General features: G+C 51.0%; 51 protein-coding genes (2 of these 51 cut by a window edge). 34 read left to right on the forward strand and 17 right to left on the reverse strand.

Annotated elements, in window-relative coordinates:
- The 6 genes from glp (ACOTSW_RS05730) to clpB all read left to right on the forward strand — a co-directional run.
- Positions 1 to 431: the final stretch of a gephyrin-like molybdotransferase Glp gene (gene glp / locus ACOTSW_RS05730; protein WP_423681541.1), read on the forward strand. It extends 775 nt beyond the left edge of the window; 431 of the gene's 1,206 nt are visible here — the last part of the coding sequence; its start codon lies beyond the left edge, outside the window; it ends in the stop codon at positions 429 to 431.
- A gap of 30 nt (positions 432 to 461) precedes the next feature.
- On the forward strand, positions 462 to 719 hold the full coding sequence (gene moaD, locus ACOTSW_RS05735; protein ID WP_423681542.1) for a molybdopterin converting factor subunit 1: 258 nt from the start codon (positions 462 to 464) through the stop codon (positions 717 to 719).
- A 3-nt stretch (positions 720 to 722) separates the two neighbouring features.
- Positions 723 to 1,226, forward strand: coding sequence for a molybdopterin synthase catalytic subunit MoaE (gene moaE / locus ACOTSW_RS05740; RefSeq protein ID WP_423681543.1), 504 nt, complete (start codon positions 723 to 725; stop codon positions 1,224 to 1,226).
- A 5-nt stretch (positions 1,227 to 1,231) separates the two neighbouring features.
- Positions 1,232 to 1,606 carry a fluoride efflux transporter CrcB gene (gene crcB, locus ACOTSW_RS05745; protein ID WP_423682263.1) on the forward strand — a complete coding sequence of 125 codons (375 nt, stop codon included), beginning with the start codon at positions 1,232 to 1,234 and terminating at the stop codon, positions 1,604 to 1,606.
- Positions 1,607 to 1,825: 219 nt separating this feature from the next.
- On the forward strand, positions 1,826 to 2,794 hold the full coding sequence (gene pip / locus ACOTSW_RS05750) for a prolyl aminopeptidase (protein WP_423681544.1): 969 nt from the start codon (positions 1,826 to 1,828) through the stop codon (positions 2,792 to 2,794).
- Positions 2,795 to 3,060: 266 nt separating this feature from the next.
- A complete protein-coding gene (clpB, locus tag ACOTSW_RS05755) occupies positions 3,061 to 5,655 on the forward strand; it encodes an ATP-dependent chaperone ClpB (RefSeq protein WP_423681546.1) in 2,595 nt (864 codons plus the stop codon).
- A gap of 48 nt (positions 5,656 to 5,703) precedes the next feature.
- Here the strand turns inward: clpB and ACOTSW_RS05760 are convergent, their stop codons facing one another.
- A complete protein-coding gene (locus tag ACOTSW_RS05760; protein ID WP_423681547.1) occupies positions 5,704 to 6,528 on the reverse strand; it encodes an AraC family transcriptional regulator in 825 nt (274 codons plus the stop codon).
- Between the two features lie 105 nt (positions 6,529 to 6,633).
- On the opposite strand from ACOTSW_RS05760, the gene ACOTSW_RS05765 reads away from it, so the two are divergent.
- The 12 genes from ACOTSW_RS05765 to ACOTSW_RS05820 all read left to right on the forward strand — a co-directional run bounded on the left by ACOTSW_RS05765 (position 6,634) and on the right by ACOTSW_RS05820 (position 21,158).
- Positions 6,634 to 7,878 carry an MFS transporter gene (locus ACOTSW_RS05765; protein WP_423681548.1) on the forward strand — a complete coding sequence of 415 codons (1,245 nt, stop codon included), beginning with the start codon at positions 6,634 to 6,636 and terminating at the stop codon, positions 7,876 to 7,878.
- Positions 7,879 to 7,946: 68 nt separating this feature from the next.
- A complete protein-coding gene (gene rraA, locus ACOTSW_RS05770) occupies positions 7,947 to 8,441 on the forward strand; it encodes a ribonuclease E activity regulator RraA (protein ID WP_423681549.1) in 495 nt (164 codons plus the stop codon).
- A gap of 47 nt (positions 8,442 to 8,488) precedes the next feature.
- A complete protein-coding gene (locus ACOTSW_RS05775) occupies positions 8,489 to 9,331 on the forward strand; it encodes a TatD family hydrolase (protein WP_423681550.1) in 843 nt (280 codons plus the stop codon).
- 1 nt (position 9,332) lies between these two features.
- Complete coding sequence (locus tag ACOTSW_RS05780; protein ID WP_423681551.1) at positions 9,333 to 11,750, forward strand: DNA internalization-related competence protein ComEC/Rec2; 2,418 nt, start codon at positions 9,333 to 9,335, stop codon at positions 11,748 to 11,750.
- A complete protein-coding gene (locus ACOTSW_RS05785; RefSeq protein WP_423681553.1) occupies positions 11,725 to 12,579 on the forward strand; it encodes an alpha/beta fold hydrolase in 855 nt (284 codons plus the stop codon). The genes ACOTSW_RS05780 and ACOTSW_RS05785 overlap by 26 nt, the downstream gene beginning before the upstream one ends.
- 2 nt (positions 12,580 to 12,581) lie before the next feature.
- Entirely contained in the window at positions 12,582 to 13,532 is a 951-nt protein-coding gene (locus ACOTSW_RS05790; protein WP_423681554.1) for a lipid A-modifier LpxR family protein, read from the forward strand.
- A 100-nt stretch (positions 13,533 to 13,632) separates the two neighbouring features.
- The gene (locus ACOTSW_RS05795; RefSeq protein WP_423681555.1) at positions 13,633 to 15,270 is read left to right on the forward strand and encodes a CTP synthase; all 1,638 of its coding nucleotides are present in this window, start codon (positions 13,633 to 13,635) and stop codon (positions 15,268 to 15,270) included.
- Positions 15,271 to 15,272: 2 nt separating this feature from the next.
- Positions 15,273 to 16,127, forward strand: coding sequence for a 3-deoxy-8-phosphooctulonate synthase (gene kdsA, locus ACOTSW_RS05800; RefSeq protein ID WP_423681556.1), 855 nt, complete (start codon positions 15,273 to 15,275; stop codon positions 16,125 to 16,127).
- A 197-nt stretch (positions 16,128 to 16,324) separates the two neighbouring features.
- Positions 16,325 to 17,608, forward strand: a complete 1,284-nt coding sequence (gene eno, locus ACOTSW_RS05805) for a phosphopyruvate hydratase (protein ID WP_423681557.1) — start codon at positions 16,325 to 16,327, stop codon at positions 17,606 to 17,608.
- 71 nt (positions 17,609 to 17,679) lie between these two features.
- The gene (ftsB, locus tag ACOTSW_RS05810; RefSeq protein WP_423681558.1) at positions 17,680 to 18,021 is read left to right on the forward strand and encodes a cell division protein FtsB; all 342 of its coding nucleotides are present in this window, start codon (positions 17,680 to 17,682) and stop codon (positions 18,019 to 18,021) included.
- Between the two features lie 231 nt (positions 18,022 to 18,252).
- Positions 18,253 to 19,779, forward strand: a complete 1,527-nt coding sequence (locus ACOTSW_RS05815) for a 3-hydroxyacyl-CoA dehydrogenase (RefSeq protein WP_423681560.1) — start codon at positions 18,253 to 18,255, stop codon at positions 19,777 to 19,779.
- Positions 19,780 to 19,982: 203 nt separating this feature from the next.
- Positions 19,983 to 21,158 (forward strand): acyl-CoA dehydrogenase, encoded by a 1,176-nt coding sequence (locus ACOTSW_RS05820; RefSeq protein WP_423681561.1) that lies wholly within the window; start codon positions 19,983 to 19,985, stop codon positions 21,156 to 21,158.
- A gap of 369 nt (positions 21,159 to 21,527) precedes the next feature.
- Here ACOTSW_RS05820 and hslO read toward each other — a convergent pair whose 3' ends face one another.
- Both hslO and ACOTSW_RS05830 read right to left on the reverse strand, forming a co-directional pair.
- Positions 21,528 to 22,454, reverse strand: a complete 927-nt coding sequence (hslO, locus tag ACOTSW_RS05825) for an Hsp33 family molecular chaperone HslO (RefSeq protein WP_423681562.1) — start codon at positions 22,452 to 22,454, stop codon at positions 21,528 to 21,530.
- Between the two features lie 82 nt (positions 22,455 to 22,536).
- The gene (locus ACOTSW_RS05830) at positions 22,537 to 23,061 is read right to left on the reverse strand and encodes a gamma carbonic anhydrase family protein (protein ID WP_186885591.1); all 525 of its coding nucleotides are present in this window, start codon (positions 23,059 to 23,061) and stop codon (positions 22,537 to 22,539) included.
- Positions 23,062 to 23,373: 312 nt separating this feature from the next.
- Between ACOTSW_RS05830 and ACOTSW_RS05835 the strand changes: the two genes are divergently transcribed.
- On the forward strand, positions 23,374 to 24,162 hold the full coding sequence (locus tag ACOTSW_RS05835; protein ID WP_423682264.1) for a ferritin-like domain-containing protein: 789 nt from the start codon (positions 23,374 to 23,376) through the stop codon (positions 24,160 to 24,162).
- Positions 24,163 to 24,346: 184 nt separating this feature from the next.
- Here ACOTSW_RS05835 and ACOTSW_RS05840 read toward each other — a convergent pair whose 3' ends face one another.
- Entirely contained in the window at positions 24,347 to 24,967 is a 621-nt protein-coding gene (locus tag ACOTSW_RS05840) for a GIN domain-containing protein (RefSeq protein ID WP_423681563.1), read from the reverse strand.
- A 51-nt stretch (positions 24,968 to 25,018) separates the two neighbouring features.
- A complete protein-coding gene (locus tag ACOTSW_RS05845; protein WP_423681564.1) occupies positions 25,019 to 25,261 on the reverse strand; it encodes a hypothetical protein in 243 nt (80 codons plus the stop codon).
- Between the two features lie 127 nt (positions 25,262 to 25,388).
- On the opposite strand from ACOTSW_RS05845, the gene ACOTSW_RS05850 reads away from it, so the two are divergent.
- Complete coding sequence (locus tag ACOTSW_RS05850; RefSeq protein ID WP_423681565.1) at positions 25,389 to 26,849, forward strand: P-loop ATPase, Sll1717 family; 1,461 nt, start codon at positions 25,389 to 25,391, stop codon at positions 26,847 to 26,849.
- A gap of 277 nt (positions 26,850 to 27,126) precedes the next feature.
- Here ACOTSW_RS05850 and ACOTSW_RS05855 read toward each other — a convergent pair whose 3' ends face one another.
- Complete coding sequence (locus ACOTSW_RS05855) at positions 27,127 to 27,513, reverse strand: GNAT family N-acetyltransferase (protein WP_423681566.1); 387 nt, start codon at positions 27,511 to 27,513, stop codon at positions 27,127 to 27,129.
- Positions 27,514 to 27,652: 139 nt separating this feature from the next.
- On the opposite strand from ACOTSW_RS05855, the gene ACOTSW_RS05860 reads away from it, so the two are divergent.
- Positions 27,653 to 28,276, forward strand: coding sequence for a flagella assembly protein FlgT middle domain-containing protein (locus ACOTSW_RS05860; RefSeq protein ID WP_423681567.1), 624 nt, complete (start codon positions 27,653 to 27,655; stop codon positions 28,274 to 28,276).
- A 30-nt stretch (positions 28,277 to 28,306) separates the two neighbouring features.
- Here the strand turns inward: ACOTSW_RS05860 and ACOTSW_RS05865 are convergent, their stop codons facing one another.
- The gene (locus tag ACOTSW_RS05865; RefSeq protein ID WP_423681568.1) at positions 28,307 to 30,010 is read right to left on the reverse strand and encodes an acyl-CoA synthetase; all 1,704 of its coding nucleotides are present in this window, start codon (positions 30,008 to 30,010) and stop codon (positions 28,307 to 28,309) included.
- A 137-nt stretch (positions 30,011 to 30,147) separates the two neighbouring features.
- Here ACOTSW_RS05865 and ACOTSW_RS05870 point away from each other — a divergent pair, with 137 nt between their 5' ends.
- The 7 genes from ACOTSW_RS05870 to rmuC all read left to right on the forward strand — a co-directional run bounded on the left by ACOTSW_RS05870 (position 30,148) and on the right by rmuC (position 39,227).
- Positions 30,148 to 31,038, forward strand: coding sequence for an alpha/beta fold hydrolase (locus ACOTSW_RS05870; RefSeq protein ID WP_423681569.1), 891 nt, complete (start codon positions 30,148 to 30,150; stop codon positions 31,036 to 31,038).
- 88 nt (positions 31,039 to 31,126) lie between these two features.
- Positions 31,127 to 32,227, forward strand: a complete 1,101-nt coding sequence (locus tag ACOTSW_RS05875) for a patatin-like phospholipase family protein (RefSeq protein WP_423681570.1) — start codon at positions 31,127 to 31,129, stop codon at positions 32,225 to 32,227.
- Between the two features lie 160 nt (positions 32,228 to 32,387).
- Positions 32,388 to 33,629, forward strand: coding sequence for a cystathionine gamma-synthase family protein (locus tag ACOTSW_RS05880; RefSeq protein ID WP_423681571.1), 1,242 nt, complete (start codon positions 32,388 to 32,390; stop codon positions 33,627 to 33,629).
- A 272-nt stretch (positions 33,630 to 33,901) separates the two neighbouring features.
- Positions 33,902 to 36,424: an ABC transporter permease gene (locus ACOTSW_RS05885; RefSeq protein WP_423681572.1), complete on the forward strand. Its 2,523-nt coding sequence runs from the start codon at positions 33,902 to 33,904 to the stop codon at positions 36,422 to 36,424.
- 73 nt (positions 36,425 to 36,497) lie between these two features.
- The gene (gene yfcF, locus ACOTSW_RS05890) at positions 36,498 to 37,139 is read left to right on the forward strand and encodes a glutathione transferase (protein WP_423681574.1); all 642 of its coding nucleotides are present in this window, start codon (positions 36,498 to 36,500) and stop codon (positions 37,137 to 37,139) included.
- An 87-nt stretch (positions 37,140 to 37,226) separates the two neighbouring features.
- Positions 37,227 to 37,676, forward strand: coding sequence for a group II truncated hemoglobin (locus ACOTSW_RS05895; protein ID WP_423681576.1), 450 nt, complete (start codon positions 37,227 to 37,229; stop codon positions 37,674 to 37,676).
- Between the two features lie 78 nt (positions 37,677 to 37,754).
- Entirely contained in the window at positions 37,755 to 39,227 is a 1,473-nt protein-coding gene (gene rmuC / locus ACOTSW_RS05900; RefSeq protein WP_423681578.1) for a DNA recombination protein RmuC, read from the forward strand.
- 53 nt (positions 39,228 to 39,280) lie between these two features.
- On the opposite strand, the gene ACOTSW_RS05905 is transcribed toward rmuC, so the two are convergent.
- The 10 genes from ACOTSW_RS05905 to ACOTSW_RS05950 form a co-directional block, all read right to left on the reverse strand.
- On the reverse strand, positions 39,281 to 40,912 hold the full coding sequence (locus ACOTSW_RS05905) for a diguanylate cyclase domain-containing protein (protein WP_423681580.1): 1,632 nt from the start codon (positions 40,910 to 40,912) through the stop codon (positions 39,281 to 39,283).
- A gap of 12 nt (positions 40,913 to 40,924) precedes the next feature.
- Positions 40,925 to 41,350, reverse strand: a complete 426-nt coding sequence (locus ACOTSW_RS05910; protein ID WP_423681582.1) for a hypothetical protein — start codon at positions 41,348 to 41,350, stop codon at positions 40,925 to 40,927.
- A 6-nt stretch (positions 41,351 to 41,356) separates the two neighbouring features.
- A complete protein-coding gene (locus ACOTSW_RS05915; protein ID WP_423681584.1) occupies positions 41,357 to 42,592 on the reverse strand; it encodes a porin in 1,236 nt (411 codons plus the stop codon).
- 126 nt (positions 42,593 to 42,718) lie between these two features.
- A complete protein-coding gene (locus ACOTSW_RS05920) occupies positions 42,719 to 43,057 on the reverse strand; it encodes a ComEA family DNA-binding protein (RefSeq protein ID WP_423681585.1) in 339 nt (112 codons plus the stop codon).
- 132 nt (positions 43,058 to 43,189) lie between these two features.
- Positions 43,190 to 44,029 (reverse strand): peptidylprolyl isomerase, encoded by an 840-nt coding sequence (locus ACOTSW_RS05925; protein ID WP_423681586.1) that lies wholly within the window; start codon positions 44,027 to 44,029, stop codon positions 43,190 to 43,192.
- A 70-nt stretch (positions 44,030 to 44,099) separates the two neighbouring features.
- A complete protein-coding gene (gene glp / locus ACOTSW_RS05930) occupies positions 44,100 to 45,398 on the reverse strand; it encodes a gephyrin-like molybdotransferase Glp (protein ID WP_423681588.1) in 1,299 nt (432 codons plus the stop codon).
- A gap of 1 nt (position 45,399) precedes the next feature.
- The gene (mobA, locus tag ACOTSW_RS05935; protein ID WP_423681589.1) at positions 45,400 to 46,011 is read right to left on the reverse strand and encodes a molybdenum cofactor guanylyltransferase MobA; all 612 of its coding nucleotides are present in this window, start codon (positions 46,009 to 46,011) and stop codon (positions 45,400 to 45,402) included.
- A 95-nt stretch (positions 46,012 to 46,106) separates the two neighbouring features.
- Entirely contained in the window at positions 46,107 to 47,231 is a 1,125-nt protein-coding gene (moaA, locus tag ACOTSW_RS05940) for a GTP 3',8-cyclase MoaA (RefSeq protein WP_423681591.1), read from the reverse strand.
- Between the two features lie 90 nt (positions 47,232 to 47,321).
- Positions 47,322 to 48,650 carry a chromate efflux transporter gene (gene chrA, locus ACOTSW_RS05945; protein ID WP_423681593.1) on the reverse strand — a complete coding sequence of 443 codons (1,329 nt, stop codon included), beginning with the start codon at positions 48,648 to 48,650 and terminating at the stop codon, positions 47,322 to 47,324.
- 250 nt (positions 48,651 to 48,900) lie between these two features.
- A complete protein-coding gene (locus ACOTSW_RS05950; protein ID WP_423681595.1) occupies positions 48,901 to 51,969 on the reverse strand; it encodes an Rne/Rng family ribonuclease in 3,069 nt (1,022 codons plus the stop codon).
- 685 nt (positions 51,970 to 52,654) lie between these two features.
- Between ACOTSW_RS05950 and ACOTSW_RS05955 the strand changes: the two genes are divergently transcribed.
- The 6 genes from ACOTSW_RS05955 to ACOTSW_RS05980 all read left to right on the forward strand — a co-directional run.
- Positions 52,655 to 53,620, forward strand: coding sequence for an RluA family pseudouridine synthase (locus tag ACOTSW_RS05955; RefSeq protein ID WP_423681597.1), 966 nt, complete (start codon positions 52,655 to 52,657; stop codon positions 53,618 to 53,620).
- Between the two features lie 92 nt (positions 53,621 to 53,712).
- Positions 53,713 to 54,372, forward strand: a complete 660-nt coding sequence (locus ACOTSW_RS05960) for an HAD-IIIA family hydrolase (protein WP_423681599.1) — start codon at positions 53,713 to 53,715, stop codon at positions 54,370 to 54,372.
- Positions 54,373 to 54,387: 15 nt separating this feature from the next.
- The gene (locus ACOTSW_RS05965; RefSeq protein ID WP_423681601.1) at positions 54,388 to 54,753 is read left to right on the forward strand and encodes a Rieske (2Fe-2S) protein; all 366 of its coding nucleotides are present in this window, start codon (positions 54,388 to 54,390) and stop codon (positions 54,751 to 54,753) included.
- 20 nt (positions 54,754 to 54,773) lie between these two features.
- A complete protein-coding gene (locus tag ACOTSW_RS05970; RefSeq protein WP_423681603.1) occupies positions 54,774 to 55,760 on the forward strand; it encodes a S49 family peptidase in 987 nt (328 codons plus the stop codon).
- Positions 55,761 to 56,214: 454 nt separating this feature from the next.
- A complete protein-coding gene (locus ACOTSW_RS05975; protein ID WP_423681605.1) occupies positions 56,215 to 56,454 on the forward strand; it encodes a heavy metal translocating P-type ATPase metal-binding domain-containing protein in 240 nt (79 codons plus the stop codon).
- An 8-nt stretch (positions 56,455 to 56,462) separates the two neighbouring features.
- Positions 56,463 to 57,671 carry the 5' portion of a heavy metal translocating P-type ATPase gene (locus ACOTSW_RS05980; RefSeq protein WP_423681607.1) on the forward strand. 1,050 nt of this gene lie beyond the right edge of the window, so only the first 1,209 of its 2,259 coding nucleotides appear in the window; its start codon is at positions 56,463 to 56,465; the stop codon falls past the right edge of the window.

Genomic DNA, 57,671 nt, shown 5'->3' on the forward strand with positions numbered 1-57,671 from the left:
ATCACATCAAGCCGGCGGTGGAAGCCGAAGGGCGTCTGAACATGTGGCAGATCGCTGTCAAGCCGGGTAAGCCGCTCGCCTTCGGTGAGGTTGGGCAGGCGTTTTTCCTCGGTCTGCCGGGAAATCCGGTGTCGAGTTATGTGACTTTCCTGTTATTTGTGCGCCCGTTTCTATTACGTATGCAAGGTGTTGAGCAGGTCGCGCCGCAATCTTACGTCATGCGTGCCGATTTCAACTGGCCTAAACCCGATCGCCGTAATGAGTTTTTACGTGCCCGCATCAATCCGCAAGGCGGGCTGGATTTATTCCCGAATCAGAGTTCAGGCGTGCTGACATCTACCGTCTGGGGCGATGGTTTGATTGACGTGGCACCGGGGCAGGTCATTCAGGCTGGCGACCAGGTACGTTTTTTACCATTCGCATCATTTTAGATTTTTCCGCCTTACCGATAAAATTGCATCATGAAAATTCAATTACGTTTTTTTGCCAGCGTTCGTGAAAAACTCGGCTTAGCTGAAGAAACGCTCACTTTGCCGGATGAAATCACTACTGTTGGCGGTGTGCGCGCTTATCTGCAGTCGCGCGGTGGCCTCTGGGCGGAAGTGCTGGCCGATGACCGCGCGTTGCGCATGGCGTTTGCGCACGTGATGTGCGATGCGGAAACACCCATCAGCGAAGGCGGTGAAGTGGCATTCTTCCCACCTGTGACCGGAGGTTAAATCATGACTGTGCGCGTGCAGACAGCAGATTTTGATCTGAATACCGAAGTCGCCAACCTGCGTAAAAACAATACCGCGATTGGTGCCATCGTCAGTTTTGTCGGCGTTGTGCGTGATCTGAATGATGGTCAGAATGTGTCAGCGATGGAGCTGGAACATTATCCCGTGATGACGGAAAAAGCACTAGCCGACATCGTTGCACAGGCGAATGCGCGCTGGGCGCTGCTTGATACGCTGGTCATTCATCGCGTCGGCGCTTTGATGCCTGCCGATCAGATCGTGCTCGTGGTCACTGCATCGAAACACCGTGGCGAAGCCTTTGCTGCCTGCGAATTCATCATGGATTATCTGAAAACGCAGGCACCGTTCTGGAAAAAAGAGCAGACACCGGAAGGCGCGCGCTGGGTTGATGCGCGTGAAGCCGATGATCACGCGCTCGGCAAATGGGGCATTTCTGTCAACAATGCCGCGACAGATTCCGCCTCACCTGATGGAGCGTCAGCATGAACTGGCTGGGCTGGCTCGCAGTTGGCAGCGGTGCCGCAATCGGAGCGTGGGCACGCTGGGGATTGGGTCTGTGGCTCAATGGTGTACTGACGCAATTGCCGGTGGGCACGCTGGCAGCAAATCTGGGCGGTGGTTATATCATCGGGCTGGCAGTGGCTTTTTTTACGGCGTATCCCGATTTATCACCGGCGTGGCGATTATTTCTGGTGACCGGCTTTCTCGGCGGTCTGACCACGTTTTCCACGTTTTCTGCCGAATCCATGACCTTGCTGCAGCGGGGCGAGTTTGGCTGGGCGCTGGCACATATCAGCGTGCATTTGCTGGGCTCGATTCTGTGCTGCTTTGCCGGCTTTGCCAGTTACCGCGCTATCGCTGGCTGAATTAGAAAAAAAGGGGAGTATGTGCTGTTTTTGCCTTATTCTCAGCGAAAACAAAGGGCTTTAAAATATACTCCCCGGGGTATATTTTGCTCTGAAAAGGCTGTTTTTTCTGGTTTTGGGCTTGTCGCAACTATTGCGCTGTGCCGTGCCGGGTGTCCCTGCACATACTTGCCCTTCCGTAAATCACAGCAAACGACATCATCTGACTGAACTGACATCATGACAAGCGACACCATGCACACTGTTTTTCCTGAAATTGAACCCTACCGTAGCGGCACGCTGGCGGTGGACGAATTACATACGCTGTACTGGGAAGAGTGCGGTAATCCTGAAGGGCAGCCAGTGCTGTTCCTGCACGGCGGCCCCGGTGCGGGCACTTCACCGTCGCACCGTCGTTTTTTTGATCCTGCGCATTACCGCATCGTGTTGTTCGATCAGCGTGGCGCCGGTAAATCCACCCCGCTGGGCGAATATCGGAATAACACCACAGCGCTGTTGATTGAAGACATAGAAAAAATCCGCGTCATGCTCGGCATACAGCAATGGCTGGTCTTTGGTGGCTCCTGGGGTTCCACACTGGCACTGGCGTATGGCGAAGCGCATCCTGAACGCTGCCTTGGTTTTATCCTGCGTGGCATTTTCCTGTGCACCAAGGCTGAGGTTGATTGGTTCGTCAACGGCATGGGATATTTTTATCCTGAAATTCATCAGCGTTTTGCTGAAGTGATTCCAATTGAAGAGCGTGGCGATCTGCTGCAGGCGTATGTGAAACGCTTGTTTTGCGATGATCCGGCGATCTATATGGAAGCGGCACGTAACTGGAGTCGTTACGAAGGTTCCTGCCTGTTTCTGAAGCCACAAGCCGAGGCAATAGCCAGTTTCGAATCCGATGAGGTCAGCCTCGGCATCGGTCGTCTGGAGGCGCATTACATGCTGCACGGCGCTTTCATGGAAGACGATGCCTTAATCCGCAACATAGCCAAAATCCGCCATCTGCCGGCCGTGATCGTACAAGGGCGTTATGACGTGATCTGTCCACCGGTATCGGCCTATCGCCTGCATCAGGCGTGGCCGGAAGCCGCTTACCATGTGATTGGTGACGCGGGTCATGCAGCAATGGAGCCGGGGATTGCCTCTGCGCTGGTGCAGGCCACCGAAGATTTTAAAACGCAGCGCCGGTTTTCCTAAGTCCGGCCACATCTGTTGTATTCGCTCATCGAGTACCTCTGAGCTGTTCTTCTGAACAGCTCAGATTGTTTCTGACTTGCCAAAATTTGCATCGTCAGAAAGTACCGCCGGAAAAGCGTGATATGGCGCAAACAAAGCGTAATTCAAGGTATATATTTTCAAATTTGATTTGCCGAAAAATAAGGCAGGCAGTATCTTTTGATCATGCTTGAAATCAGCATAGCCGTCCCAAATTGTAGCGATAATTCATCATACAGGAGCAGCAAATGCGTCTCGATAAACTCACTACCAAGTTACAGGAAGCACTGGCTGACGCGCAAAGTCAGGCAGTCGGCAATGACAATCAATATATAGAACCAGTACATGTGCTGCTGGCCTTAATCAATCAGGAAGATGGCGGCAGCCGTTCACTGCTGCAACGCGCAGGTGTGAATGTCAATGCGCTTGTGAACGGACTCAAAAGCGCCATGGATCGTCTGCCGAAAGTTTCCGGCACCGATGGCCAGGTGCAGATCGGCCGTGAATTAACCGGCTTACTGAATCTGGCAGACAAGGAATCGCAAAAACGCGGTGACGAGTTTCTGGCAAGTGAAATGGTATTGCTGGCATTGTCCGATGATAAATCCGAAGCAGGCAAACTGGCGCGTGAAAATGGCCTGACCCGTAAATCCTTAGAGGCGGCTATTTCAGCGGTACGCGGTGGCGGTAACGTCAATTCGCAGGATGCCGAGGGACAGCGCGAAGCATTGAAAAAATACACACTCGATCTGACCGAACGGGCACGTCTGGGCAAGCTTGACCCTGTGATCGGGCGTGATGATGAAATCCGTCGTGCGATTCAGATTTTGCAGCGTCGCAGTAAAAATAATCCTGTGCTGATCGGTGAGCCCGGCGTCGGTAAAACCGCGATTGTCGAAGGTCTGGCGCAACGTATCGTCAATGGCGAAGTTCCGGACAGCCTGAAATCCAAACGCGTGTTATCACTCGATATGGCAGCGTTGCTGGCGGGTGCGAAATTCCGTGGTGAATTTGAAGAGCGCCTGAAAGCAGTGCTGAAAGAAATCGCGCTCGATGAAGGGCAAACCATCGTCTTCATCGACGAGTTGCACACCATGGTCGGCGCGGGTAAAGCCGAAGGTGCGATGGATGCCGGCAATATGCTGAAACCGGCACTGGCTCGCGGCGAGTTGCATTGCGTAGGCGCGACCACGCTGGATGAATACCGCAAATACATCGAGAAAGATGCGGCGCTGGAGCGTCGTTTCCAGAAGATTATTGTTGATGAGCCTAGCGTCGAGGCAACGATTGCGATTCTGCGTGGCTTGCAGGAAAAATACGAAGTCCATCATGGCGTTGACATTACCGATCCGGCAATTGTCGCTGCGGCTGAATTGTCGCATCGCTATATCACCGACCGCTTTTTGCCTGATAAGGCAATTGATCTGATTGATGAAGCTGCATCAAAAATCAAGATCGAGATCGATTCGAAACCAGAGGTGATGGATAAGCTCGATCGTCGTCTGATTCAGTTGAAAATCGAACGTGAAGCGGTGAAACGTGAAAAGGATGAAGCGTCCCATAAACGTCTGGCGCTGATCGAGGAAGAAATCGACAAACTGTCGCGTGAATATGCTGATTTGGAAGAAGTCTGGAAAGCCGAAAAAGCCATGGTGCAGGGCAGTACGCACATCAAGGAAGAGATAGAGAAAATCCGCGTCCAGATGGAGGAGGCAAAACGCAAGGGTGACTGGCAAACCATGTCAGAGTTGCAGTACGGACGTTTGCCTGAGCTGGAGGCTCAGCTCAAACAAGCTGACAAACAGTCAGATAAAGAGCCCGAGGCTGACGGCAGCAAGCTGAAATTGCTTCGTACGCAAGTGGGCGCAGAAGAAATTGCCGAAATCGTTTCACGTGCTACCGGTATCCCGGTTTCCCGCATGATGCAGGGCGAGCGCGAAAAATTGCTGCACATGGAAGATGCGCTGCATGAACGCGTAGTCGGTCAGCATGAAGCGATCGTTGCTGTTTCTGATGCGATCCGCCGTTCGCGTGCCGGTCTGGGTGATCCTGGCCGTCCGTACGGTTCTTTCCTGTTCCTTGGCCCGACCGGTGTCGGTAAAACTGAGCTGTGTAAAGCGCTGGCAAATTTCATGTTCGATACCGAAGAGTCGTTGATTCGTATCGATATGAGTGAATTCATGGAAAAACACAGCGTGGCTCGGCTGATTGGTGCGCCTCCGGGTTATGTCGGCTATGAGGAGGGTGGTTATCTGACCGAAGCAGTACGCCGCAAACCATACAGTGTGATTTTGCTTGATGAGGTGGAAAAAGCACATCACGATGTATTTAATGTCTTGTTGCAGGTGCTGGACGATGGTCGTATGACCGACGGACAAGGTCGCACTGTGGACTTTAAAAATACCGTGATCGTAATGACATCGAATCTGGGCTCGCATCAGATACAGGCGATGGAAGGCAGTGATCCTGAGGTCGTGAAAATGGCAGTCATGGGCGAAGTGAAAACCCATTTCCGGCCTGAATTCATTAACCGGATTGATGAGATCGTGGTATTCCATGCGCTGGACGCTAAAAACATCGGTGCGATTGCGAAGATACAGCTCAAAACGCTGGAGCAGCGTTTGTCGCAAATGGAGATGGGCTTGCAAGTCAGCGATGCTGCCTTGCTGAAAATTGCCGAAGCTGGCTTCGATCCTGTGTATGGCGCACGTCCTTTGAAACGTGCAATACAACAGGAAATCGAAAATGTTTTGTCGAAGCAAATTTTGCAAGGAAAATTCGGACCGAAAGATATTATTTCGGTTGATGCGAAAGATGGTGAACTTGTTTTCGGTAAAGTGTGATTAAATAGCCGGGAGCAAGTTACGGCGGTGCATTAGCACCGCCTTTTTTTATGTCTGCTGAATTGAGTTGCTGTTTTTTCTGCTGAGAGGTCTTCTATTAAAGAAAATAGTCGGAGTTGTACCCAGCGTCTTTTTGAACATCGCAGAAAAAGCAGACTGACTGGTATAGCCGAGTTCTGTTGCGACTTGTGATAATGACATGCCTGATGCGATGAGCGGCGTTGCCATCGCAAGACGCATTTGCTGGCGCCAGTGACTGAAACTCATGCTTAGCTCTTTGTGAAATAAACGGCTCAGAGTTCGCGCTGATGCGCCACTATGTTTTGCCAACAGATCCAGACTTTCCTGATTGGCGGGATTGCTGAGCAGACGTTCGCATAAGTTTTTGAGCCTTTTGTCTTGAGGCATGGGTAAGTGAATGGGCAGCGGTCTGGCTGCCCGCAATTCGTCAAAGATCACTTCAAACAAGTGGGTTTCACGACTGCATCCCCGCTCAAATTGTGCCATTGCCGCGATCAGCTCGCGTAACAGGCCTGATACGTCGATGATTACGCAACTGTCGGTGGGAAATGGATTGAAATCCTTGTGTATTTGTAGCACGCGTAACTGCGAATTTGCAAAGGTGCGCACTTCATGCACCATGTCTGGCGGTATCCATACTGCACGCATTGGTGGTACAAACCAGATATTGCCATCGGCAAGTACCTGCAGCATGCCTTGAGGGGTATAGGTGAGTTGTCCCCATGCGTGCTGATGTGCTTCCAGATTTCTGGCATGTTTCAGATCCCTGGAATTGAGCCGTATCGGACGCATTGGTGTCGGATGTTTTTCCGGCGGATGTGGTTGATAGCGCGTCAGTTGGCGAGTACGCATAATTAAAATATGGCAGTTTTGAGATAAATAATGTCATGTTATCTTAAATCTGCCTGATAGAAATTCCTTAGACTGACGCTGTTTTCTTCAAATTCCGGAGTTTTTATGTCTGCAGCAGAAATTGTGCCCGGCTCACCAGTGCCGCCTACTCAGGTAAAACAAGATGCGATGGTGATAGGTCTGGTGGGATTTGCCCATGCCATTTCGCATTTCTTCCACATGATTCTGGCGCCTTTGTTTCCTTGGATTAAAGAGGCCTTCAGTTTGTCGTATGCCGAACTGGGATTGCTGATGACGGTGTTCTTTGTCATTTCAGGTGTAGGGCAGGCCCTGTCCGGATTTGTCGTCGATAAACTCGGTGCGCGTACGGTCTTATTCTTCGGTATCAGTTGCCTGGGATTTGCCGCGCTGGTGCTGTCATCGGCACAAAATTATGCAATGTTGTTGCTGGGGGCGATGCTGGCCGGTGTTGGTAACAGCGTGTTCCATCCTTCTGATTACACTTTGCTGAATAAACGGGTGTCACCAGCGCGGCTGGGATATGCGTTTTCTGTGCACGGCATCAGCGGTAATCTGGGCTGGGCTGCGGCGCCTGTGTTTCTGGTCACGATTGCGCAATTCACGACCTGGCGCACCGCTTTATTTTGCGCAGCGTTTCTGCCTTTCATGGTGCTGGCGTTACTGTTCATTTATCGCGACTTATTGCATACCGATATTGTGCCGGCAGCATATCCGCATACGAGTGCCCATGCAAAAGAGGGTGTGCTGGATTTCCTGAAACTTCCCGCGATCTGGATGTGCTTCGGTTTCTTTTTTATGTCAGCGATGGCGCTGGGTGGCATACAAAGTTTTTCTGCCGCGGGTTTACGTGATTTGTACGGCATGTCCTTAAATGCGGCAACCACGGCTTACACCATGTTCATGCTGGCGTCGGCATGCGGTATGTTGCTGGGTGGTTTTCTGGCCGCCAGAGCCAGTCACCACGACAGAATTATTACGCTTGCATTCAGCCTGGCCGGTGTGTTTTCACTGTTGCTGGCGACTGGTTGGTCGAACACGTTGATGGCGATAGTGCTGATGGCGGGAATCGGCTTTGGTTCCGGTATCGCCGGACCATCCCGCGATCTCTTAATTCGTGCTGCAACACCGAAAAATGCGACTGGCCGCGTGTACGGCATTGTCTATTCAGGTCTGGATTCCGGGCTGGCGGTCGCACCGTTGCTGTTTGGTGCCATCATGGATGGTCGTCATTCTTCGTGGGTGTTTATCTGCGTCGGCGTATTTCAGGTGCTGACGATACTGACTGCAGTCAATGTCGGTGGTCGTACCCGGGCATTGGCTGCTGCATAGTCTCAGGCTAAAATGAGTCGGCCTGCCGCTTTTGGCAGGCTTGGAAAAAATAAGAAAGAGGACAATCCATGAGCTTTGCAAGCTGCGATATCTGTGATGCAAACGAAGATAAATTGGCGAGCGGTGAGCTATCAGCACTGCCACCGGTATTCAAGAGTTACGGGGCGACGACAAAATTCAGCGGACCCGCCACAACGCTGAAAGCGTTTGAGGATAATGGCATGGTGCGCACCGTGCTGGAAACGCCGGGCAATGGTCATGTACTCGTAATTGATGGCGGTGGCAGTCAGCGTTGCGCTTTGGTGGGCGGTAATCTGGCGGTGCTGGCGGAGAAAAATGGCTGGGCCGGTATCGTCGTTCATGGTTGCATACGCGATGTCGATGAAATCAACGCGTGTAACATCGGGGTCCGCGCATTGGCTGCGATGCCGGTCAAAAGTATCAAGCGGGGCGGCGGCGAGCAGAATCTGCGTATCTCGATCGCTGGCGTTGCGGTCTCTCCGGGAGACTGGATCTATGCCGACGCCGATGGCGTGCTGGTTGCCAGACAACAATTACACTGACCGACAAACGCTGCGATACAGAAAAAGACTTAAGGAAAGTTATCCGCATGTGGATAGACTCACACTGTCATCTTGATGCTTCTGAATTTGCCGGGGCATCCCTTGCTATGGCTGAGGCAGCAGCGAAATCAGGTGTGTCTGCAATCGTGATTCCTGCGGTGCATAAAAATAATTTCGCAGCCGTCGAAGCTTTATCACAACAGCGTGAGGACTGTTTTTACGCGCTTGGTATTCATCCTATGTACGTGCCGACTTCGGATGAGAAAGACTTATTGTTTTTGCGTGAAAAAGTGGCTGCATTGATGAGCCGGGACAACACGTCGAACGTGATGACAGATGTGCAGAATCAACTGCCTGCGAATCGTTTTGTCGCCATTGGTGAAATCGGGCTCGACTTTTTTGTCCCTGCGTTGAAAGAGAGTCCTTTGCGGGAAAAACAGGAATTTTTTTTTATTGAACAACTGAAAATTGCGCGTGAGTTTGAACTTCCGGTGTTACTACATGTGCGACGGTCGCAGGATACGGTACTCAAGTATCTGCGTCGTATCCGCGTACCGGGTGGTATTGCCCATGCGTTTAACGGCAGCCATCAGCAGGCGCAGACCTTTATCGATCTTGGCTTTAAGTTAGGGTTTGGAGGTGCGATGACCTATACGCGGGCGTTGCAAATCCGGCGGCTGGCGACAGAGTTGCCTCTGACTTCGCTGGTGTTGGAAACAGATGCACCGGATATGTCGCCGAGCTGGATTCCACGCGCGATCAATACTCCGGCAGAATTACCTGCCATCGCTGCAGTGCTTGCCGGACTGCGCGGCGTGATGCCTGCCGACATCAGCATGGCAACGACCGTCAATGCACAGGCGGTGCTGCCGCGTATGCGCAGAGTCTGATATGCAGGCGCTGTGCATCGGCCTGGCGATCGGTGTCACTTTGTTGCAGCAGCAAGCTGCCTTGCTGGAGGTGCATACTCTTTACCTGATGTTGTTTGCTGCAGTCTTGCTGATGCTGGCAGGCTATCGTTTTTCTATCTATCAGAAACTGCCTGCGGTCGTAAGAGTGTTATGCCAGATGCTGTTTGCTGGCATCGTCGGTTTTGTCTGGGCCAGTCTGTTCGCCCATTTTTACCTGAAGACGTCTTTACCGGCAAAGTATGAAGGCAAAGACCTGGTCGTGGTGGGAACGATAGATAGTTTGCCCGCATATGTTGACCAAGGTGAGCGATTTAATTTTGCTGTAGAGCGCGTCATCAGTCCTGATTTATCGATTGATGAACGACAGCATTTTCCTGACAAACTTGTTTTGTCGGCGTATCAAGGTACGGAAGATTTACACGTGCAGCCGGGTGAGCGCTGGCAATTTAATGTGCGTTTAAAACGTCCGCATGGTTCTGTGAATCCGCATGGCTTTGATTACGAGGTCTGGTTGCTGGAGCAGGGAATACGCGCGACGGGAACCGTCAGACCAGCATCATCTGCTTATCCGAATCAACGTCTGCAAGAATTTGTCTGGAATTTCGGCAATGTCGTTGAACGTTGTAGGGCTATGCTACGCGATCGTATTCATGCCGCGTTGCCCGGAAAAAACTATGCCGGAGTGATTGTTGCGCTGGTGATCGGCGACCAGCGTGAGATCTCGCAATCGGACTGGACGGTGTTCAATCGGGCAGGGATAGGGCACCTCATCAGCATCTCAGGATTACACATCACAATGATCGCCGGTTTGTTTGCAGGGCTGACTTCTTTTCTCTGGCGACATTCATTTTTTCTCAATTTATCATTACCGTTGTTGGTACCTGCACAAAAAGTAGCCGCGCTTGCCGGAGCGGTCATTGCGTTTCTGTATGTGGCATTAGCGGGATTTGGTGTGCCTGCGCAGCGTACCTTATACATGCTGTGCGTCGTTGCGCTGGCCGTCTGGAATGGTCGGGTGACTAGTTTTTCTTCCGTGTTGTGTCTGGCACTGGGACTGGTCGTGGTACTTGATCCTTGGGCTGTGTTGTCGCCCGGGTTCTGGCTTTCTTTTGGTGCGGTTGGCGCTATTTTATTTGCTGCAGCGAGTGAAGAGGATGATGCAGCTACAAGCTGGAGGCAGAAACTGGGATCGTCTTTGCGTACGGCGACTCGGACACAATATGCAGTGACCGTGGGACTGGTACCTCTGACGATGTTTTTGTTCGGACAGTTTTCTCTGATCAGCCCACTCGCCAACGCCATCGCGATTCCCTTGATCAGTTTTATCGTGACGCCTATGGCCTTACTTGGCAGCGTTCTGCCTTCAAGTGTGTCAGTTGTGGTGCTGTCGTTGGCGCATGAGACTGTGCAAATGCTTGCAACTGTTCTGAGTTGGCTGAGCACTTTTCCGGCAGCCGTATGGATTGCGGCTTATCCTCCTTTCTGGGTGTTCGCGCTGGCACTGGCAGGTGTTGTCTGGATGCTGCTGCCGAAAGCCTGGCCTATGCGCTGGCTGGGGATATTTTGCTGTTTGCCTTTGGTTTCTTTTCAGCCTGCGCCCATCGCAGAGGGACAACTGAGAGTGACGGCGCTGGATGTCGGGCAGGGCATGGCTTTACTCATTGAAACCAGTGCTCATCGTCTGCTGTACGACACAGGTCCAGCCTATTCTGCAGAGTCGGACAGCGGCAGCAGAATTATTTTGCCTTACCTGAAAGCGCAAGGTATCAATGGGCTTGATGCCATGATCGTGTCGCATAACGATAGCGATCATTCGGGCGGTGCACTGAGCATACTGAAGCAAATGCCTGTCAGTCTGGTGCTGAGTTCATTAAATTCTGACAGTTCGATTGTGGCTGAATCGCGACAACATTGGCGTTGCCAGTCCGGTCAGGTATGGCGTTGGGATGGCATCTTGTTCGAGATATTGCAGCCGGTTGCGGCGAGCTATGACAGCACGAAATGGAAGCCGAATGCGCGCAGTTGTGTATTGAAAGTATCGACCAGTCATTACGCCATGTTATTGCCGGGAGATATCGAGGCAGTGCAGGAAGATGAGCTGGTGAATAGTATTCCGGATAAGCTCAGAGCGGATGTGTTGCTGGCACCGCATCACGGTAGCGGTACATCATCCACGCCGGAGTTTCTGCAAGCTGTGCGACCAGAGCTGGCCATTTTTCAGTTGGGCTATCTGAATCGTTACCACCATCCTAAAACTGAAGTCTGGAATCGCTACGCTGATTTTGGAGTAAAACGTCTAAGAACCGATGAATCGGGTGCAATCACATTACAATTCGGTACATCATTGCAGTTTTCTCAATTCAGACAGGAGCATGCGCGTTATTGGTACGCACAATAATGCGGTATTCATTATGGTGGAACAAACCGCTAAGTCAGTCCTTCATTTTGTTCACGGGAACAGTTTTCCCTCTGGTACTTATAGGCTTTTTCTTGATCAGTTGCGTGATGTCTATGATGTACATTCCACGGATATGGTGGGGCATCATCCCGCTTATCCCGTAACCGACGGCTGGCCTTGTCTTGTGCAGGAATTGATTGCAAGCTTACAGGAGCGTTATTCGCAGCCGGTGATACTGGTGGGACATTCGCTGGGCGGTATTCTCTGTTTGCTCGCCGCCGCTGAGCGCCCGGATTTAGTGAGGGGTGTGGTTGTTCTGGATTCGCCTATCGTTGCCGGCTGGCGTGCTTTCTTGTTACATATATTTAAAACACTTAATCTGGATAAAAAAGTGTCACCCGCCCGTTTTGCTGAAAAGCGGAAACACATCTGGAAAGATAAAGAAGCGGCGTATCAGCATTTTGCTGCCAAAGAATTATTTGCGATCTGGCCTCCTGAGGTATTGTGGGATTACATCAACGCTGGACTGAAGCCTTGTTCTGAAGGCGTGACTTTGCGATTCACGCGCGAAGTGGAAACCGCAATCTATCGGACGCTGCCGCATACTCTGGGCCGTTTACTGCGACATCCACCGCAGGTACCGATTGGTTTTGTCGGAGGAACGGAGTCGGTTGAGTGTCGTCAGGCCGGAGACTTTTATACGAAAAAACTGATGGGTAAGCACTACACCCTGATACAGGGCGGACATCTGATCCCGATGGAAGTGCCTTTGCAAACTGCTACCGCAGTCAGGCAGATGCTGGCTGAGTTAAATTTATATCCGAAATAAAAATGATGACATCAAAAAAAATTGCCCGGGTTTTATCCGCGATGAGCTTATTGAGTCTGGCTAGCTTGGTTTATGCCGATGAAAGTACTGTCTGGCCTTCATGGTCTGAATTCGTGCAGGTAAGGGAATCGGGAAAATCCATCTGGCAACTCGAAATTGAGAACGATAGCCTGTTAATGAATAAGGATGATCGTTTCTATACGGCCGGTAATCATTTACAGCAAGGTTTTGTTCGTCAGACAGCTACACAATCGACTGAGTACGGATGGCGCGTCGGGCAGGATTTGTATACATCTTCCGACATCAAGCTGCAGCCTTCACAACTGGCTCCGAATGACCATCCGTATGCAGCCTGGCTATATGCAGGAGTATTTGGACAGAAAACACAAATGACAGGGCGCAGCTGGCGCTGGAGTGTGGATGTTGGCTGCCTCGGACCTTGCGCTGGCGGTGAGTGGACACAAAATCATCTGCACCGGATTTTGCAGCAACCGCAACCGCAGGCATGGAGTACTCAACTGCGTAATGAGTGGGGAATGGTTCTGGGTGGCGAAATGTCGCCGGGGCGCCTTTTGCCGTTTGAAGGCGTGGATATGTCACCCCGGTTCAAGGCGCGTTTCGGCAATATATTTACGGATGCCAGCGCGCAGCTGGAATTGCGGGCCGGTCACTTAAATAGTTTGCCGTATCAGCCTGCAAATTATGCCTTTGCCAGAGCAGAGGCGAAAGTTGTGGGCTATAACGCGACAATACAGGGCGGCTACTTTAACAATGAACCGGGGAAACTTACTCCCAAACGATACGGGGGCGAAATAGAGCTTGGTTATCTGTGGCAGGCGGAAAAATATGCTGTCAGTGCATCATTGTTGCGGAGAGCTAATGAAATAAAGCAGATATCCGATGCGACTGGTGCACAGAATTTTGTCAGATTGCAATTTTCATACGCAATGTAGAATAAAATAAGTTGATGGTACGAAGGGGGAAATTCGCTTACATGTCTGAGAGTGATGTATAATTCGAATTTCCCGCTTGTGCCGTTCGGCACCTTCTGCAATGACTAAGTTTGTATTCGTTACGGGGGGCGTAGTCTCCTCACTGGGTAAAGGCATCGCTGCCGCCTCTCTCGCCGCCATCCTTGAATCGCGCGGCCTCAAAGTTACTATGCTCAAACTGGATCCGTACATTAACGTAGATCCGGGTACCATGAGCCCATTCCAGCACGGTGAAGTGTTCGTTACCGATGACGGCGCTGAAACCGATCTTGATCTGGGACACTACGAGCGTTTCATTTCTTCAAAAATGAAGAAGGTAAATAACTTCACGACCGGTCAGATTTATGAATCCGTGATCCGCAAGGAACGTCGCGGCGAATATCTCGGTAAGACTGTGCAGGTGATTCCGCATATCACCAATGAAATTCAGGAATTTATTTACCGTGGTGCTGAAGGCGCAGATGTGGCGCTGGTTGAAATCGGCGGTACCGTTGGTGACATTGAATCCTTGCCTTTCCTCGAAGCCGCACGTCAGCTGAGTCTGCGCGCAGGTCGCAACGCCGCTGCCTTCGTGCACCTGACGCTGGTGCCTTATGTTGCAGCTGCCGGTGAATTGAAAACTAAGCCTACTCAGCACAGTGTGCAAAAACTGCGCGAGATCGGTATTTTCCCGGATGCATTACTGTGCCGTGCTGACCGCCGTATTCCCGATGATGAACGGGCGAAAATTTCCTTGTTCGCCAACGTGGCGGAAGACGCAGTGATTTCTGTGTGGGATGCCGACACCATCTACAAAATTCCTCAGATGTTGCATGATCAGGGGCTGGATAGGATTGTCTGCGACAAACTGGCTTTGTCACCGAAACCAGCAGATTTGTCCATGTGGGACAAACTGATCTACGCGCTGGAAAATCCAAAAGAAGAAGTCACGATCGGCATGGTTGGTAAGTATGTTGATCTGACAGAGTCTTACAAATCATTGACGGAAGCTTTGCGTCACGCCGGTATTCATACCGAAAGCCGCGTGAATATCGAATACGTAGATTCCGAAGAAATCGAAGCACATGGTACTAAAGCGCTGGAAAAATATGATGCGATTCTGGTGCCCGGCGGATTCGGTAAACGCGGTGTCGAAGGTAAGATTCTTGCTGCACGTTATGCCCGCGAAAACAAAATCCCTTACCTCGGCATCTGCCTCGGTATGCAGGTCGCACTGATTGAATATGCCCGCAACAAAGCCGGACTGACAATGGCGAATTCCACAGAATTTGATCCTGAGACAGAGCAGCCGGTTGTTGCGCTGATCAACGAATGGCAGAACCATGATGGTAAGGTTGAAAGCCGCGACGAAAATTCAGATCTTGGTGGCACGATGCGTTTAGGTGCGCAGACTTGCGAGATTAAACCAGGCACGCTGGCTGCAGAAATTTACGGTAGTGCAGTGACCGAGCGTCACCGTCACCGCTATGAAGCGAATAACCATTACCTGGATCGTGTTGAAGCGGCTGGTCTGGTGGTCTCTTCCCGTACAGCGACAGAAGGTCTGTGCGAGATCATGGAATTGCCGCGTGATGTGCATCCTTGGTACATGGGTGTTCAATACCATCCGGAATTCAAATCAACACCTCGCGATGGTCACCCATTGTTCATTTCTTTCGCCAAAGCTGCACTTGCCCATAAAAAGGCTCAAGGAAAATAAGCATGAAATTATGCGGATTTGATGTTGGTCTCGACCAGCCGTTCTTCTTAATCGCTGGTCCTTGTGTGATCGAATCTGAGCAAATGGCATTCGATACTGCAGGCCAGTTGAAAGAGATCACGCAGGCATTGGGGATTCCGTTTATCTATAAATCCTCTTTTGACAAGGCGAATCGTTCTTCAGGTACTTCTTTCCGTGGTCTCGGTATGGAGAAAGGTCTGGAGATTCTGGCCGACGTTAAAAAACAGATCGGTGTTCCTGTATTGACGGACATCCATGCGATTGATGAAATCGCGCCAGTTGCGGCGGTGGTCGATGTGCTGCAAACGCCCGCTTTTCTGTGTCGTCAGACTGACTTCATCGAAGCTTGCGGTCGTTCCGGTAAGCCTGTGAATATTAAGAAGGGCCAGTTTCTGGCGCCGCATGATATGGTCAACGTGATTGCCAAAGCGCGTGCGGCAGCGAAAGCGGCTGGCCTGAATGAAGATAATTTCATGGCGTGCGAACGTGGTGCTTCATTCGGCTACAACAATCTGGTGTCAGACATGCGTTCGCTGGCGATTATGCGTGAAACCAATTGTCCGGTCGTATTCGATGCTACGCATTCTGTGCAATTGCCGGGTGGTCAAGGGACAACGTCCGGTGGTCAGCGTGAGTTCGTGCCAGTTCTGGCGCGTGCTGCGGTTGCGGTTGGTGTGGCTGGCTTGTTTATGGAGACACATCCGAATCCAGCAGAGGCAATGTCTGATGGTCCGAATGCCGTGCCTCTGGGACGCATGAAAGAATTATTATCCACGCTGATTGATCTGGATCGTGTGGTTAAAAAGAACGGATTTCTCGAATCCAGCTTCGCATAAATTGGCATGTGCATGACGCGCTGCTGTTGTCAGTTCATGGCAAGCGGCGAATGATAAAGCGATGTGTTCTCCGCGATGTCCGGCTCTGAAATGAGTGGGGCGTCGCGATAGTTTTATCTGCGGCTTGGTTTTCCGCCGAGCACATAGTCAGAACAGGTTTTACTTTATTATCTATATTGATCGTTGAGGAGAATTAAATGAGTGCCATCGTTGATATTATCGGCCGTGAGGTGATTGATTCACGCGGTAACCCGACAGTTGAATGTGATGTTTTGCTGGAATCCGGTGTGATGGGACGTGCTGCCGTTCCATCTGGTGCTTCTACCGGTTCACGTGAAGCAATCGAATTGCGCGATGGCGACAAATCCCGTTATCTGGGTAAAGGCGTGTTGAAAGCCTGCGAAAATATCAATACCGAAATCGCAGAAGCGATCATGGGTCTGGACGCAAATGAGCAAGCTTTCCTTGACCGTACTCTGATTGATCTCGACGGTACAGAAAACAAAGCCCGTCTTGGTGCGAATGCCATCCTGGCCGTATCGATGGCAGTGGCAAAAGCAGCAGCAGAAGAAGCTGGCTTGCCTTTGTATCGTTATTTCGGCGGCTCCGGTGCCATGCAGTTGCCAGTACCGATGATGAACGTCATCAATGGTGGTGCCCATGCAGACAATAATCTGGATATTCAGGAATTCATGATTATCCCTGTTGGCGCACCGACTTTCCGTGAAGCGATTCGCTACGGCGCGGAAGTATTCCACGCTCTGAAAAAAATTCTGCACGACAAAGGTCTGACAACGGCCGTCGGTGACGAAGGTGGTTTTGCGCCTTCCGTTGATAATCACGAGTCTGCGATCAAAATGATTATTCAGGCGATTGAAGCGGCAGGTTACGAGCCAGGTACACAGATCGCTCTGGGTCTGGATTGTGCGGCATCTGAATTCTACAAAGACGGCAAATACCATCTCGAAGGCGAGGGCCTGACGTTGTCTTCTGCTGATTTCACTAATCTGCTGGCGACCTGGGTTGATAAATATCCGATTATCTCTATCGAAGATGCGATGGCAGAAGGCGACTGGGAAGGTTGGGCAATTCTGACTGAAAAACTGGGCAAAAAAGTACAGTTAGTTGGCGACGATTTGTTCGTCACGAACACCAAGATCCTGAAAGAAGGCATACAAAAAAATATCGCCAATTCTATCCTGATCAAAATTAACCAGATCGGTACACTGACTGAAACTTTCGCTGCGATTGAAATGGCGAAACGTGCCGGCTACACTGCGGTGATTTCTCATCGTTCCGGTGAAACAGAAGACAGCACGATTGCGGATATTGCGGTTGGTATGAATGCGTTGCAGATCAAAACCGGCTCCATGTCGCGTTCTGACCGTATGGCAAAATACAACCAGTTGCTGCGTATTGAAGAAGATTTGGGTGAAATTGCGAGCTATCCAGGTCGTGATGCATTCTACAATCTGAAGTGATCTGGTAACATACTGCAAAAAAAAGGGGAACGCTGTTCCCCTTTTTACTATTTTTTCTGATGTGAGTCTTTGTGCGACTGATTGCTGTTTCCTTCGTTATTTTGCTGGTGCTGATCCAATATCCTTTATGGTTAGGGAAGGGCGGCTGGTTGCGCGTGTGGGAATTCGAACGTCAGGTCGCTCAGGCGCAAAGTCAGAATGAAAAACTCAAAGAACGTAATGCCAAACTGGAATCGGAAGTTGCCGATCTGAAAACCGGTACCGACTCTGTCGAAGAGCGCGCCCGCTTTGAATTAGGCATGATCAAAAAAGATGAGATTTTTGTCCAGATTCTGGATAAAAATGCGCCTACTCCCGCTTCTGCCCCCACTGCCTCGCCTGCTGAGAAGCAGCAAGCTGTCATCAATCACTGATACTCGGTCGTTATCAGCGATTTAGCGCTGACATAACACGAATGTTGTTGCGGCTCATTGTTTCTGTACTTTCTTCACTCGTTTCTCTATTTTCTCAGCGCGAAGTTGCTGCGTATCGCGTTATCATAAGAAAACAGTTGAAAAATATCCAATAAGGTCGGTCATTCTGTTTGCCCCGATTTGCTCATCGCAGGCGCAGCAAAGCAGTGTGAATCTCATGATGCAGGAGTGATGAATATGATACGAGTGGTTGCTGTCGTCGGTGCTGGTGCGATGGGGCGCGGCATTGCGCAGATCAGTGCTCAGGCCGGCTTGCAGGTCTTGTTATTCGACATGAATGCGGCAGCTGTTGAGGCGGCCCGAACTGACATTTTTGCGCAATGGGATAAGCTGCAGCAAAAAGGCAAAATTACGCAGCATCAATGTGCTGTCGCCAAGTCAAAGCTGCATATCGTCGATGAGCTGCAGGCGCTGGCAGCCAGTGATCTGGTGATTGAAGCGATCGTCGAAAATCTTGACATCAAACGTGACCTGTTCCGCCAGCTCGATCATATCGTCCGCGACGATTGCATACTGGCGACCAATACCTCTTCTCTTTCTGTGACTGCGATTGCTGCTTCCAGCAAACTGCCGCAACGCGTGGCGGGGCTGCATTTTTTTAATCCTGTGCCACTGATGAAAGTGGTCGAAGTCATTGATGGTTTGCTGACCGATGAAACGATCGCGCCACGGCTGATCAGTTTTGTCGGCGAGCTTGGTCATACACCTGTGCGGGCAAAAGATACCCCCGGCTTTATCGTCAACCATGCCGGACGTGCTTATGTAACCGAGGCGTTGCGCTTGCTGCAGGAAAACGTGGCAGACTTTACTCATATCGACCAGATCATGCGCGAAGCGGCCGGATTCAGGCTGGGCCCGTTTGAATTGATGGATCTGACCGGGCTTGACGTCTCGCATCCTGTGATGGAAGCGATCTACCACCAGTATTATGAAGAGCCGCGTTATCGGCCCAGCGTGATTGCGGCGCAACGCGTTCAGGCCGGCATCTTCGGACGCAAGACCGGCCGAGGGTTTTACGCTTACCCGGCGGAGCCTGTCGTGCCTCGGCTGACGGATAGCGCAGCCTGGACAGGTAAGGTCTGGCTCAGTCATGAAAACCGGCTGGCACTCGATACCCTGACGGATCTATTCGTGCGTTGCGATGTCGTCATTGATGAGAATGTGATGCCGTTACCACAGTCGATCTGTATCGTCAGTCCTGACGGTGAAGACGTCAGTACCTGTGTTGCACGACTGGGTCTGGATGCCCGCCGCACCTTTGGAATCGATAGCCTGACCGGTGGTCACGGTCACCTGACCCTGATGCTGAATCCGGCATCTGATCATGCGCTGGCACAAGGCCTGGCGCTGACCTTAGGTAAATACGGCCAGTCTGTCAGCCTGATACAGGACAGCTATGGCTTTGTCGTGCAGCGTATGCTAGCGAGTATCGTCAATGTCGCCTGCGATATTGTGCAGCAGGGCATTTGTACGCCGCAGGATCTCGATAAGGCAGTTGTTGCCGGTCTCGCTTATCCGCTCGGGCCGCTTGCGTGGGGCGACAAACTGGGTGCTTTGCGTATACTATTGATACTGACAAATTTGTTGAACAGCACAGGTGATCCCCGCTATCGTCCTAGTCCGTGGCTGGTGCGCCGGGCGCAGCTGGGTTTATCGCTGTTGCATGTATCACCGACAGAAGGAATTCCGGTCAGTTAAGTGATTTCCTTGTGATCAATGGCGCATGCAAAACAGTTTTCAAGAGACAAAATCTGCGTTCAAATCAGGGCATGAACTGAAAACCAGCGATGGTGTATGCAGGCGCGATAGCCTTGTCAGTTGCTTCGGCACTGTGTGTATTGCGTTTGATGCGCTCGCGGGAAGCAGATCAATACAATTCAAAAATTATTCAGGAGAATCAGATGGCCAAGGCAGTATTCAGTTGGGAAGATCCTTTGTTGTTGTCTTCGCAGTTAACCGATGAAGAGCGTATGGTGCAGGAAGCGGCACGCGCTTATTGCGAAGAAAAGCTGGCGTCGCGCGTGCTGGAGGCTTTCCGTCACGAACGTACTGACCCGACAATTTTCCGCGAAATGGGCGCGCTTGGTCTGCTTGGTTCCATGATTCCCACCCAATATGGTGGTGCGGGGCTGAATTACGTTTGTTATGGTCTGGTCGCGCGTGAAGTCGAGCGTATCGATTCTGGCTACCGCTCTATGATGAGCGTGCAAAGTTCACTCGTGATGGTGCCTATCAATGAATTCGGCAGCGAAGCCCAGAAACAGAAATATTTGCCAAAACTGGCGTCCGGCGAATACATCGGTTGTTTTGGTCTGACCGAGCCGGATCATGGTTCCGACCCCGGCAGCATGGTCACGCGCGCCAAGACCGTCCCGGGCGGTTATTTGCTGACCGGTGCCAAAATGTGGATTACGAATAGCCCGATTGCCGATATTTTTGTGGTCTGGGCAAAAACAGATGATGGCCGCATCCGTGGTTTTATTCTGGAAAAAGGCTGGGCTGGTCTGACCGCACCGGCAATTCATGGCAAGGTAGGTTTACGTGCTTCGATCACCGGTGAAATCGTGATGGATGAGGTTTTTGTTCCAGAAGAAAACCTGTTGCCGCATGTCGAAGGCTTGAAAGGGCCATTCACCTGTCTGAATTCAGCGCGTTACGGTATCGCCTGGGGTGCGCTGGGTGCGGCTGAATTTTGCTGGCATACGGCACGTCAGTACACACTCGATCGCTTACAGTTTGGCCGTCCGCTGGCGGCAAATCAGCTCGTGCAGAAAAAACTGGCGGATATGCAGACCGAAATCACACTCGCGCTGCAAGGCTGCCTGCGCCTCGGACGTATGAAAGACGAAGGCACCGCCGCCGTTGAAATCACCTCGATCATGAAGCGTAATTCGTGTGGCAAATCGCTGGAAATCGCCCGCACTGCACGCGATATGCTGGGCGGGAACGGTATTTCAGATGAATACGGCATTGCACGCCATCTGGTGAATCTGGAAGTCGTGAATACCTACGAAGGTACACATGATATTCACGCCCTGATTCTGGGGCGCGCACAAACCGGCATCGCCGCCTTCTGATTGCCTCGCCAATCAAAAAAACCGCAGTATTCGCTGCGGTTTTTTTTATTTCCGGATACCGCCGGCAACTGCATCACATCGCCCGGGTGTGGCACGCGCATCTGCCTTCCAGATTCGAAAAAATAGCAATTTCAGGGGAGTATATTGAGTTTTACGCTTATTCCCATCGTCAATACTGGACTTTAAAATATACCCCGGGGAGTATATTTACCCTGTTTTTATCTGTTTTTGCCTGCCTGTGGCGAGTTTTGAGTAAAACTGGTATCAGTGAACTGCGAGCTTTTGACCGATCGTGCCAAAGAAAAAATGCTGGTGAAATAAAAAAAGCTGCCAGAGTGTGGCAGCCTTCTTTGAAAAAAGTGCGGCAGATCAGTGCTTGCTGTCGCCAGCTGGCAGGACGCCTTCTGCCAGTGTTTTGGCGACGAATAACTGGGCGCAATCAACCGGGTCGAAGCTGTAATGTTTGCCGCAGAAATCACAGTTGATATCGAGTTTGCCGAATTCAGCAATCGCGCTTTCGACTTCATCTATCCCAAGCATTTTCAGCATGTCGCCGACTTTTTCGCGGGTGCAGCTACAATGAAAACTCGGGTGCAGCGGGTCGAATACGCGCAGCGTCTGTTCCCAGAATAAGCGGTGCATCAGCGTTGCAATATCGTGATTCAGCATCTCGTCTTTTTTCAGGGTGTCGCCCAGCATCACTGCATGATTCCACGCTTCTGTCTCATCTTCCACCTGCGCTTCACTACCGCCGGTTTTCGGTAACTTTTGCAGCAACATACCGCGCGTGACTTTATCGTTGGTGGCCAGCCAGAGTTTGGTGTCGAGCTGTTCTGAGCGCTGCATATAATTTTCAATAACCGTCGCAATGCTGTCGCCATCCAGAGGGACGATGCCCTGATATGCCTGTTGCCCCGGCAGCTTGTCATTCGGGTCGAGGGTAATCACAAAGCGTCCATGCCCGTGTGCATGCACCAGATCTTTCAGCGTTTCATGGTCCTCGATCACGGCGTCGTCGGCCAGTTTTGCCGTAGCACGCAGACGCAGTTCTGAGTCGCATTCAACCACCATCAGCTTGACCGGGCCATCGCCGTGGATCTGCATGATCATCGTGCCATTGAACTTCAGATTGGCAGAGAGCAGGGCAGCGGCGGCCATCAGTTCGCCCAGCATGGTTTGCACCGCTGGCGGATAGGTTTGGTGCGACTGCATTTGTTGCCAGGCGCTTTCCATTTCGACCAGCTCGCCGCGTACGCCAGCGTGTTCGAACATAAATTTTTGTAAGGTATCTGTCATGGTGATTCTGTTTTTCTGAAGCGGGTAAAAATTTTCAGGACCCCGCTAATACAAGCCAGAGTCCTGTCATTTTTAATCAATACTAATCAATACGTTTAAGTTGGGTTTTATACGCCTGACCACGGCTGGCATAGTTTTCAGCGTTGTAGCGCATACCCAGAATGTCTTGTTCTGTCAGTTGGCGCACAGCTTTAGCAGGTGTGCCGATAATCAGCGAATTATCAGGAAATTCTTTGCCTTCGGTGACCAGCGCGCCGGCGCCGACCAGACAATTTTTACCGATTTTCGCACCGTTCAATATCACGGCCTGTATGCCGACCAGTGAACCGTCGCCGATGGTGCAGCCATGCAGCATTGCCTGATGGCCGATGGTCACGTTTTTGCCTACCGTCAGCGGATAGCCGGGGTCGGTATGCAGGATGCAGCCTTCCTGCACATTGCTTTTTTCGCTGATCGTGATCAGTTCATTGTCGCCACGTATCGTGACATCAAACCAGATGCTGGCTTGCGCTTCGATTTTCACTTTACCGATGATTTTTGCGGTATCAGTAATGTAAGCAGAGGCATCGATTTCCGGCGCGATATCGCCTAATTGGTAGATGGGCATGATAATTCCGTAAAATAGCGGCTGATAAAACTTTGTTTGCGGTCGCTCACACAGTCAAGCGCTGAAGTGTGTAACGATAGTAACAAAGACTGCGTTCTGAACTGGTATCGATGCAGCATCGCTGAGACATTGCTGAAGCGTTGATACAGTATCGATGTATATTTAACCCGTTATTTTAACGCTCCGCGCCCGATGATGCCGGAGTTATTAGGATTGCGCAATTTGCTCCGGCGAGGAACCATAAAACCGCTGTGGCGGCTTTGCGCCAGTCCTGTCATCAAGAAGAAGAGTATTTTGCAAACACATTCACCTATGGAATTACGCGCTGCGGCGCTGTCCGCTCTGCTGTCCAGCGACACCGGCGTTAAATGCGCGATCCTGCGGGCGATACCAGATGACGTGCCCATCGATACACAACAGCAGTTTGCGATTCCCGACGGCATCCCCGGGCGTCCTGCAAAGCCTGAGCTGATTCCGCCTGGCCAGGTCGGGCGCAGGTCGATGCAGACGCTGGAGGGCAGACGCATACTGATCCACGCACTCGCCCATATCGAGATGAATGCGATTAATCTGGCGGCAGATATTCTGTGGCGTTTTGCCGGAATGCCGGAGCAGTTTTATCGCGACTGGCTGAAAGTGGCGAAAGAAGAGGCATATCACTTTCAGTTGCTGGAAGCGCATTTGCAGGCGATGGATAGTTATTACGGTGCGTATCCTGCTCACAATAGTTTGTGGGAAATGGCAGAAAAAACCCGCGACGATTTGCTGGCAAGGCTGGCGCTGGTGCCGCGCACACTGGAAGCTCGTGGGTTGGATGTGACGCCTGGTCTCGCGGCAAAATTGATGCAGGCAGGCGATAAGGCTGCTGCCGATATTCTGACGATTATTTATCGCGATGAAATCGGCCATGTCGCGATTGGCAATGCCTGGTATAAGCGCTTGTGTGATGAGCAGGGGCTGGATGTGATCGCGACCTATGCGCGCCTGGCGGAGCAATACGCAGCACCGAAATTACGCGGGCCTTTCAATCTGGAAGCCAGACGCAGTGCCGGTTTCAATGAAGATGAGCTGAATGAGTTGACTGCATTGCATCAGGCATAGCCTGTGTTTCTGCTTTTCTGCGTTTGATTTTCCGGATATCGTGCAAGCGGAATTAAGGCAAAAAAAATCCCCGGAAGGCAGCCTTCCGGGGTAACACCTTCTTGCTCTTACGCTTGCTTGCGGCGCTGAAAGGATCAAGCGCCGCGTGTGCTTCATCTGACCCCGCTTTGCACTGAATCTACACTCAGTCGCCCGCCTTGATGCTGCCTATGCCTTCGACCGATTTACTCAGGCTGCGCGGATTGCCGTAATACGTCAGACTGCCTATGCCCTGCACCGAAGCATTCAGCCTGTCACGCGCATACACAGAAACGGCACCCACGCCTTCGATGTTGGCATCAACGCGCTCGGCCAGTAACTCCTTGGTATCAACTAAACCGATACCGCGTGCCGCGAGATGCAGCGAGCGGGTTTTGCCACTGGCCACCAGCTTGCCTGCACCTTCATAAGAAATTGAAAAATCATTGGCATTGATATTTTTCAGGCGCGTCACACCTGCGCCTTCCATTTTGAAACTGTTTAATTCCGGCACCGTGATGATGACTTGCGCATCATCGGCAATTCGCACCGAATTTTTTTCTTTATACGAAATCAGCAGTTCATTGCCAAATACTTCCGTCACCACCTTGCCGGTAAATTTGTCGTTGCCACGGATAGTGATGGACTGCGCTTTGCCGACTTCGACCGTGACATTAAACGCACTGCGGCTGCGGATGGTATTGAAGGCAGGCACATCGCGGCTGACATCTTCTGCTGATGCCAGGCATGAGATGAACAGTAAAGGCAAAATCAACATATAGCGCATGAGGCTCTCCGGTAAAGTTGAAACGGTGGTGATCCAGTATGAATCCTTGCATCAACGATGCGTGATCGCTGAGTGATGGGGCAGAGTATGTGCCGCGAAAAATGGAAAACCCAGCGATTTGCGATGGAATGCAAAATCCTTAGCCTGACCTGCGCAATAGCAGTCCTGCCCGGCGACGCAGTGCGATGAACGTTTGCCCATTCTGTTGTTTGAGTACGCTAAAAGTGATGTGCGTTGATATTGCTCTTCTTCTGATTTCTCTACCAACGGGAATTTCAAAAAAATAATAGCCATGAGCATTTTTAGACGGGGGCGTTGAGTTGTTAAAATTACATAAGCATGTTAACGTCGGGTTCTTTCGCTTGAAAATTAGTTAATTCTATTTCAATATCCTATCGCCTAACTCTATGAGCCCAAATAAATGACTATTTACTTCGACCTCGCTGATGAAAAACTATTTGGCAACGAAGCCGGTGAAGATGAAGACCAAGCTTTGCTCAATGAGCACTTTGTAGATCACGATAGCTTTAACCATTTCTTCGACCCAAACAAACACCTCTCTGTGGCTAGCGCGCGGAAAGGCATGGGAAAGTCTGCCCTAATATCTCAACTAAAGTATCGACTGGAAAACGAAGATGCTTACGGTAACCCCGTGGTTGTTAAAGCAAAAGGAAACGAACTGCTCGGTCTAGGTGATTTTACGAGCAAAGACCAGGCGTATTTGGAGAATTACTGGAAGAGAATAATTTGCAAGAAAATTATCATTGAGATAGGTAGGACAATTGGATTTGCCGTTTCAAGCGATGCGATATCTATGGTGGAGATTGCAGAGCTTGATGGGTTAAAAGGAAAGAATCTTGTAGGAGGATTGGTTTCAAGAATTAAAGCAAAAATTCCTTTTCTTGACGCAGAAATAAAATCATCCATCCCAGAAAACTACGAGTCACTTCTCGCAAGCTATCAATCTGGATTCTCAGAACGAACAGTATGGCTTTTGATTGATGATATCGATGCGAAATTCCAAAATACCATAGATTACCAAGCACGAGTAGGTTCGTTTTTTAGTGCCATTCGTGGGCTTGCGTTTGAACAGAATAATTTACGCATTAGAGCAACCGTTCGAAGCGATGTATGGTCGTGCCTACGGCACCTAGAAGACCTCGACAAGCTTGACCAGTATCTGATAGAGATATTTTGGAAAAAGAAACAAATGCAAGATATTCTCGTAAAAAAGATTATTTCTTATGTAAATAGAAAAGATCCCAATTCCATTGAATCAAGATATTCGCCATCGAGGGATTACAACAAGATTCTTGATTTGATTTTCACTTCCCCAATCGTATGGGGACACGATTCAGATGCAAAGCTATTTGAAGCTATTAGTGCGTTTTCCAATCGCCGTCCTCGTTGGATGGTCCAACTATGCCGCATGGCAGCAGCTAAAGCCCACGAATCAAGAAAAAGAAAGATCAATCTCGACCATATTAATTATGTGCTTGTAGATTTTGGCAAAAAGCGGAGGGACGATCTTATCAAGGAACACAAACATCAGTTTTGTGACTTAGAAATTCTTATAGATGCGTTTCGCGCCACCGAAAAAGAGTTTCGTTACTCCGATATCCACTCCGTGCTTGAGGAAAAATTCATCAGAGGTCGCCCTACGTCGGAGATTCCGCTGGTCGATGGTTCAAAATATGTAAATCCAGAAGACCTTGGACACTTTGTACACAAGTTAGGGTTGATTTCAAGGCTTCATACAGATGGCAAAACATTTACACACTTCTCTGATGATCCAGATCTGTATCGTTCAGCAGAAAACAGAAAAGACAATATTGTTTGGTCGATACATCCATCGTACAGAACATTCCTAAATATTCGGTAAATATGTCATTTCTCACGCACTGGGCTAACATGATTCTACCGGATGCAGCGCTATAAAACTGCGCTCCGGCTTCCGTTAATTCGAACGTCAGTCTCATCCACAATGCACAAAACAATCATCGTCTTAAGCGCTCAGATAATCGCGTACTCGCCCGCATGTTTTTCATAATGCAGTAAATCCATCCAGACACCGTGACGCAATACTGCTTGCCGTGAGTGGCCGTATTGTTGGAATCCGCATTTACGCATCACGGCCTGTGAGGGCAGATTGTCGGCAATCACCACGGCTTCAATGCGCCAGAGATTGAGCGGAACGCTTCTTCGACCACATGATTGACCGCCTGACTGGCGTAGCCTTTGCCGCCGTGCTGTGCGCTGAAGCGATAGCCGAGTGAGGCTTTGAAATAATGTTCGCGTTCTGCGCCGCGCAGGGTAACGCGGCCGACGATGGCATCGTTGACCCAGGCCAGATAGTGGTATTCCTTTTGCGCATTTCTTGCCCATTGCGCTTGTTCCAGGCTGCTGCGAACGGCAGCGGCGGTATAAAAGGCGTCACCACGGCTGGCGATCCATTGTTCAAAATGCGGGCGGTTGTCGAGTTCAAAGGCGAGCAGGGCATCGGTGTGCTCTGGCATGGCGAGTGTGATGCGTAAGTGGTGGTCCATGTGCGTGTCTGATCGGGGTGTAATCGATGTATTAGCGGTGTTTAAGATCAAATGTAAACGTGCCATCTGTTGCTGTTTGCAGTTTATCTGAATCCGGCGGGCTGCTATGATGAAACGGTATTTAACCTGAGAGAAAATCATGCGCGTTTATCGATTGACGGTCATTCACTATTTTTTGCTTACTCTCGCCTGTATCACACCGTTGATAGTGCATGCGCAGACACCTGAGTTATCGCCAGATGGTGCTCGCAGTATCTTGTTGACAGGGTTTGCGGTGAACAAGCAGGCGCAACTGAAAGACATCGATAATATTGCGCAAGGCTTGCCAAGAGAAATCGGGCATCGGCTTGAAAAGCAGTTATGGAAAGTGAAAACGACGCCGGATTTATTATCGACGGAATGGCGCTTATCTCCGGCGAGCCCGCAACTGCTGGGGCAAATCGCCGGTTTATATGATGTGCGCTATGTGGTGGCGGGGGAAGTCCGCGATGCTGGTATCAGCACGCAGTCTGTATTGTGGGGATTGCGGGAAAAGCAGAGTCGCGTGATTGATATTGAGATCAGGGTGTATGATGCGCGCGCTGGCAGCCTGCTGGGGCGTTTTGATTTCAGCGGCAAGGCCAGCGGTGATGTGCTGATCGGGGCGGAGCATGTCTTCGCAGGCGAGGCTTTCAGAGCCACACCTTATGGTAAGGCGATTGATGAAGTGATAGAGCAGGCGACGCAGGCACTGAGCGCCACCTTGCTGAGTCAGACGCAATAAACCGTTGCTTGTCTGCTGCGCCTTCGCGGCTCAATCGCCGTTTTTATTAGCGCGTTCCAGCTCCTGCAAACGTAATACCCGTCTTTGCACTTTACCTGTCGTTGTCATCGGCAGGGCGGCGATAAATTCAATTTCTTTCGGATATTCATACGGCGCCAGTTTGCCGCGCACATGCGCCTGCAATTCCTTGGTCAGCTTGTCATTCGCTTTGATGCCGGGACTTAATACGACGTAGGCTTTGACCAGGTTGCCGCGCTCTTTGTCTGGCTTCGGTACGACTGCGACGTTGGCGACCGCCGGGTGTTTGATCAGGCAGTTTTCTATTTCAGACGGGCCGATTCGGTAACCGGCAGCTTTAAACATATCGTCGGCGCGCCCCTGATACCAGAGGTAGCCATCATCGTCGCGCAACGCCAGATCACCGGTACGGCACCAGTCGCCGGTAAATTTATTGCGGGTCGCTTCATCGTTTTTCCAATAGCCGAGAAAAAATACCGGGTCAGGGTGACCATGAATGTCGTAGCGGTTCACGGCCACTTCGCCGGTTTCTCCAGTACCGACTTCTTTGCCATCGTCATCAATGACCGCGACCCGGTGGCCGGGATACGGGCGGCCCATGCTGCCGGGGCGGGCAGGCCAGTGTTCATGGCTATTGCCGACGATGTAGTTCATCTCAGTCTGACCGAACATTTCATTCGGCGTCACTTTCAATGCTTTTTCACACCAGTGAAACACTGCATCACCAACCGCTTCGCCTGCACTCATAATGGCGCGCAATTTCAGCCTGTATTTGTCGCGCGGCGCAGGGACGGCCTTCATCATCATTTTCAGGGCAGTCGGAAACAAGAAGGTATTGGTGACCTTGTATTTATCGAGCAGGTAAAACGCAGTTTCAGCGGTAAATCTACCCTGATAGCCAACGATAGGTTTGCCAAAATACAGCGCCGGTAACAACGCATCCATCAGGCCGCCGGTCCATGCCCAGTCTGCAGGCGACCAGAAGACATCATGCTTTTTCGGGAACCAGTTTTGCGAAGCGACAAAGCCGCTGAGATTGCCTATCATCGCCGAATGGGGAATCAGCGCGCCTTTCGGTGCACCGGTGGTGCCGCTGGTGTAAATCAGAATCGCCGGATCAGTCGCCCGTGTTTTTTCGCAAGTGAATTCTGTGGGCATGTTGGCGATGTAGGCTTCCCATTCCAGCGGATGAAAATCGGCAGGCGCATCGGGACAATCGACCGTGATCACCGTGTTTAAATGCGGGCAACGGGCTGCAATCTCCAGATAGGCATCCAGTCCACTTGCATCGAGCACCAGTGCAACGGCTTCACTGTGCTGCAAGCGATATTCAAGCGCTTCCGGGCCAAACAAAAAAGACAGCGGCATCGCAATTGCCCCCAGTTGCAGGCAGGCCATCAGCGTAACGGCGGTTTCTGGCCGTTGCGGCATGATGCTGGCGACGACATCGCCGCGATCCACGCCTTGCAGGCGGAGTAAATTAGCGAGCTGATTTGCCTGTTTTTGCAGTTCGGCATAGGTCAGACGACCGCTGATTCCTTCGCTGTTTTCATGAAAAATAGCAACGCGTTTCGGGTCGTCGGCCCAACGATGGCAGCAGACTTCGGCGATATTAAAATGTTCGGGAACGTTCCAGCGGAAGTCTTGATACAGTTGCGTATAGTGATCTGCGGGTGTTGATTTTTTCTTTGAGGATGTTGTTTTCAGCGGCTTCATTCTGTCTCCGTTATAATTATCGAACGGTCGTTCTATTGTTGTTATTATTTTGACGTCCTACATTTGCATCCTACTGCATATCTCTGTGGCTGAAGATAGATAACGCAGAGTTTCTTGATGAAAAAAATTAATTTGCCATGACAATTGCCCGTAATGCCTCCCGCTCTGAATTTATTCCCATCCGTGGTCTGCAATACCATGTCCGTCACTGGGGCAAAATAGGTGCGCCAAAAATCTTTATGTTGCATGGCTGGATGGATGTGTCGGCCTCGTTTCAGTTTGTGGTTGATCATTTGCAGCAAGACTGGCATGTAATTGCGCCTGATTTGCGCGGCTTTGGTCTGACGGAAGCGCCGGGCAGCGACACATACTGGTTCCCCGATTATCTGGGCGATCTGGATGCGATTTTGCTGCATTACGCACCGGAAGGCGCAATCAATCTGCTGGGGCACAGTATGGGCGCGAACGTGGTTGGCTTGTATGCTGGTGTGCGCCCTGAACGCGTGCGCCGTCTGGTGAATCTGGAAGGTTTTGGTTTGCCGACAACGTTCCCGGCACAGGCACCGGGGCGTTATGCGAAATGGCTGGATGAATTGCGACAGCCACCGGTATTGCGCACTTATGCATCACAAGCAGAGGTGGCGGCGCGTCTGCAAAAAACCAATCCACGTTTATCGGACGAGCGTGCGCATTTTTTATCGGCGTTCTGGTCGAAACAGAATGCCGACGGGCGCTGGGAAATTCTTGGCGATCCTGCGCATAAACAAACCAGCCCTTTGCTGTTTCAGGTGGACGAGGTGACGGAGTGCTGGAAAAAAATCAGTGCTCCGGTGCTCTGGATGCAGGCCGACGATACCGATGTCTGGCACTGGATGGGGCCAAGAGAGCAGGCGCAGATCGAAATTGATCGTCGCCTGGCGCACATTCCTGATCTGCAAAAAGAAATGATTGCCGATGCGGGCCACATGTTGCATCACGATCAGCCTGAATTACTGGCACAATTGATCGAAGCGTTTCTCTTAAAATAAAGCATAGTCCGGCGCGTGGCACACAACGTGATCGCGGCGGTCTGCGTATCACTGCTGTGGTAAAAAAAAGCGTTGCAAAGGATGTGTTTTGCCGGATCAGAATTTAGTCTCAACTATTGAAGAAAAACCGTTGGCGCGTGAGCCTGACGGTGCGCAGTTTCAGCGTTGTCTGGTCATGGCAGGCGGTGGCTTTCGCTTTGGCTATTATCTCGGCATGTATCGCGCATGTCAGTTGCAGGGGAAAACGCCCGATGTGATCGTCGCCAGTTGCGGTGCGGCGATTGCTGGCGCATTGATTCGCCATCTGCCGGAAGACGAACAACGTCTGGCGTGGATCAGCTCACCGCAGATGCACGCATTCTGGCGCGGCCTGCAAGCGAATCCTGATATCAGTTTGTGGCGTGCAATCCGGGCCTTAGCCGGGCGTGCTTTGTTCGCCAACGATGCCAGACGTATTCCTGATTTGTTTCAGGATTATCTGTTCGACATTCCGCCTGATTTACCGCTGCCGCCTGAACGCAGTGATCCCGGCGCGCCTGCGCTGGCTATCGTTGCTGGACGCATGTTATTCGCACAGAGCGAAGTAGGCACGCTCCGCGGCGAAAAAAAATTATTTGCTGAAACCATTTTTACCGAACCGCGTGTTGCCGCGATGTTAGCCGGCATGCCTTCACCTATTGCCAGCAACGCCCATAAAAACAGTGTGGTTGCGCCGCAGATAGAATTTGAAACGCAGATTGCGGTTGCCGATGCGGTGCGCGCCTCGATTGCGGATATGTATTACTTCCGTTGTCACCGGATTGGTGAACATCATTATTCGGGTGGTGTGATCGATCTGTTTCCGATAGAGATTGCGCGTCGTCTGGCAAAAGAAGTGATGATGGAGCGCAAGGGCTGGTATGGCCGGCATATAGAGTTGCCTGCCTTGCGCATGGTGTTGGGCATCAACGGCAACCATCGTTTGCGCCACGTGTTGCAGCAAGAGGCAGATGTCTGGATCGATACCGCTGATATGGAAACGGCGTTGGTACAGCATCAGATCAGCAAGCAAATTCAGTGGCTGCGCAATCGCATCGTTTTGCGTGTGCCTGAGCGTTACGATGACTTTGTCGCGATGGTCAGACTGCAATGGGAATACGGCTATCAACGCGCTTTGCAGGCGCTGGCGGGGGACAACGTCAGCCGTTGATTTCGCTGTCCGAACGCGTTTTTACCCGGTTTTTTGCCTTCGACCGGGTGAATTCAGGCGGGCGCTGACCCCGATACATGTTTGGCCACTCGTTCGAATGCCGACATCTGGAGTACACTGACAGTCTTCCTGTAAGCAGCAACTTTGCGTATTTCTGATCATGAACGAAAAAAATTCCTACGGTTTTACTACGACTATTCTGCATAGCGACAGACAAAAAGGTATCGAACACGGCTCTGTCCATAAACCTGTCCATACCTCTGTGTTGTTTGGATACAAAGACGCACGCGAGCTAGCGGCTGTTTTTCAGGGCAAGCAATCGGGCTATCGTTACGGTCGTCAGGGCAATCCCACGGTGTCTGCGCTCGAAGATAAAATCACCAGCATGGAAGCGGGTGTCTCAACGATTACCTTTGCTACCGGTATGGCGGCGATTGGCGCGGTGTTTCAGGCTTTGCTGCGCGCTGGGGATCACATCGTTTCATCGAAATTTTTATTCGGGAACACAAATAGTCTGTGGCAAACAGCGAGTACACAGGGGCTGAATGTCACGATGGTGGATGCGACTTCGGTTGTAAATGTCGAAGCGGCGCTGACGCCGGCGACCCGCATGGTGTTTGTTGAAACGATCGCAAATCCACGCACGCAGATCGCTGATCTCAAGCGCATTGGCCGCTTATGTCAGGAACGCGGCATTTTATTTGTCGTTGATAACACTATTACTTCGCCGTATTTATTTCAGCCTAAAACCGTGGGCGCCAGTCTGGTTGTCAATTCACTGACCAAATATATCGCGGGACATGGCGATGTCCTGGGTGGCGCATTGACCGACACGGGTTTATTTGACTGGGCTGCGTATCCGAATATTGCCGATAATTTCCGTAAGCAGGCACCCGCGCAGCAAGGGATGGCGCAGGTGCGCGCTAAAGCTTTGCGTGATTTCGGCGCGACTTTATCGCCGGAAGCCGCCCATCAAATTGCGATTGGCGCTGAAACCATGGCGTTGCGGATGGAGCGCCAGTGCGCGAATGCGATGGCGATTACGACCATGCTGGCAGCAGATTCCCGTGTGGCGGCGGTGCATTATCCGGGGCTGGCATCGCATCCGCAACATGCGCTGGCGAATGAATTGTTCCTTGCTTATGGCGCTTTGTTCAGTTTTGAACTGAAGCCGGAAATCGATTGTTTTGATTACCTGAACCGGATGAAGCTGGCCATCAATGCGACGCACCTCGGCGATACGCGTACGCTGGTTATACCGGTGGCGCATACCATTTTCTTTGAAATGGGTGCTGAACGCCGTGCCGAAATGGAGATAGCTGATTCCCTGATCCGCGTTTCTGTCGGCATCGAAGATACGCAGGATTTGCTGGACGATTTCAGCCAGGCATTGAATGTCTGAGCATCTGCGCTTGCGCTGAGCACTTTCTTGCATAGAAATATGCCAAGAAGGAAAAAATATACTGGGGGGAGTATGTTAAAACATGCCTCTATCCCCATTTAAATATGTAGGGAGTAATTGATTTCTGGTCGATACTCCCTATTTTTTACTCATGTCAGCGGTGTGGCAAGGCTTTTGGCGCTGTTTATGTAGCGCAGCGACTTGCCGGAGATGTTGATGTTGTTGTTATTCCTGATGTAGTCGATGTTGATCTTTCTGGCAAAGGTAGGCGAATGATATTTGGTTTATCGTGGCGTATGACCATGCGCGACTGGCGGGCGGGTGAGTTGCGCTTTCTGATCGTTGCATTAATGGTTGCCGTGGCTTCTTTATCATCGGTCGGATTTTTTACCGACAGGCTGCGCAGCGGTCTGAATCGTGATGCGCATCAGTTACTGGGCGCAGATTTACTCGTCAGCGCAGACCAGCCGGTGAAGCAAGAATGGCGCGCCGAGGCAGAAAGGCGCGGCTTGCGCATCGCAGAAACGGTCGTTTTTCCGAGCATGGCGATTGCCGGTGAGGGCGATCAGGCGCAAGCGAAGTTGGTGTCTCTGAAAGCGGTCAGTCATGCCTATCCTTTACGCGGCAACCTCAAATTACATCAGCCTGGTGGTGGACAAAATAAGCCTGTTGCTGAAGTTCTGACGAGGGGTATTCCGGCGTCGCGCACGGTCTGGCTCGACCCGGCTTTGCAACTGGCGCTGAACCTGAAAATCGGCGATAAACTGAAGCTGGGTGATCTGGAATTCAGTTTTACGCAGACGATTGCGAATGAACCTGATCGTGGTGCAGGTTTTATGAACTTCGCCCCGCGCGCGATGATTTCCTTAGACGATTTAGCCGCAACCGGACTGATACAGGATGGCTCACGCGTAACTTATCGCTTGCTGATGGCTGGAGAGGCGAAAGCGATTGCGGCTTATCAGACGCAACTCAAGCAAACAATAGAACGAGAACAACTGAAAGGCGTACGTCTGGAGTCGCTGGATTCCGGCCGCCCTGAAATGCGCGCAACGCTGGATCGTGCCGAGCAGTTCTTATCGCTGGTGAGCCTGTTGTCAGCGATGCTGGCGGCGGTCGCGATCGCGATGGCTGCGCGGCGTTTCATGCTGCGTCATCTGGATGCTTGTGCGATGTTGCGTTGTCTTGGACTGACGCAGAATCAGGTCAGCGCTATGTATCTGATCGAATTTCTGATGCTGGGGCTGGTCGGCAGCGTGGCGGGTGTTGTGCTTGGTTATGCCGGTCACTATGTGTTGCTGGAATGGCTGGGTGCGCTGGTGGCTAAAGATTTGCCGCTGGCTGGCTGGTTACCTGCTGCGCAGGGTATTGCGACCGGCTTGCTGCTGCTGGTGGGTTTCGCATTGCCACCGGTGCTGCAATTGCGCAATGTGCCGCACAACCGCGTCATCCGTCGCGAACAGGATGCACCGCAGCCGCTGACCCTAGCGACGTATGCGCTGGGTCTGGCGATGTTTCTTGGCTTGTTGTTATGGCAGACCGGCGATCTTAAACTCGGCCTGCTGACGGCGGCAGGTTTCCTCGGCGGCATGCTGTTGTTTGCACTGATTGCGTGGGCGGGTGTGTTGTCGCTCAAGCGTATGCGCAATCTGTTCCGTTTTTCTGCGTGGCGCTTTGCCGTCACCGCATTACATCGGCGCCCGGGTGCTACGGTGATACAAGTCGTGTCGCTGGCATTGGGCTTGATGGCTTTGCTGTTGCTGACCGTGGTACGCGGTGATCTGATCGCGGCATGGAAGAAATCAACGCCACCGGATGCCCCTAACCAGTTCATCATCAATATCCAGCCTGATCAGAAAGAGGACATTGCGCAGCGCCTTGCCAGCTTCGGGCAGCCACGCATGTACCCGATGATACGTGGGCGTCTGATTGCGGTGAACAGTAATGCGATTGGTCCTGATACCTATGCGGAGGATCAGGCGCGGCGCATGGTGGACAGAGAGTTTAATCTCTCGACGATGACAGAATTACCGGAGATGAATAAGCTGGTGGCGGGAAAATGGTATGACGATGCCAACGCGACGACACCTGAAGCCTCTGTGGAAGAGGGGATTGCCAAAACACTCAAGCTCAAACTTGGCGATCAGTTGACGTTTGATATTGCCGGACAACAGACCACCGCTAAAATCACCAGCCTGCGCAAGCTGGACTGGGGTTCTATGCGGGTGAATTTTTTCGTGGTGATCAACCCCAAGGCGATGGTTGATATGCCACAAACCTGGATTACCGCATTTCGTGTCCCGCCATCACAAATGGCGTTCATTAACCAGTTGACGCTGGATTACCCGAATCTGACGGTGGTGGATGTCGGCGCGATGATCAAACAATTGCAGGATGTGCTTGATCAGGTCATCACTGCAGTTGAATTTTTATTCATGTTCACACTGGCTTCAGGTGTTCTGGTGTTGTATGCGGCTCTGGCTGGCTCGCAGGACGTGCGTATGCGTGAAGCAGCGTTGCTCAGAGCCTTAGGCGCAACCCGTGCGCAATTATCCCGCGCGCAGTGGGTAGAGTTTTTACTGATCGGTGGCCTTGCCGGATTACTCGCTGCCAGCGGCGCTTCGGCGATAGGCTGGGCATTGGCGAAATTCAGTTTCAATTTTGAATGGACGTTTTCACCGCTAGTCTGGATTGCAGGCTTGTTTGTCGGTGCTGTCTGCGCGATGGTCGGTGGCTGGCTGGGTTTGCGGAATGTCCTGAATCAGCCGCCGTTATTAAGTCTGCGTGAGGCATAAATTAACAGCGCTCAGCAAGTAATCACAGAAAAATACATCAGGCAGAATTTCGCCGGACAAGAAAGGAATCAGCATGAACCAGAATACGAAAGACACGATCCGTTTATACGTTGATGCAAAGTACACCAGCCCGTATGCGATGTCGGCCTATGTGGCCCTGCTGGAAAAAGGTGTGCAATTTGATGTGGTGACGGTTGATCTGGCGGCACAAAAACATCATCAGGCAGAGTACGCCGGTATTTCGTTAACTCAGCGCGTGCCGACGCTGGAACAGGGTGATTTCAGCCTTTCTGAATCTTCGGCGATTACCGAATATATTGATGAAGTTTTTCCGGGGACGGCTTTATATCCGAAGTCGCCAGAGCTGCGTGCCCGTGCGCGTCAGGTACAGGCATGGCTGCGCAGCGATCTGATGCCTATTCGCGTTGAACGCAGCACACTGGTGAATTTTTATGGACAAAAATATCCTCCTTTATCGGCGGAAGCCAAAGCTGCGGCAGACAGCCTGATATTTTTTGCTGAGTCTTTACTGCCGCCCGGAGCAGAAAATCTGTTTGGTGAATGGAGTATTGCCGATACCGATCTGGCATTGATGCTGAATCGTCTGGTCATGCATGGCGATGAAGTACCGGCGCGTTTGCGTGACTATGCGCAGCATCAATGGCAGCGCGCTTCAGTACAAAGCTGGGTTCATCAGAAACGTCCGGCTTTATAAGAACCTGTCGCAGACGCGTATCTGACGGCGGACAGATAACATCACAGCAAAACAGTGAATTACACGTTTAGTGACAAAGAGTGAACAATGAATCAAGACGAGCAAACAGCAAACTCAGCAGCGACAACGACAACAAGCGTTGACACCGAAGAAGAAAAATCCAATCTGTATGAACTGATCGGTGGCGCGGATAAATTGCGCGAAATGGTCGATCGTTTTTATGATCTGATGGAGCTGGAACCTGAATTTGCAGGCATACGGGTCATGCACCCGACACCGCTGGATAGTTCGCGTGACAAGCTGTTCTGGTTTTTATCCGGCTGGATGGGTGGGCCGGATTTGTATATCAGCCAGTTCGGTCATCCTCGTTTGCGTGCGCGCCATCTGCCGTATGCGATTGCCAGCGATGAGCGCGATCAATGGCTGCGTTGCATGGCATGGGCGATGCAGGATGTCGGTATTGCAGAACCCTTGCAGCAACATCTGATGCAGTCTTTTTATCAGACCGCTGACTGGATGCGCAACACACCGGGATAAGCGCGCATGCGGTTCAGGCAGAAAAGCTGCCTGATGTTAGGTGTATCTCTTGTTTTTTGTAGTCGATATTTTTCATCCATGACTTTATTTGAAATCTTGATTCTGCTTGCATTGGCGGTTCTGATCGTCTTAACCGCGATCGTCTTGCTGCGTCATCGTTCAGGGCAGAGCGAAGTGCCGACATTGGATTTGCTGGCGCTGCAAAATTTTTTACAGCAGGCGCAGCAACAGCAAATGCTGAGTCAGGAGCGCACTGAACGTTCTTTGCGTGAACAAGTGCAGTCAACCGCTCTGGCAACCCGTCAGGAAATAGGTGCCAATTTCAGCCGGTTTCAGCAAGGTCTGGCGACACAATTAACCAGTGTCGCAACCTTACAGAAAAATCAGATCGATAGTTTTTCCCAGCAATTAGTCAAGCTCAGCGAAAGCAATGCCCAGCAGCTGGAGCAAATGCGTCTGGCGTTGATACAGCAAAGCCAGAGTGCGCGCGAAGAGCAGGGCGTTAGTCTGAAAGCATTTGCGGATACGCTGAATCAGACCTTGACCAGCCTGACCGAATCCAATGCCCAGCGTATGGCGGAAATCCGTGCGACGCTGGAGCAGAAAATACAGCAACTGCAAGCTGAAAATGCCAGTAAGCTCGAAGAAATGCGCAAGACCGTGGATGAAAAACTGCATGCAACACTGGAGCAGCGCTTAGGCGAATCATTTAAGCTGGTCTCTGATCGTCTCGAGAAAGTGCATCAGGGGCTGGGCGAGATGCAGCAGTTGGCGATCGGCGTTGGTGATTTAAAACGTGTGCTCACCAATGTGAAAACCCGTGGCACCTGGGGTGAAGTGCAGTTGGAAATGGTGCTGGAGCAAATGCTGACGCCAGATCAATATGCGAAGAATGTGGAAACCATACCTGGCACAGGTGAACGGGTCGAGTTTGCGATTAAATTGCCGGGTAAGGAAGATGACAAAGCACCGGTCTGGATGCCGATCGATGCCAAGTTTCCGAAAGAACAGTATGAGCGTTTGCTCGATGCCGCTGAGCGTGCCGATGCCGAGGGTGTTGCGGTGGCTGGCAAGGAACTGGAACGGGCGATACGCGGCGAAGCAAAAACAATCTCGGAAAAATATCTGTCGCCACCATTGACGACCGATTTTGCAATTTTGTTTTTGCCGACCGAAGGTTTGTATGCGGAAGTCATGCGTCGTCCCGGCCTGGCGGATGAATTACAACGTAGCTGTCGTGTTTCCATTGCCGGGCCATCGACGTTATCGGCCTTGCTGAACAGCCTGCAGATGGGATTCCGCACGCTGGTGCTGGAAAAACGCTCATCCGAAGTCTGGCAGGTGCTGGGTGCCGTGAAAACGGAATTCGGCAAGTTTGGCGATGTGCTGGCAGCTACCAAACTGACGCTGGAGCGGGCAGCAAAAAATATCGACAATGCCGAAGTCAGGACCCGTCAGATGACGCGCAAACTCAAGCAGGTAGAGGCATTGCCGAACGATATTGCGCAAAGCCTGCTCGGTGTTGCTGATGAGGATACCAGTTCAGAATGACAGGCTGGAAGAATCATTTTTTTATTCCGCCTCTGCATTTTAATTGCCCGTGTTCAGACCGATGATGCCTGATCCTGGCTGGATGCATATTCAGCGAGCACGTATGTATTTCTGCCGCTTTGTTTCGCTTCATACATGGCCTGATCTGTTTCCGCGAGCAGTTTTTCTGCCGAAACCGAGGTTCCTGACGCATAATTAATACCGATGCTGGCACCGATTCGGGCACTGATCCCATGACCGACATCAACCGGGCGTGACGCTTCAGCAATGATCTTGCCGGCGATTTCTATTGCTTTGCTCTGATCTGTCAGGTCACATAACAGCACGACAAATTCGTCACCACCAAGGCGTGCAATGAAGTCTGTTTTTCTCAGAATACCAGTCAATATACTGCTGAACTGAATCAACACCATATCACCTGCCTTATGTCCGTATTTGTCGTTGACTTCCTTGAATTTATCCAGATCGATCAATAAAAGGAAAAATGGTGAGGGATGTCCGAGGGCATTTTCCTTCATCAGATGGGCGAGTTTTCGCTCTAAGCCCAGCCGGTTGTTCAGGCCGGTTAAATGATCGGTGACAGCCAGATGCTGGGCAGCTTCTTCTTTATATTTGCGATCGGTAATGTCGTTGATTAAGCCCTGAAGTAAATCATTTTCGGCAGCATGCAGAACGACATTGATCCATTTTTTTTCTTTCAGCTGGCCGGGCTCTATGCAAAAATCTTCTGACACGACCCGTGATTCTTTCAGGGCTGCATCAATCATCAGATGCAGACGTAACTCCTGCCCGCTGATGAGATCAAGCAGCGCTGGAGACGGAGAGCCGTCATCCGTTTTGAGGCTGAGCATACGTACCAGAGCCTGATTGTATGAGATCAGCTCACCATGTGAGTTCATTTTGAAGATACCGGTTTCAGCGTTTTCAAAAAAAGTCTGAAATTTTTTCTCTTCCAGCGCATGTTGAATCCGCAGATTTTTCTCTTCATCGAGAGATGAAACCAGATTGGCGATGATTTTATTCACGTCGTTAACTAATCGCCCCAATTCATTTTCTTTATTGTTTTCGGGATGTTCCAGTAACTCCCCTTTTTGTGGTGAAAGGGCGTGTAATCTGTCTGAGATCAGTTTGATCGGGCGCGTAAAAAAGACAAAGACGATCAGTGATAAGACCGAGGCAATCAGCAGATTCTGGAACAGCAAAAGTTCCACAATGAAAAGGGCTTTGTCGGTACTGTTTTTGTTGACGGTGGCCTGATTAATTTCCATGTTCACCGTACAAACTTTTTCTCTGGGGTTGAACGGCGAAAAAATTTCTCTGGTAATGAAATCAGGGTATTGTTTAAAAACAACAGGCAATTCAAACGAAATCGGAAGCGCCTGTTTCTTTGAGACGGCCAGCACTTTTTCACCACTATGAATCGTTACTTTGCTGACGACATTATTTTTGCTGATACCGTTGACGACTTCATTCGCCAGGTTTTTATCGGACAGATAACAGGCAATGCTGGTGGTGTTTTCGGCTGAATTCAGCAGATCCTGCATCGTTCTGATGGTGTGCTTCTGTTCGTCATCAAAAAAATAAACGTAGCTGGCAAACGAAAAAAAGATGCCTATGATTAAGCTGACCCCCAGCAAGGCGAGGGAACTGCGTATCGCGATATTGTTTCGAATAAGATGGCGCATGCAGATTGGGAATCAGTTGCTCAAAAGAAGTATAAGTTTAACTCTTTTGTCAATTTTCCTGCTATCAATATAAGCGATCGCGCCTTTATTTTCACTCACGAGACTGATTGCTTCTTCCGCATTGTTGACCTGAATTGGCGGATGTCCGAGTCCGGAGAAGCGCAATCTGGCCCAGTAGGAGTTGATTTCTGCCAGTTCTTTACCAACCAGCAGAGAGTAAAACTGCATTTTTTCCTGGTTGGTATTACTCAGATCAATAGGTATTCCGGTCAGACCATTGGCTAATTTTCTGGTTCTTCCCATATAGATGTTGATGACTTCATCTTTGCTCAGTTTTTCGATACCACTATTCGGATTGCCAATCACGGCAAGCTCTGCCGATGCTGTGCCACTGATCAGCAGCAAAGCCAGACATAAAAATTTAATCAGGTGTCGCATGCAGATTCAGAAAACAAAATTATAGGCAACACTCAACAGATTCGAGTGACCATCCCATCCCGGTTGCGCATTGCGAATCAGAAAATGTTTCTGGCTGCGGATGTGATCCAGTTGTACTTTGATATTGGCATTCTCGCCCAGATCGTATCGGATACCTGCGGTGAAAGTCTGCTGACCATTCTGGATAATCTGTTTGTTCACCTGAGTGAATAAATATTTCAGCTCCGGTGACAGCGCCGGGTCGGCAATCACGCGTTTTTCATTGCCTTGCTGGCGGGACGCGGAAGCCGTTGCATACGGTGTCCATTTTTTTATCCGGTAACTCATCGTCAGATAGGCAGCATCTGAGTTTTGCAGCAAGACGGAATCGCTTTCGATTCTGCCCAGCATGAATTGCGCCTGAAGCGGCCCCTGATCATAAACAGCGCCGATAGAGGTGTACTTCAATTTCTTATCTATCGTGGAAAGCTGGTCTGTCACACTGGCTGCGACAGAATTAGCGGACACTGGCAAAGACTGAATTGACGCCAGTACCGGAATAAACGGCGGATATTCGTTTGCTAATTTTAATTCGGTATAGCCGACTCTGAATGTCCAGTTTCTTTGTTGATATTCCAGATGACCCCCGCTGAGCTTCGAGCGGTTCAGCGGAAAAAACTGTCGCTGAGTGCTGACATTAATTTTTTCACGTGCCAGCCCGTAGAACAGCTTTGCCTTCAGAATTCCATCCCCCGCCGGATAGGAAAAGACGGTATCTGCACCGTCAAAATAAGAAACGATGAGCCTGCCAAAAAAATCTACAGGAGGTCGTACCCAAGTGTAGGAGTAACCGATGTTTCTGGAGTCTGCCAGCATATAGACGTCAAAACCTAAGCGTCCTGCACGAAGCTGGAAACGATCGTCAGGATTATACTGTGCATAAGCCCAAGTAATTTCAGGAAGAAAATCATCCGTTCCTTTGCGGCTGACGACCTGAACTGCCGCATCAATACTATCGCTGAAGCTACGATTGATTTGCAGGCCGAGATTGCTGTCAATGCTGGCATCGGTCTGTCGTGTGTAACCGACACCGGAGTTCTGTGATAAATCACGCACAAAATCTGCCTGACGGGTATCGCTGTGGACGACACCCAGAGTACCGAAACCGGTAACGGAGTAGCCGTTGTCATCAGCGGCGTGAGTATTCTGTGCGCTGAGGATACAAAGCGCCAGTATGGAGAGTTTGAATGACCAGTCAGACATAATGCATATTTATTTGTTGCACTGCCCACCATGTTTCGCGGCGGGCAGCGGATTCCGGCGTTTTTCTATCGTATTCTGGTTTTTGTCTGAATAAACCGCTGATACTGAGCAACTGGTAGGAATCGCTTATTTTTTCTCAGCGGGTTTTTGTCTGGCGATGATCAGATCCTTGATGCCGTTATAGACATCTTTAGTCAGAATTTTTTTCGTCAGCAATTCATCTTTACCTTTGTAAGGACGACCTTTGATAATCGCATCGGAGCGGGCATCGCCGATTTTTGGCAGGGTTGCCAACTCTTCTTTGCTGGCGTTGTTGATATCAAGTAGTTCAGTTTTTGCACTTGCAGCAGCGGATGCAGTGGCAGGCGCTGCTGCTTTCTTGGGCTCATCTTTTGCGTGGACTACGCCACTGGCGAGCAAAGTCAAACCTGCGCATATCAACATTTTTTTCAAGGTGTTTTTCATATTTACTCCCATCACAGTGGTTGAACAACTAAGGTGTTGTTGTCAATGACGCGTACAAATGACGCGGACAAAATTGATCGATGAACAGCCGGTGTATGAATAGAATACATCAGCTATTCACACACTCGTGTCTTATTGCGTTTGTGTCGCTGACGTAATAAAGATCGGGGTCACAGGAACATTGTTCAGATTACCTTGTGTCGATACGGGAACGACGCGGATCAGATCAATCACATCGAGACCGGAAACGACTTTACCGAACACTGCATAACCGCTGTTTAAACTACTGTAATCAAAACCGGGATTATCGGCAGTATTGAAATAGAACTGCGATGTTGCTGAATCAGCAGCGCTGGTACGTGCCATACCGATGGTACCGCGGGTATTGCTCAGACCATTATTGGATTCCAGTTTAATTCCGGCAGAGGTTGGAGCCAATTGCAGGTCGGATGTGTAGCCACCGCCCTGGACAACAAGGTTGGCTTCAACGCGGTGGAAGATTTTATTCGTGTAAAAGCCACTCTCGACATAGTTGAGGAAGTTATCAACGGTGACGGGCGCTTTTGCCGGATTCAGTTCGATCACGATATTGCCTTTGCTGGTGCCCATTGTGACCTGGGGCGGTAACGCCAGCGAGGATGTCAGTGAGGCCTGATAGAGACCGCCGCCGTTGGCATTGGTGATGGTTGCAATCGCTGTACCCACGCCGACGATCTTGCAAGTGAATGTGCGCTTTGTCGCTGAACCACCTGCAACTTCAGTCAGGCTGAGGCAGAGCGGATTGGCGACATTAATTCCCTTGTCCAGATTCTGGCCGTTGACGGTCATCGTATATGTCTTGCGATAAGCAATCTGGGAATTTTCCACGCTGCTGACTGTGGCAAGCACGGCAGGCGTGTCTTTAGATCCACCACAACCACTCAGCAAAACGAGGGATGTACATGTACCCAGTAACCATGTTGAAGCTTTCACTCTGATCTCCGTCTGTATAGAAAAATGAATTGTACTTTGTCTCATGCAGGAATAGCTGAAAATGATGGCTTTACAGCAATCCTTCGAACAGCAGGACTGTGACTTTGTCGCCCGCCGACACCTGACCCTGATCGTGCTGCAAAACAATCATGCAATTGGCTTCGGACATCGAACGCAGGATACCGGAACCTTGCGAGCCGGTCACGCTGACTTCCAGTTCGCCACTGGCGTTCGTTGTGAGAATGCCGCGCTGATATTCGGTTCGCCCCGGGCGTTTGCGTATCGCGGTTTTGCTGATCACAGGAATTAAAGGCAGCGGCGCAGCATTTGCGCCCATCATGTGCAGCAAAGCCTGGCGTGCAAAAAAATAGAACGTCACCATCACTGCGACCGGATTACCCGGCAGGCCGAACAGGTAGGCGCTTTTCCCCTGTGAGTGAATTTTGCCAAAGGCCATTGGTCGTCCGGGGCGCATGCCGATCGTCCAGAACGCAACGTCGCCCAGCTTGCCCATGATTTGCTTGGTGTAGTCGGCTGCACCAACCGAAACGCCGCCCGAGGTGATAACGGCGTCGGCGTTTTCACAGGCGGAGCGGAAAGCGGCTTCCAGCTCTGCAGGATCATCCTTGATGACGCCCATGTCTATGATGTCGCAGCCGAGACGGCTCAGCATGCCATACAAAGTGTAGCGATTGCTGTCGTATACACAGCCTTCATCCAGTGTCTCGCCAAGTGAGCGCAGTTCGTCACCGGTTGAAAAAAATGCGACGCGCAAACGTCGCTGTACCGGCACTTCCGCGACCCCTAACGAGGCCAGCAGACCCAGATCTGCCGGGCGCAAAATTTTGCCGCGTTGTAAAGCTGTTTTGCCGTTCGCCAGGTCTTCGCCTTTCAGACGCCGATTGTCTCCGGTACGTACTTTGCCGGCGGGAATGCCGACCTGCGCCTCGCTGGCATTCACCGTAAATTCTTGAGGGATCACGGTGTCGCATGCGGCCGGCATGACTGCTCCGGTCATGATGCGTACACATTCACCGCTACCGACGTCGCCCTGATAAGCGCCTCCTGCAAAGGCGGTACCGACGATGTTGAAATCGCGGACGCCAGCTTCAGGAAGATCGCCGCCGTTGAACGCATAACCATCCATCGCTGAATTATCGTGGGCAGGAACGTCGATACCGGACACGATATCGGTTGCCAGTACCCGGCCTAATGCCTGACGTATTGCCAGCTTTTCGATTGCCTGAACTGGTGTGATGAATTGCGCGATGATGTCCTGTGCTTTGCTGACGGGAAGCGCATGCGGATCGTAATCCGACATACAACTGACGATGTCGTGCAAGCTGGATGGGCTGGAAGCGTGAGTCATATCAGGTCTCGAATTGTCGTAGTTCTTGCAGGGTATTAATGTTGCGAAAGCCAGTATTGTCCTCGAAAACGACTTTAGCAATATGTAAATGTTGGTACCATGCATCAACTTTGCGACCGCCTTGTGTCAGAAAAGCGGTCAGATCGTCCAGCAGCGAGGCTTTCATCAAAGAAAATACCGGATGAGACTGACGACGGGCAATGCCATCTTCATATTCTGTGGTAACTGCGACCGCCAGATCGGCATCATTGCTGAGCAGGCCCAGCGATAAACGGTCTGCCAGATCGGCAGGCAATAAAGGTGAGTCGCACGGCACCGTCAGCATATACGGTGTTTCGCAATGTACCAGACCGGTCTGCACTCCTGCCAGAGGGCCGGCGTAACCCTCAATCTGATCCGGCCAGACCTGGGTGCCGAAACTCTCATAGACCGCCAGATTCTGATTTGCGTTAATGATGATCTCACCTACCTGCGGTGATAGCCGCATTAAGGCATGTAATGCCATCGGCGCGCCACGAAAATTCTGCAAACCTTTATCGACCTGGCCCATACGGGTGCCTCGTCCACCGGCCAGAATCAGGCCGGTGATCAGTTGTTTGTCTATGCCAGTCATATTGTCTATCTTTGATCTGATGTGTGTTGAGTGTGTTGGTTGTGGCGCTGATCTCCGGAAAGGATCTGCTGTATTTCAGACAAAGCCGTTGCCGGTCAGCCGCCTATGTATGACATTTCTATTTTCTTGCGCTGCTCCTGATCGCGCTCCGTTTGCTGGCTACGCAGTTCAGAATAACGATCCTGTCTTGATTGCCAGATGCTGGCAATCACATTGGCAATCGCGAGGTCAGAATGGTTCGCCGGGTCGCGCAACAAGGCCCGTAAATCATGACCGTGAGTCGCAAACAGACAGGTGTATAACTTGCCCTCCGTGGATAAGCGCGCACGGCTGCAATCACGGCAGAATGCATGGCTGACACTGGAAATGACGCCGATTTCACTCTGACTACCCTGATGTTGCCAGCGTTCCGCCGTTTCCCCTGCGTAGTTCGCCGGAATGGCGTTCAGTGGCATGCCGGCATCCTGAATTGTCTGAATGATCTGCGCCGACGGGATAACTTCATCGAGTTTCCAGCCGTTCGACGCGCCGACATCCATGTATTCGATAAAGCGCAGGATATGCGGCGTGTCTTTGAAATAGCGTGCCATAGCGGCGACTTCATGCTCGTTGACTCCTGCCTTGACCACCATGTTGATTTTGATCGGGCCTAGCCCCGCCGCCTGGGCAGCATCGATGCCATCGAGTACCTGCGCGACAGAAAAATCGACATCGTTCATACGTTTGAAAATGACGTCATCCAGCGAGTCGAGTGACACCGTTACGCGATTTAATCCGGCATCTTTCAGGCTTTGCGCTTTTTTTGTGAGCAGCGAGCCATTCGTCGTCAGTGTCAGATCGGGTGGGTTGCCATCGACCGTGCGCAGACTGGCCAGCATCTCCACCAGTTTTTCTATATTTTTTCTGAGCAGGGGCTCGCCCCCGGTCAGACGGATTTTTTTGACACCATGCGCAATGAAAATGCGCGCAATACGTGTGATTTCTTCAAAGCTCAGTAACGAGGTATGCGGCAGATATTGATAATTTTTATCGAAGACTTCTTTCGGCATGCAATACACGCAGCGGAAGTTGCAGCGATCGGTGACCGAGATCCGTAAATCGTGTAATGGCCGCGCCAGCGTGTCACTCAGTGCGCCATCCGGCTCGACCAATCGGTCTGGGATCTGCAGTTGCGACAATTGCCGTCTCAGGTCGGTCAGGGGGATAAATTTTTCCGTCATTGAAGTGCTAGCTCAGACTGTTTTTTGCGTAAGCCGAGACAATACCATGAGAACGAAAATAAGATTTCTCCCCGCTTATATTAGGTAGATTCAGATCAATTTTTGACACAACAACCCAAGCACGCCAAATATGGCCAGCAAAGTTATTGTGCCGGGTTTGAAGCGAAATACGAGGATGCAGGCGAGCAGCGTTAGGGCGATGGCGGGCACATCCCATTGTTGTTGTGCCGTATAAAAAACGTGGCTCGCAAAAAATACTGCCAGACTGACGATCACGCCGACCACGGCGGCGGAAATTGCACTCAGCGGCGCGGTAAAACGCAATTGGTTGCGCGTCGATTCCACCAGCGGACCACCTGCCAGAATAAAAATAAACGACGGCAGAAAGGTGAAGAAAAAAGCGATACAGGCGCCCAGCAATCCGGCCAGCAACTGGCTGTCCGCGCCCAGGGGCAGTTGATTCCAGCCGCTCACAAAACCGACAAACGCGACCACCATAATCAGCGGACCCGGCGTGGTTTCACCGAGCGCGAGACCATCCATCATCTGTGCCGCGCTCAGCCATTGAAAATGATCAACCGCGGACTGAAAAACATACGGCAGCACCGCATACGCTCCGCCGAAACTCAGTAATGCCGTTTTCGTGAACAGCCAGGCCATCTCGGTTAAAGGATTGTGCCAACCCGTCGCATAAGCAATCAGGCTCCAGCCGCCAGCGCACAATACCAGGCCAGCGAGAGCAACCAGTATCAGATGGCGCAGTGAAAAACGCGCATGTACCGGTGTTGGCGTGTCATCGTCGATCAGCGCGCGCGGATGGGTTCTTTGCCCGCTGTCTGCCGCTGCGTGTGACGGTGGTAACTGACAATGTTGTCTGAATAAGGCTCCTGCAACCGCGGCGAGTAAAACGATGGCGGGGAAGGGTAGCTTAAGCACAGTGATGGCAATGAAAGCGCAGGCGGCAATTCCCTTCAGAAAATGCGTGCGCAGGCTGCGGCTGCCGATACGCCACGCTGCTGCCAGCACAATCGCGACGATCGCCGGTTTAACCCCATACAACACGCCGGAAACGATATGGTGTTTGCCGAACACCATATACGCCCACGACAGACCAATCAAAATAAACAGGCTGGGCAAAATAAACAAGATACCCGCCATCAGTCCACCGAGGGTTCTGTGCATCAGCCAGCCGATGTATACCGCCAGTTGCGTCGCTTCCGGCCCCGGCAGCAGCATGCAGTAGTTGAGTGCGTGTAAAAAGCGCCGCTCGGAAATCCAGCGCCGCTGATCGACGAGTTCGGCGTGCATCATCGCTATTTGTCCGGCCGGACCACCGAAGCTGATAAAACCTAATTTCAGCCAGTACCAGAACGCCGTTTTGAGGGAAATAGCCTGATCAGGATGCGTCGTTGTTTGCATGGCGTCGGAGAGGATATTGGCTGGGATAGGGGACGAATCTGGCTTGTTGCGGTCAGAGGTGATCCGGCGATGCGTGCAGCGCTATATTGAGGTATTAAATATACTCCCGGGAGTATATTTTTAAGCCCTTTAAATATGCTGACGATAGCCTGATTTTTCCAAATAATGGGGGGAGTATCCATTAAAAGTAAAAAAGCTGGCAAACTTGTTGAGTCTGCCAGCTTTGCACGAGGTTGCTTATCGCGTCAGATTAACGGCGGGTTTCCACCAATACCAGAGGCTCAGTCGAAGCCGGTGGTAAAGGCTTGCGTTCGCGCGGTACACGCACTGCCGCTGGCATCTGGCTCGCACTTTCCTGTGCGGCACGCAGCTTCTCAGGATTGGTGACCGCCAGCTCCAGGCCAGCTGCACTCAGCATTTGCTTCAGCTCTTCAACTGGCATGCTTGCCGCTGCTGGCTGCACAGAGACGGATGCTGGTGTCTGCGCTGGTGCCGCAACTGCTGCTGCCGTTGTTGCAACGCTTGCTGCAGGTGCTTCAGTCTGCGCAGCTGGTGTTGTCGGGGATGATTCTGCTGGCGCAGCGACGGCAACAGGTACAGACTCAACCACGACTGGTGCGGTTTCAGCTGTCACGGACACTGCTTCGCTGAATGTCACCTCTTTCTCTGCTGCCACGACTTCTGCCTGAGCAGGCACTGACGTTGTTTGCACTTCAGCAGGTTCCACCGAAGTTACGACGACATCAACTGCGGCAGGAGCAAGCGTTACGCTGCTCACTTCTGTCGCCGGCGCTGGTGCTGTTACCGGTGCTGCTGCCTGTGCGGGTTCCGCCGCAACTGTGCTGACTTCCGCCTGGAAAGCAGGCGCTGCTGCAGCGACAACGGCTGCAGGTACTTCCTGAACTGGCTGGGTAGCCTGAGTTACAGGCGCAACTGCAATGTCTGCTGCAGGTGCTGCTGTTTCAGTGGCAGCAGGAACCATGATCGTGAGCGGTGCGACGTCGCTGCTTGCTTCGCTTGCGACAGGAACGAAGGCTTCGCTGCCGGATTCGGCAATCACTTCGCCTTGCTCATTCAGTTCACCTGGTTCGCGATCACGACGGTTGCGGTTGCGGCCACCACGACGTCGGCGACGACGACGTTCTTCACCTTGCTCCGTATTCTCGTTATCCGCAATGGCCTCAATACCATTGACCGGCGCTGTGTCCGGGACGACTTGTACCGGCACAGGATCGAGATGCTTCTGAATTGTTTCTTCTGCTTTAGCATCGGCCGTCAGTGCATCTTTGCGCTCCTCACGCTGACGTTGCTGACGTTCGCGGCGACCTTCCTGAGTTTCTTTAGGCTCACGCGGTTCACGTGGCTCGCGCGCCTGCTTAGGCTGTTTGGCCGGACGTGCTGACTCTTGCGCTGAGGCTGGTTTGTCGCTGTCAGATTTTTCCGCTTTTTCAGCCTTGTCGTTGCGACCATTCGCGTTTGCCGGACGATCTTCGCGCTCGTCGCGGTTACGACGATTCCGGTTGCGCTGGCCATTACGTGAGTTACGGCCGTTACGGTCTCGGTCGGACGATTTTTCTTCGCTGATGGCAGGTGCTTCAGCGACAGCAGGCGCTGTCGGTTTGCCAAACAGGAAACCCATCACTTTGCTGAAGAAGCCCGGTGCCGGCGCTGCTGCGGCTACCGGCGCTGCTTCTTTGCGCTCAACGATAGGAGCCTGTTCCGGTGTGATACTTTTTACAACTGCTTCCTGACGTGGCTTGATATCTTCTTTCTGGCGTGTGCTGTAGCCGATATCGGTGTCAGCCTGCTCTGCCATGGCGTAGCTGGCGTGATGATCTTCAAGGCGCGGATCATCTGTTTTCAGACGGTCCAGTTTGTAATGCGGTGTTTCGAGATGCGTGTTCGGAATCAGAATGACTGTTACGCGGTGACGGGTCTCGATTTTCAGGATTTCGCCACGTTTTTCATTCAGCAGGAATGCGGCCACATCGACCGGCACCTGCACATGAATTGCAGCTGAATTTTCCTTCATTGCCTCTTCCTGAATGATGCGCAGGACTTGCAGGGCGGAAGATTCTGTATCGCGGATGTGACCAGTGCCATTGCAACGAGGGCAAGTCACATGGCTGCCTTCGGACAGGGAAGGGCGCAGGCGCTGGCGTGATAATTCCATCAGGCCAAAGCGGGAAATCTTACCCATCTGAACGCGGGCGCGGTCGTAGCGCAGTGCATCTTTAAGCCGTTGTTCGACTTCGCGCTGATTCTTGGCGTTTTCCATGTCGATAAAATCGATCACGATCAGGCCGCCTAAGTCACGCAAACGCAGTTGACGGGCCACTTCTTCTGCGGCCTCCAGATTGGTGTTGAAAGCCGTCGTTTCGATATCGCCGCCGCGGGTGGAGCGTGCTGAGTTGACGTCAACAGAGACCAAAGCTTCAGTGTGATCAATCACGATCGCGCCGCCGGATGGCAATGGTACGGTACGGCTGTACGCAGTTTCGATCTGATGTTCGATCTGGAAGCGGGAGAACAGAGGTACGTCGTCGCTGTAACGTTTCACGCGATGCACCATGTCGGGCATCACGTGGCTCATAAACTGTTGTGCCTGTTCGTAAATTTCGTCGGTATCGATCAGGATCTCGCCGATATCGGGCTGGAAGTAATCGCGAATTGCACGAATGACAAGTGAGGATTCCTGGTAAATCAGGAAGGCGCCCGGTGTGGATTTGCCAGCACCTTCAATTGCACGCCAGAGTTGCATCAGGTAGTTCAGATCCCATTGCAATTCATCGACATTACGGCCTATGCCTGCGGTGCGGGCAATTACGGACATGCCGGTCGGCAGATCCAGTTTATCCATCGTGTCGCGCAATTCCTGACGGTCTTCGCCTTCCACCCGGCGCGATACACCGCCGCCACGTGGGTTGTTTGGCATCAGCACCAGATAGCGACCCGCCAGTGAAATGAACGAAGTCAGCGCGGCGCCTTTATTGCCGCGTTCTTCTTTTTCCACCTGCACCATGATTTCCTGGCCTTCGCGCAGGGCTTCTTTGATGGAGGTGTTGCGGACGTCGATACCTTCTTTGAAATAAGAGCGGGCGACTTCTTTAAATGGAAGGAAACCGTGACGTTCTTCGCCGTAGTTGACGAAGCAGGCTTCGAGAGATGGTTCGATGCGGGTGATAACACCCTTGTAGATATTGGACTTGCGTAATTCGCGACCGGCGGTCTCGATATCAATGTCGATGAGTTTTTGCCCATTGACGATAGCAACACGCAGTTCTTCTTGCTGTGTTGCGTTGAACAGCATACGTTTCATGTTTTTACTCCGTGACCTGTTGGTCATCTTTTGTCACACACTCATCCGATGAGCATGTGACTGTACTGATATGGGGATGTATGCCAGAAAGGAGAGTCTGAAGGACGGGGAAATGCCTGTGGCGCAGCAGAATGAAGTCGCTGCCAGTCATGAAACTGCTTTGCGACGAAAATTAAATTCAATTTTTATTCTGCTTCGCGCCGGGCGCGTCTGATGCTGGTGCGAAGTCGAGTGCACATGTCCCCCGCGTTGTCTGAACTTGCTAAATTTGTGCAATAGCGAAGTACAACGCCAGGCGATGAGCAACTTTGGTGTCAGACCATCTTATTGTGTTGTGTCTGACGGAATCGCCTTTACTACCAGAATCATCATAGATAAGCATGCTTATTCATCATAAACCAGCATCTCTTACCTAACTTATCCTTACTATTCAAACGCTCTGATCCAACCTCGTTTCACTGAAATCCGACAGCAACAGCCGGTTGCCACCTTGACCCGTCAACGACGTCGCATACACATCTTTTCCATCATATTTGCAAACTGGCGAGGCTGATGGACTGACCCCTGTGTAAAATAGCTGTTTATTTCTATTACACTGCTAAAGCGTAATTGCTGAAGCGAAAATGATTATATATTCAAAATGAAGGACTTAGCGATAATTAATGGGGGAAGGCATCAAAAACAGATGCAAACGATGCCCCCGCAAGAGCCTTCAGCTTCTGCGCCCAGAGTACAGCTCCTGACAATCTCTGAGGAAGAGGCAGGTCAGCGCATCGACAATTTTCTTTTGCGTATATGTAAAGGCGTGCCGAAAAGTCATGTTTACCGGGTGTTACGTTCCGGTGAAGTGCGCGTCAATAAAGGACGTATCGATCAGTTATACAGACTGGTGGCGGGAGATGTTGTCCGTGTTCCTCCTATACGCATGGCGGAGCAAGCGACGCAAGTGGTGCCTAAACTTGAGTTCCCGATTTTATTTGAAGATAACTATCTGCTGATCATCGATAAACCTGCCGGTGTCGCTGTACATGGCGGGTCCGGGGTCAGTTATGGTGTGATTGAGCAATTACGAGCGTCGCGGCCAGATGCCAAGTTTCTGGAGCTGGTGCACCGGCTAGACCGTGAGACGTCCGGGATTCTGCTGATTGCGAAAAAACGTACTGCCTTAACAAATTTGCATGAACAGATGCGTGACGGATTGACCGACAAGCGCTATTACACACTGGTTTCCGGCGACTGGAAAAATGCCCGGCAACATGTGAAGTTGCCTTTGCATAAATACACCACGGCTGATGGTGAGCGACGTGTACGGGTGCAGGCGGATGGCATGGCGTCGCACACGATCTTTACACTTAAGAAGAAGTTTAAAGAATTTGCTTTGTTAGAGGCGGAATTAAAAACCGGGCGTACGCACCAGATTCGCGTGCATTTGTCTGCCAGTGGGTTTGCGATTGCTGGCGACGATAAATACGGGGATTTTCCTTTAAATAAAGCCTTGCAGAAAGCCACGGCAACACGTGGTGCCCTCAAGCGTATGTTCTTGCATGCTCATCAGATTACCTTCACGCACCCCGAGACCGGCAAACAGATTACAGTCAATGCCCAGCTTCCGGAAGAGTGCGAACACTTTCTCCGCAGCTTGGAGGCCTAGTGGAAAAACTTAAATGTTTATTAATGGTATGATCGAGGTACTCACAAGCAACATCAGTCCCCATCTGAAATGGCGGGGAGCTCATTCTTAATATGGCAAAAAAGCAATTTGATTTTATTGTGTTTGACTGGGACGGTACCCTCATGGACAGTACCGCTACTATCGTCAAATGTATTCAGGCGGCAGCAAAAGATCTGGGTTTACCGATACCTGGCGATCATTCGGCCGCCTATGTGATCGGTTTATCACTGTTGGAAGCGATGAAAGCCGCGGTACCCGATGTTGACCCGAAATACTACCCGCGCATGGTGGAGCGTTACCGTTATCACTATTTATCAAAAGACCACGAGTTGCCATTGTTTGATGGTGTACGCGAGATGCTCAATGAATTGTCGCAGGAAGGCTATTTTTTGGCGGTTGCCACCGGAAAAAGCCGTGTAGGCCTGAGCCGTGCTTTGCATACCGCCGAACTAACGTCCTTATTTGATGCCACGCGTTGTTCGGATGAAACTTTTTCCAAACCGCATCCGGCGATGTTGCAAGAACTGACCAGAGAGTTGGGGCAGGATATGCAGCGCACACTGATGGTCGGTGATACGACTCATGATTTACAAATGGCAAATAATGCTGGCGCCGCCGCCGTCGCCGTCGAGTATGGCGCACATGACGCGCATTTACTGTCTGGTTTTAATCCTCTGTATTCAGCAAAGACCGTAGCAGAGTTGCATCAATGGCTCAGGGAAAATGCCTGAGTGGAGTCGTACTGAATGAAATCTATTGCAATATGTAAATCTGAAGAACTGATCAACGGTGGAAAAGGCGTGCGTTTTCCGCTGACAGCAGGCAGTGAAGATGCCGTTGGTTTTGTCATTCGCTACGCCGATGAAGTGCATGCTTATCTGAATCGCTGCGCTCATGTGCCTGTGGAGCTGGACTGGAATCCGGGTGAGTTTATTGAATCCAGCGGCTTATTCATTATGTGCGCAACGCACGGCGCAATTTATCAGCCGGAAACAGGATATTGCTCCGGCGGGCCTTGCCGCGGGAGTCGGCTCAGGAAAATTGAGGTCAGCGAGTCGGACGGAACGGTTTACTGGCATCCGGACGATTATATTCAGCCTGTAATTGCCTGAAAGAATACAAAGGTAAGATGATGAACGATCCGTTGTTTGAAAAAAAGCCAGCTGACAGCACAGAAAATGTATCTGCATCCTGGGATCGGACAGTTTTAGAGAAGCTGCTGTTCGAGTCTCTGCGTGAGCAGCGATTGCGACGTCGTTGGGGAATATTTTTTAAATTCACCTTTCTTCTGCTTATTCTTGGCGGCTTTTACTATTTTTCCGGTTTTTCAGATGCTCAGACGGAAAATCTGGGGCATCACACCGCCTTGGTTGAAATTGATGGTGAAATTGATGCTGGTGGCAGTGCCAGTGCTAAAGACGTGATCCCTGCATTAAACCGCGCATTTGCCGATGCTGGATCAGTGAGTGTGATATTGCGTATTAACAGTCCCGGTGGCAGCCCGGTTCAGGCTGGCATGATCAATGATGAGATTGTCCGCTTGCGGTCGCATTATCCAGACAAAAAGCTGTACGTGGTAGTGGATGAGATTTGCGCGTCTGGTGGCTATTACATCGCCGCAGCCGCCGATAAAATTTATGTCAATAAAGCCAGTGTCCTTGGTTCCATCGGTGTTTTAATGGATGGTTTTGGTTTTACGGGTCTGATGAATAAAGTTGGTGTTGAGCGACGGTTGATGACCGCAGGTGAAAATAAAGGCTTTATGGATCCTTATTCACCACAGACGGAAAAACATAAAGAGTTATCTCAGGCGATGTTAAATGAAATTCATGCGCAGTTTATTGATGTGGTGCGTAAAGGGCGGGGCAATCGCCTGAAAGAAACACCGGAAACTTTTTCCGGCTTATTCTGGATAGGAAGCAAAGCCGTAGAAATGGGGTTAGCCGATGACTTCGGTACCGTTGAGTCAGTCGCACGCGATGTGATCAAGGCAGAAGATATCGTTGATTACACGCAGAAAGAAGGCTTGCCTGAACGTGTGTTGAAAAAATTTGGTGCTTCGGTGGGAAGCAGTGCGGTCAGTTCTCTGTTAAAGAGCAATAGTCTATCAATACGCTGATCTGAATTGATCTATTTTGTTTAGTTGGTTTTTTAAATCTGTCTTACGGCATACATAGTTTTAATTTTCTTTTCTATCTTTTCCGCTTCATTTATATTGGGTACGTGGCTGGTTCAAAACAGGAGGTCGATATAGATAATATTTCGTTTCCATGTTCGTTGTTCTCTGAGATCCGGATTTCATCGTGGTTCCGGTTGTGTGCGAAGTAAAAGGATGACAATTTGAATTAGCATTTCCATCATCAGGCATGGAACAGAGGTTTCTCGGAATCCTCACCGATTGGGACTCAAAAATAAAAGACGGTAGTGCAACGCTACCGTCTTTTTTTATGCGAGCCCTTCTTGTTCCGGATCTGAACACCCGACTTAGCCCCTCTCTGCGTTGCGTCAAATCAATCGCTTAGGTTCCATTTAATGTAAGATAATCCGGATACAGTTTTGATTTGTAATTTCTTATGGCAATCACCCTCAGTCACCTGTTAGCTCTGTTTTCCTCTGCGCAGAATAGCGCGGAGAAAATCGATTGCTATCATTGCGGTGAGAAAATGCGTAAGAACAAGGCTATTTACGTCAAATTCAATGGGAAAGAGCAGCCGGTTTGTTGCCACGGTTGTCTTGCAATTCTACGGACTGTCGAGCAGAACAATATGATTTCAGAATATTTGAAAGCGAAGTCCGTTCAAACGGAAACATAACTACATTCATGTCTGGTGTTCATCCATCCCCCGCAGTTGCCGTTGCGTCAACAGAAAGCAATCAGCTTCAGCATGAAAAACTCAGTTTGTCCGGCATGCGATGTGCTGCATGCATGCAACTGATCGAGTTTCGCGTTCGTCAGCTTCCCGGCGTTACCTCATTCAAGATTAATGCTGCCAGTCATCGTGCGGATCTGGCATGGGAGGGCGACAAAAATAATCTGAAAAATATCATTACCTCGATTGTGCAGCTTGGCTATGGTGCCTTGCCCGTCAGTTACGATACCGATGAAGCGGAAAAGAAAGAAAATAAATTAGCAATCTGGCGTTTATTCGTTGCTGGCTTTGCGATGATGCAGATCATGATGTATGCGTTTCCGGCATACCTAGTTCCGGTTCCGCAAGCAGATGGTGATCTGACTCCTGATCTGGATAAATTACTGAAAATTGCGAGCATGCTGATCGCGGTGCCAGTGATAGGCTTTTCTTCGATGCCATTTTTTAAGTCGGCCTGGCGCGATATCCGCAACCGGCATATCGGGATGGATGTGCCCGTGTCGTTAGGAGTTTTATTGACGTTTTTCGCAAGTGTCTGGGCGACTTTTGAAGGCGGAGCTGTTTATTATGACTCGGCCATTATGTTTGTATTTTTGTTGCTTGGTGCCAGGCTGATTGAGAGTCTGGTGCAAAAGAAGACCACGGCGGCTTTACGTGTCCTTACACAGCTAACAGAGGTGGCAGCGCAAAGAATGGCAGATTACCCGCATAACAGACAGACGCAGACTGTTAGCGCCTCTGAGTTGCTGGTTGGTGATTATCTGCTGGTTGCTCCCGGAGAGCAAGTCCCGGCTGACGGCATAGTATTGGAAGGTCGTAGTGAATGTGATGAGGCTTTGATGACGGGCGAGTCTCATCCGGTTGTGAAAATGGTCGGTGATCCGTTAACTGCTGGTGCAATCAATCTGACCGGCACCTTAACAATGCAGGCTGCAAAGGTAGGCAGTGATACGCAGTTATCGACGCTGATCAGCCTGATGGAGAATGCGGCAACTGAAAAACCGCCTATTGTTTTATTGGCAGATAAACACGCCAGCCGGTTTTTAACCATTATTCTGATCATCGCAGCGTTAACGGCGCTGGGATGGTTTTATATTGATCCTTCGCGGGCACTGTGGATCGCTATCAGCGTGATTGTGGTGACTTGTCCTTGTGCCTTA

The organism is Undibacterium sp. WLHG33, assembly GCF_049544815.1.
Classification (GTDB): domain Bacteria; phylum Pseudomonadota; class Gammaproteobacteria; order Burkholderiales; family Burkholderiaceae_D; genus Undibacterium.

Coding starts and splice junctions, on each gene's coding strand:
- moaD (WP_423681542.1), top strand. CDS start 462: ATGAAAATTCAATTACGTTTTTTTGCCAGCGTTCGTGAAAAACTCGGC.
- moaE (WP_423681543.1), top strand. CDS start 723: ATGACTGTGCGCGTGCAGACAGCAGATTTTGATCTGAATACCGAAGTC.
- pip (WP_423681544.1), top strand. CDS start 1,826: ATGACAAGCGACACCATGCACACTGTTTTTCCTGAAATTGAACCCTAC.
- clpB (WP_423681546.1), top strand. CDS start 3,061: ATGCGTCTCGATAAACTCACTACCAAGTTACAGGAAGCACTGGCTGAC.
- ACOTSW_RS05760 (WP_423681547.1), bottom strand. CDS start 6,528: ATGCGTACTCGCCAACTGACGCGCTATCAACCACATCCGCCGGAAAAA.
- ACOTSW_RS05765 (WP_423681548.1), top strand. CDS start 6,634: ATGTCTGCAGCAGAAATTGTGCCCGGCTCACCAGTGCCGCCTACTCAG.
- rraA (WP_423681549.1), top strand. CDS start 7,947: ATGAGCTTTGCAAGCTGCGATATCTGTGATGCAAACGAAGATAAATTG.
- ACOTSW_RS05775 (WP_423681550.1), top strand. CDS start 8,489: ATGTGGATAGACTCACACTGTCATCTTGATGCTTCTGAATTTGCCGGG.
- ACOTSW_RS05780 (WP_423681551.1), top strand. CDS start 9,333: ATGCAGGCGCTGTGCATCGGCCTGGCGATCGGTGTCACTTTGTTGCAG.
- ACOTSW_RS05785 (WP_423681553.1), top strand. CDS start 11,725: ATGCGCGTTATTGGTACGCACAATAATGCGGTATTCATTATGGTGGAA.
- ACOTSW_RS05790 (WP_423681554.1), top strand. CDS start 12,582: ATGATGACATCAAAAAAAATTGCCCGGGTTTTATCCGCGATGAGCTTA.
- ACOTSW_RS05795 (WP_423681555.1), top strand. CDS start 13,633: ATGACTAAGTTTGTATTCGTTACGGGGGGCGTAGTCTCCTCACTGGGT.
- kdsA (WP_423681556.1), top strand. CDS start 15,273: ATGAAATTATGCGGATTTGATGTTGGTCTCGACCAGCCGTTCTTCTTA.
- eno (WP_423681557.1), top strand. CDS start 16,325: ATGAGTGCCATCGTTGATATTATCGGCCGTGAGGTGATTGATTCACGC.
- ACOTSW_RS05815 (WP_423681560.1), top strand. CDS start 18,253: ATGAATATGATACGAGTGGTTGCTGTCGTCGGTGCTGGTGCGATGGGG.
- ACOTSW_RS05820 (WP_423681561.1), top strand. CDS start 19,983: ATGGCCAAGGCAGTATTCAGTTGGGAAGATCCTTTGTTGTTGTCTTCG.
- hslO (WP_423681562.1), bottom strand. CDS start 22,454: ATGACAGATACCTTACAAAAATTTATGTTCGAACACGCTGGCGTACGC.
- ACOTSW_RS05830 (WP_186885591.1), bottom strand. CDS start 23,061: ATGCCCATCTACCAATTAGGCGATATCGCGCCGGAAATCGATGCCTCT.
- ACOTSW_RS05835 (WP_423682264.1), top strand. CDS start 23,374: ATGGAATTACGCGCTGCGGCGCTGTCCGCTCTGCTGTCCAGCGACACC.
- ACOTSW_RS05840 (WP_423681563.1), bottom strand. CDS start 24,967: ATGCGCTATATGTTGATTTTGCCTTTACTGTTCATCTCATGCCTGGCA.
- ACOTSW_RS05845 (WP_423681564.1), bottom strand. CDS start 25,261: ATGGCTATTATTTTTTTGAAATTCCCGTTGGTAGAGAAATCAGAAGAA.
- ACOTSW_RS05850 (WP_423681565.1), top strand. CDS start 25,389: ATGACTATTTACTTCGACCTCGCTGATGAAAAACTATTTGGCAACGAA.
- ACOTSW_RS05855 (WP_423681566.1), bottom strand. CDS start 27,513: ATGGACCACCACTTACGCATCACACTCGCCATGCCAGAGCACACCGAT.
- ACOTSW_RS05860 (WP_423681567.1), top strand. CDS start 27,653: ATGCGCGTTTATCGATTGACGGTCATTCACTATTTTTTGCTTACTCTC.
- ACOTSW_RS05865 (WP_423681568.1), bottom strand. CDS start 30,010: ATGAAGCCGCTGAAAACAACATCCTCAAAGAAAAAATCAACACCCGCA.
- ACOTSW_RS05870 (WP_423681569.1), top strand. CDS start 30,148: ATGACAATTGCCCGTAATGCCTCCCGCTCTGAATTTATTCCCATCCGT.
- ACOTSW_RS05880 (WP_423681571.1), top strand. CDS start 32,388: ATGAACGAAAAAAATTCCTACGGTTTTACTACGACTATTCTGCATAGC.
- ACOTSW_RS05885 (WP_423681572.1), top strand. CDS start 33,902: ATGATATTTGGTTTATCGTGGCGTATGACCATGCGCGACTGGCGGGCG.
- yfcF (WP_423681574.1), top strand. CDS start 36,498: ATGAACCAGAATACGAAAGACACGATCCGTTTATACGTTGATGCAAAG.
- ACOTSW_RS05895 (WP_423681576.1), top strand. CDS start 37,227: ATGAATCAAGACGAGCAAACAGCAAACTCAGCAGCGACAACGACAACA.
- rmuC (WP_423681578.1), top strand. CDS start 37,755: ATGACTTTATTTGAAATCTTGATTCTGCTTGCATTGGCGGTTCTGATC.
- ACOTSW_RS05905 (WP_423681580.1), bottom strand. CDS start 40,912: ATGCGCCATCTTATTCGAAACAATATCGCGATACGCAGTTCCCTCGCC.
- ACOTSW_RS05910 (WP_423681582.1), bottom strand. CDS start 41,350: ATGCGACACCTGATTAAATTTTTATGTCTGGCTTTGCTGCTGATCAGT.
- ACOTSW_RS05915 (WP_423681584.1), bottom strand. CDS start 42,592: ATGTCTGACTGGTCATTCAAACTCTCCATACTGGCGCTTTGTATCCTC.
- ACOTSW_RS05920 (WP_423681585.1), bottom strand. CDS start 43,057: ATGAAAAACACCTTGAAAAAAATGTTGATATGCGCAGGTTTGACTTTG.
- glp (WP_423681588.1), bottom strand. CDS start 45,398: ATGACTCACGCTTCCAGCCCATCCAGCTTGCACGACATCGTCAGTTGT.
- mobA (WP_423681589.1), bottom strand. CDS start 46,011: ATGACTGGCATAGACAAACAACTGATCACCGGCCTGATTCTGGCCGGT.
- moaA (WP_423681591.1), bottom strand. CDS start 47,231: ATGACGGAAAAATTTATCCCCCTGACCGACCTGAGACGGCAATTGTCG.
- chrA (WP_423681593.1), bottom strand. CDS start 48,650: ATGCAAACAACGACGCATCCTGATCAGGCTATTTCCCTCAAAACGGCG.
- ACOTSW_RS05950 (WP_423681595.1), bottom strand. CDS start 51,969: ATGAAACGTATGCTGTTCAACGCAACACAGCAAGAAGAACTGCGTGTT.
- ACOTSW_RS05955 (WP_423681597.1), top strand. CDS start 52,655: ATGCAAACGATGCCCCCGCAAGAGCCTTCAGCTTCTGCGCCCAGAGTA.
- ACOTSW_RS05960 (WP_423681599.1), top strand. CDS start 53,713: ATGGCAAAAAAGCAATTTGATTTTATTGTGTTTGACTGGGACGGTACC.
- ACOTSW_RS05965 (WP_423681601.1), top strand. CDS start 54,388: ATGAAATCTATTGCAATATGTAAATCTGAAGAACTGATCAACGGTGGA.
- ACOTSW_RS05970 (WP_423681603.1), top strand. CDS start 54,774: ATGAACGATCCGTTGTTTGAAAAAAAGCCAGCTGACAGCACAGAAAAT.
- ACOTSW_RS05975 (WP_423681605.1), top strand. CDS start 56,215: ATGGCAATCACCCTCAGTCACCTGTTAGCTCTGTTTTCCTCTGCGCAG.